This window comes from Pseudomonas entomophila, from assembly GCF_013523125.1.
Taxonomy (GTDB): domain Bacteria; phylum Pseudomonadota; class Gammaproteobacteria; order Pseudomonadales; family Pseudomonadaceae; genus Aquipseudomonas; species Aquipseudomonas entomophila_B.
On record NZ_JAAMQJ010000003.1, the window covers coordinates 167,214 to 209,238 of the forward strand.

A 42,025-nucleotide genomic window follows, 5' to 3' on the forward strand; every position below is an offset into this window, starting at 1 on the left:
CGCTGGCGGCACAGCGCCGACGGCGAATACAACCGCGAGACCAAGGATGACGTGACCACCACGGACAACTGGAGCGCCGAATACGCCCTGGACCGCTTCCTCACCGATCAGTGGTTCTGGCAGGGACGCCTGGAGTACAAACGCGACCACGTGGAGGACCTGGCGCGCCAGCGCACGGTCGGTACCGGTCCGGGCTACCAGTTCTGGGACGACGAACTGGGGGCGTTCTCGCTGGGTAGCCTGCTCAACCGCACCGACTATGAATATGCCGATGGCGGCAAGGACAACTTCTATTCCGTGGCCATGAAATGGGACTACAACCGCTATCTGATCGGCAAGAAGGTCGAGCTGTTCACCAATGGTGAGCTGGGCAAGCCGCTGGGCAACGTGGCCGACTATGCGCTGGATGCCGAGGTCGGGTTGCGCTACAAGGTCACCGATTGGGCGTCGCTGAACCTCAAGGCCGAGAAGGACGTGATCAGCGGGACTAGCGGGAGCGATCTGGAGAAGACGCGGTACACGGCAGGGTTTGGGGTGGCCTGGTAAGTAGAGGGGCGAGCTGTAAGCCGCAACTACAAGCTACAAGGGTAAGCGAGGTGGGGCCAGCCGTGTCCAGCCATGAAACGCGGTGACTGACTCTGTGGGCCCTGCGGGCCCAATCGCGGCACTGGGGCCGCTCCTACACCCGTAGTCCCACCGCGGGGTTGCAGGCTATCGCGGTCATTTGTGGGAGTGGCCCCTGCCGGGGCGCCGGACCGGCCGCGATTGGGCCCGCAGGGCCCACAGAGTCAGCCCCGCCTAACTTTCCCCTCTGCCTGACTCTCAACGCCCTACACTTGCCACTTGCCACGGAACCCGACCATGAGCGCCATCCCCCTGCGCAACGCCCGCGAACTGCTGCTCAAGGCGTATCAAGGTGTCCTCTCGACGCATTCCAAGGCCATGCCGGGCTTTCCCTTCGGTTCGAGCGTACCGTACTGCCTGGATGCCCAGGGCCAGCCGCTGATCCTGATCAGCCGTATCGCCCAGCACACCCATAACCTGCTGGCCGATCCCAAGTGTTCGCTGCTGGTCGGTGAGCGCGATGCAGCGGACGTACAAGCCGTAGGACGTCTGACGATACTGGCGCAGGCCCGCAAGCTGGAAGGTGCCGAGGCGCTGGACCTCGCTGCCCAGCGCTATTACCGCTACTTCCCGGAATCGGCCGGCTACCACCAGGCGCATGCGTTCGATTTCTGGGTTCTCGAACCCGTCCGGCACCGCTATATCGGTGGGTTCGGCGCCATCCACTGGCTCGATCAGTTGACCCTGGCCAATCCCTTCGTCGGCGCCGTCGAGGCCCGCATGCTCGAACACATGAACAGCGACCATGCCGACGCGCTCGCCCATTATGTCCGTCTGGCCGGCCTGCCTGACACGGCGCCTGCCTGTCTGGTGGGGTTGGACAGCGAAGGGCTGCACCTGCGTATCGGGCCTGCACTGTACTGGCTGCCATTTCCCATGGTTTGCAACACGCCGACACAAGTGCGCGAGGCCTTGGTGTGCCTGGCCCACGCTTCCCATTGGCCGACCGCTCAGAAGGCCGCGGGTTGAAATAGCGATTGATTGCATCCATCTGGGGTCTTACTGGAAGGCTGTCTTCCGCAGAGGATCCCTTGATGCGTGTTTTTCTCCTGCTGTTCCTGATTTTCCCGGTGCTGGAGCTGTTCGTCTTCGTCCGAGTCAGCGCCGCCATCGGCTTCTTCCCGGCCTTGCTGCTGATCATCGCCGGTTCCGCGCTGGGCATCGTGGTGATGCGCCTGGCGGGTCTGGCCACGGCGTTGCGCGCCCGTGAAAGCATCCAGCGCGGCGAACTGCCGGCCGAAGACATGTTCCAGGGCCTGATGATGGCCCTCGGCGGCGGTCTGTTGCTGATCCCCGGCTTCATCAGCGACGTGCTCGGCGTGCTGTGCCTGCTGCCGTTCACCCGCCGCCTGATCGCCCGCAAGCTGCGACAGCGGGCCGAGGCCCAGACCATGCGTCAGCGCGCGTTCAACGACGACCCGCTGGCCGGCCGCCCCCAGCAGCCCGGCCACCGTCCGAACGTCATCGAGGGCGAGTACCAGCGACGCGACCAGTGACCAGACCGGTCATGCGCAATCACGACGGCCCCGAAAGGGGCCGTTTGCGTAGAGGGGTGATCGCGGCGCGAAAAAAAATCCAGATCACACCCTTGTAATCGAAGTCGGCGGCCTCATGTTGGAGTCACCGCAAGGTTTCCGGCGCGTCTGGCGCCGGACATAACTTTGGTGACCTGCCTGAGGCGGGTCATCTCCGGCTACGCCGGACCGTATCAAACCCGCCGGTGTCGACACCGGCCGATGAAAACCACACTTGGGAGAGATCGACAATGAAGCTTCGTCCTCTGCATGACCGCGTCGTCATCCGTCGCAGCGAAGAAGAATCCAAAACCGCTGGCGGTATCGTCCTGCCGGGTTCGGCCGCTGAAAAACCAAACCGTGGCGAGATCGTCGCCGTCGGTACCGGCCGTGTGCTCGACAGCGGCGAAGTGCGTGCGCTGGCCGTGAAAGTGGGTGACAAGGTCGTGTTCGGCCCGTACTCGGGCAGCAACACCGTGAAGGTCGACGGTGAGGACCTGCTGGTGATGAGCGAGAACGAAATCCTCGCCGTCATCGAAGCTTGATTCCCCGATTTCCGGTAACCCCAGCATTTAAGGATTGAACGATCATGGCTGCTAAAGACGTAAAATTCGGTGATTCCGCTCGCAAGAAAATGCTCGTTGGTGTCAACGTGCTGGCTGACGCGGTAAAAGCGACCCTCGGCCCGAAAGGCCGCAACGTGGTCCTGGCCAAGAGCTTCGGCGCACCGACCATCACCAAGGACGGCGTTTCCGTCGCCAAGGAAATCGAACTCAAGTGCGCGTTCGAGAACATGGGCGCCCAGTTGGTCAAGGAAGTCGCTTCCAAGGCCAACGACGCTGCCGGTGACGGCACCACCACCGCCACCGTTCTGGCCCAGGCCATCGTCAACGAAGGCCTGAAAGCCGTCGCGGCCGGCATGAACCCGATGGACCTCAAGCGCGGCATCGACAAGGCCACCGCCGCCGTCGTCGCCGAGCTGAAGAACCTGTCCAAGCCCTGCGCCGATTCGCGCGCCATCGCCCAGGTCGGCACCATCTCGGCCAACTCCGACAATTCCATCGGTGACATCATCGCCGAAGCCATGGAAAAAGTCGGCAAGGAAGGCGTGATCACCGTCGAAGAAGGCTCGGGCCTGGAAAACGAACTGTCCGTCGTCGAAGGCATGCAGTTCGACCGTGGCTACCTGTCGCCGTACTTCGTCAACAAGCCGGACACCATGGTGGCCGAGCTGGACAGCCCGCTGCTGCTGCTGGTCGACAAGAAGATCTCCAACATCCGCGAACTGCTGCCCGTTCTGGAAGCCGTCGCCAAGGCCGGTCGTCCGCTGCTGATCGTCGCCGAAGACGTCGAGGGCGAAGCCCTGGCGACCCTGGTGGTCAACAACATGCGTGGCATCGTCAAGGTCGCTGCGGTCAAGGCACCTGGCTTCGGCGACCGCCGCAAGGCCATGCTGCAGGACATCGCCATCCTGACCGGCGGTACCGTGATCTCCGAAGAGATCGGCCTGAGCCTGGAAACCACCACCCTGGAGCACCTGGGTAACGCCAAGCGCGTCATCCTGTCCAAGGAAAACACCACCATCATCGACGGTGCTGGCACCGACGCCGACATCGAAGGCCGCGTCAAGCAGATCCGCGCCCAGATCGAAGAGACGTCCTCGGACTACGACCGTGAAAAACTGCAAGAGCGTCTGGCCAAGCTGGCCGGTGGCGTTGCCGTGATCAAGGTCGGTGCAGGCACCGAAGTCGAGATGAAAGAGAAGAAAGCCCGCGTCGAAGACGCCCTGCACGCGACCCGTGCAGCCGTCGAAGAAGGCGTGGTGCCTGGCGGTGGCGTGGCCCTGGTGCGTGCCCTGGCTGCGATCGTCGACCTCAAGGGCGACAACGAAGACCAGAACGTCGGTATCGCTCTGCTGCGTCGCGCTGTCGAATCGCCGCTGCGTCAGATCACTGCCAACGCCGGTGACGAGCCGAGCGTCGTGGCCGACAAGGTCAAGCAAGGTTCGGGCAACTACGGCTACAACGCTGCGACCGGCGAGTACGGCGACATGATCGAGATGGGTATTCTCGACCCTGCCAAAGTCACCCGTTCGGCCCTGCAAGCCGCGGCCTCGATCGGTGGTCTGATGATCACCACCGAAGCCATGGTCGCCGACCTGCCGGAAGACAAGCCTGCAGCTGGCGGCATGCCAGACATGGGCGGCATGGGTGGCATGGGCGGCATGATGTAACAGCCGACCGGCCTGCATGACCCCTATGGGTCACACCCTGTAGCAGTGTCTGCACGAGCTCGCTTACGCAGGTGAGACCCTCAAAAATCCGGCATCAGTCCTCTGATGCCGGATTTTTTATTTGAGGCTGCCAGGAAAGGTCATTCAACGAATCGACCAGTATGTCCGCGATCATAATGTCAAAAGTCGCTCCTCCTTTCTGGCCGATGCAGCCATGGAGAAGCTGAGTCGATGAGCCGGCAGCAGGGCACGCGCTTCAGCCTCGTCGTGCGCCTCTTGCAAAGCTTTCTGTCCATGCCGCTTGAAGCCCTTCCCGCGATGCCCGTAAGCTGCGCCTGCCGCGCAGACCCCCGAGCGCCGCACAGGAGACCCGATGCGCATCTTACTGGTTGAAGACAACCGCGATATTCTTGCCAATCTTGCCGATTACCTCGGCATGAAGGGCTACACCGTCGACTGCGCCCAGGACGGCCTGTCCGGGCTGCACCTGGCGGCCACCGAGCACTACGACCTGATCGTGCTCGACATCATGCTGCCGGGGATCGATGGTTACACCCTGTGCAAGCGCCTGCGCGAGGATGCACGGCGCGACACGCCAGTGATCATGCTCACGGCCCGCGATCAGTTGGACGACCGCCTCCAAGGCTTCCGCTCCGGCGCCGACGACTACCTGCTCAAGCCCTTCGCGCTGTCGGAACTGGCCGCCCGCATCGAGGCGGTCCTGCGCCGTGCCCAGGGCGGTGGACGCCGTGTGCTGCAGGTCGCCGACCTCACCTACGATCTGGACACGCTGGAGGTCAGCCGCGAAGGCCGGCCACTGAAGCTCAACCCGGTCGGCCTCAAGCTGCTGGCGGTGCTGATGCAGAAGAGCCCCCACGTGCTGCGCCGCGAGGTCCTGGAAGAAACCCTGTGGGGCGACGATTGCCCGGACAGCGACAGCCTGCGCAGCCACGTGCACCAGCTTCGCCAGGTGATCGACAAGCCCTTCGAGCGCCCGCTGCTGCACACCGTCCACGGCGTCGGCTATCGCCTCGCCGAGGGTCGTGATGGAGTTTAGACAGAGCCTTGCCCAACGCATCATCATCGCCTTCGCGCTGATGAGCGCCCTGGTCGCCGGGGCCTTTGCCTTCGGCATCGTCGCCACCGTGCACCTGGTCGAGGAGCGGCTGATCTCGGCCGTGCTCGGCGGCGACCTGCAGCGGCTGCTGCGCATGGACAGCGTCAGTGACTGGAGCCACCGGCCACGCCCGGACCAGTTGTTCTATTTCAGCGATGGCCGCGACGACTTCGCCTTGCCCAAGGACCTGCATCACCTGACGCCGGGTTTTCACGAAGTGTTCCGTGACCAGCTGTCCTACCACGCCATGGTCGAGATCGTCGACGGTCGCCACTACGTGCTGCTGCAGGACCAGAGCGATTTCGAAGAGCGCGAGCGGCTGCTGTTCGCGGTGGTCATGGTCGGCTTCGTGCTGAGTCTGGCCCTGGCGACGTTCCTCGGTTGGGTCCTGGCGCGGCGGGTCATGGCGCCGGTCATCCGCCTGGCGCGCCAAGTGCGTCACCGCGACCAGCTGCTGGGCCTGGCGCCGCCCCTGGCGCCGGACTATGCCGCCGACGAGGTCGGGCAGCTGGCCGTGGCCTTCGACGACACCCTGGGGCGCCTGCGTGATGCACTGACGCGGGAGCGACTGTTCACCAGCGACGTCAGCCACGAACTGCGCACGCCCCTGATGGTGCTGGCCACCTCGTGCGAACTGCTGCAGGAAAACCCGGCCCTGGACAGCCGGGCACGCAACCAGGTCGAGCGCATTGCCCGGGCCACCGAGGAAATGCGTGAACTGGTCAAGACCTTCCTGATGCTGGCCAGGGCCCAGCGCGACGAAGGCGCAGTCGCCTCTCGAGCGTCGTTGCGGGAAGTGGCGGACGATTTGATCGGGGTCTGGCGCGACACCATCGAACAGAAAGGTCTGACCCTGCACTACGACGGTCGGGCCCAGGCTGGTTCGGTGCTCTACAACGCGACCTTCCTGCAGTCGGTGATGGGCAACCTGCTGCGCAACGCTGCGCACTATACCGATCATGGCTACATCCGCTTGAGCCTGGAGGCCGGCGGCTTCAGTGTCGAAGACAGTGGGGTCGGGATCCCCGAGGAGCAGCGCGAAGCGATGTTCCGACCCTTCGTACGGGGCGACGAGCGCCGTGGGGAAGGGCTGGGCCTGGGGCTGTCGCTGGTCCAGCGGATCTGCGACGACCAGGGCTGGCAGGTGACGCTGACGACGACGCTGCCTCACGGGTGTCGCTTCCAGGTCAATCTGGCACCCAGCAAGACGGGCGGAACCGCGCCTGTGACGCCTGTCCACGAAAATGATCCCCCATGAATCGTCGGAAAAGCCCGAAAGGGCTGACGGTTTTTTCACATTGATGTGACCGGATGCTAACGTTCGCCTGCTTAAGGTGGCGCACCTTCTCCGGAGATGCGCGATGCACGACCCCATCAAGCTTGAGTTTTCCGACAAATACGATTGGGAACATGCCCAGACTTACCTGCGCAAGCACCAGGACAGCCTGGCCCGCAAGCTCTCGCACCAGCGTGACGAGCAACTGGCCAGACGTGCCTTGGCGTTGGCGGGCGATCCTGGCCTGGTGCTCGATGTCCCCAGTGGGGCCGGGCGTTTCTGGCCACTGCTGGCGGAGAAGCCCAGCCGGGTGATCATTGGGGCCGACTATTCGGCGGCCATGCTGGAAACCGCGTGTGCAGCACAGCCGCCCCAGGTGGTGGCGCGGGTGAAGCCGTTGCAGACCTCTGCTTTCGCCCTGGACCTGCCGGACAATGCCGTCGACAGCATCTTTTGCATGCGGTTGTTTCACCATGTAGGTCAGGCTGCGCATCGGCGGGCCTTGTTGCAAGAATTCAAGCGCGTCAGTCGCGACAGCGTGATCCTTTCGCTGTGGGTGGATGGCAATTTCAAGGCCTGGCGGCGCAAGCGGCTCGAGGCACGCCGTCACACGGTGCGTCAGGACGAACGCTACCAGAACCGCTACGTGCTGCCGGCCAAGGTGGTCGAGGCGGAGTTCGCCGCCGCCGGCTTCGCCATCCAGGAGCGTCTGGATTTCCTGCCGTTCTATGCGATGTGGCGCGTGTATCTATTGAGAAAGAGGTAGTGACGATGGCAGTACCCCACAGGGCATCCCGACAGTTCGAGTTCTACTGGCAACAGCAGGGCGAATGGGTCGAGGAACCCAACCAGCGTCGTGGTGGCGAGAGCGGTGTGCAGCGCCTGCGCGACGAGCAGGGGCAGACGTTGTATGCCAAGCGCCAGATCGGTCATGTGTACCGTACCTTGCTGCACCCGTTCGGGCGCCCCACCGTGTTGCGCGAACGCGACGCCCTGCGCAGTTGCCAGAGCCTGGGCGTCCGGGTGCCGGACATCGTGTTCTGTGGCGTGGAGCGCGATCCCCAGCGGCAATGGCGGGCGCTGCTGGTGAGCAAGGCGCTCGACGGCTTCGTCGACCTCGACACCTGGCATGCCCAGGATGCACGCCTGCACCATGGGCAAGCCGTGCACGACGCCATGCTGCAGGCGCTGGCGGTGAACCTGGCTCGTCTGCACCAGGGGCACCGGCAACATGGGTGCCTGTATGGCAAGCATGTCTTCGTCCGCGTGACGGGCGAGGGTGCCCAGGCCACGGTCGAGGTGGCGTTGCTGGATCTGGAGAAGAGCCGTACACGCCTGAGCCGTCAACGTGCGGCGGGCAACGACCTGCGTCAGTTGAAACGCCATTCGTCACTCACTGAAGCAGAATGGCAAAAGCTGCTCTACTTTTATCGAGAAGCGTTTGGCAGCGCTATCAAAGGGTTAGGGTAATGAAACTAGAAATAGCACGAGCTTTGTTTCTGGTGGCCGCGCTGGTGGTCACCACGGCAGCGGCTGCGGCCTGGCATGAACCCCGACCGCAGGTGCTGAGCACGCCGCAGTGCCTGACACCCCGTGAAGCCAAGGCACACGTCGCGGCCGAGCCGGATCAGGATCTGCTGCTGTTTCTGTTCGGCATGCGCCAGGGGCTACGCGCCGGAAACTAGCGTCGCGCCCCGGTAACCCGCATGGGGTCATGACCGGCCCCATGCTCGTCGCCAGGTGCTAGACCAGATGCAGGTGGTTGTCCCAAAAGCCCGAGGGCATCTGCAGGGGCTGGCCAATCGGTGCCGGTATGCGGCAATCGTAGTAGCGGCATCGACCTTGCCCCGAGGTCACCACGAAACCGTCCTTTACCGCCCCGACCCCGGCACAGTCCGGCATCGGTGCATCCAGGCGTACCTGGCCATCGTCCAGGCCCCAGACGAACAACCGGTTGGCACGCGGTGCGGTCAGCGCCACCAGACGCAGTTCATCGTGGATGGCCACGCTGGCGGTGTACTGGGCCATTGATCGCAGCTGCGCCTCGGCCACCGGGAAGGGTTGGAAAGGCTGGCCTGGACGCTTGATCGCCAGCAGTTCGGCGGTCTCGTCGGCATCGCCCATGAACTGCTGGCAGGCCACGATGGTGCCGTCGCCGCCGATCGCCAGGTGGCGAACGCTGTTCATGGACTGAGACAAGGTTTCCTTGCTGGTCAGGCTGCCGTCGCGTCGCATCAGCACCAGGCTGGGCTCCATCGCGTCGAGGTTCATCTCCACCCGGCTTTCCGCTTCGGTGCGAATGCCGCCATTGGCCACGACCAGCGTTTCGCCGTCCGGCATCCAGGACACCTCGTGGGGCCCGATGCCGTGGGTCGACAGCTCGCCGTCGTGGACCAGGCGCTCACCGTCGAACCGGTACACCCCCAATACGCCACGCCCGGGGTCGGTGGTGTCGTTCTCGGTGGTGTACAGCCACTCGCCGTCGCGGTGGATCACCGCGTGCCCGTAGAAATGCCGGTTCGGTCGGGACGTGAGGGTCTGCAGCAGGCGCCCGTCACGCACGTCGATCAGGTAGCTTTCGGTGCCGGGACGACGGGCGACGAACAGCGCGACCGGCAGCGTCGGATGGTCGATGATGGCATGGCAGCGTTGCCCCACTTCGGTGGCGAACACCTGACGGCCGTCGAGTCGGTAGGCGACGGCGTAGTGCTTGCCGTCGGCATCGTCGCGTGCCGACAACAGGAGTTGCCCGGCGGTCTTGTCGCGGCGCAGCGTCCAGCCGCGCAGCGTCAGGACGTCGAGCAAGGTGCTACCGAATCGCTTGGCCTGGTCTCGCAACATGATCAGTCACCGTCGTTGGCATTGAAGCCCAGCTGGATGTTCAACGCCTTGGCCAGCTCGCCTTCGTGCAGGCGGTGGACGACGTTGAGGCTGTCGTAGAGCTGCTCGAGCATCTGTTTGCCGGCGTCGTCGGCCAGCAGTTCGCCCAAGGTCTTCTGATTGTCGGCCAGCAGCGCGAGCGAGGTGGCGTAGGCATCGTCGATCTTGTCGGCCAGGGCCGCGTGTTCCTTGCCCAGCAAACCGCGCAGGCCCTTGTTGTCAACCCCCACCCACAGCGCTTGCGCGGCCTTGAGGCTGGCCTCGAGGCTCTTCATCGACGCGTGGCTGCGCCAGGCTTCGGCCTGCAGCGGCTGGACGAAGCCCTTGCTCTGGCGACCCATCGGCGCGCCGAGTTTCTTCTTCAGGGTGTCGAGGGCGGTGACCTGGGCGCGCAGCACGTCGGCGATCGCCTCGTGGGAGTCGGCATAGCGCTGGTTGGGGAACGTGGTCATCTGCGAGAGCATGCCGTCGGTGCTGTTCCAGCCCTTGAGGATCTCTTCGGCCAGGGCCTTCTGGTGCTCGCCGATGGCGACCAGCAGTGGGCAGTAGCGCGCCTTCTGCTCGGCACTGGCGATGTCCGGCTTGCTGTCGAAGAGGATGTACTCGTAGGCCGACAGGCCGCGCACCACGACGCTGGATTTGCCCAGGGTCTGGGCGTCGACCGGCTTGTCGCCGTTGACCAGTTGCTCGACCTGGCGACCGACCAGGTTCTTCTTGTCCGGCCAGAACTGCACCTGCCAGGCGCGGTTGCCTTCGGCCAGCGGGCCGACCAGCAGTGGTTGCAGTTCGGCCCAGGCCTTCTGCGCGGCGAGGAAGTCGTTGCGCGCCGCCTCCAGGGTTTCCTTGCCTTCGCAGAAGGCCAGGGCGCTGGCGGCCAGTTGTCGGTCGGCTTCGACCCAGCGGCTGTAGGTCGGCAGGATCACCTGCTTGGCGATGGCCGCCGAGGTCACGGCTTGTGGGTCCTGCGGTGCGCAGGCGCCCAGGGCGAGTGCGGCGAGGCTGGTGAACAACAGTTTGGGTCGGAACATGCCCGGGTCCTTTGCGCTTAGAGTGAATTCAGAAAGGCCAGCAGCGCAGCACGCTGCTCGGCGTCGAACGTCAGTACGTGACGACGGGCCGCATCCGCTTCGCCGCCGTGCCAGAGCACCGCTTCGAGCAGGTTGCGGGCACGCCCGTCGTGCAGCAATTGCGTGTGGCCACTGACCGCCTGGGTCAGGCCCACACCCCACAGCGGTGGCGTGCGCCAGTGCTGGCCGCTCGCCTCGAACTCGCTGCGGCCGTCCGCCAGCCCCGACCCCATGTCGTGCAACAGCAGGTCACTGTAGGGGTGGATGACCTGGTTGGCCAGTTCGGGTTCGACGCCCTCGGCCGCCGTGGTGAACGTGGGGGTGTGGCAGGCCTGGCAGCCGGCTTCGTGAAACAGGCGCTTGCCGGCCAGCACCTGGGGGGCGTCGACGTCGCGGCGCGCCGGGACGGCGAGGTTGCGTGTGTAGAAGGTCACCAGGCGCAGGATGTTGTCGCTGACCTCCTGCTCGCCGTCGGCGCCGTTGCCATTGGGGGCGCGCTGGCAATCCACCTGGGCCGGGGTGCAGTCGTCGTGGGGCAGCAGGGTCGTGGTCAACCCCATGTCGCCGGCGAAGGCGTGGGCGTTCTGCTGGTTGACGGTGGGCTGCCCGGCCTTCCAGCCGAAACGCCCCAGGACCGTCTCCTGCCGCGCCTGGTCCCAGACCCGGTTCGGGCGCCCGCGGATGCCATCGCCGTCGTGGTCGTCCGGGTCGGCATTGGCCAGGATCGCCGCCTCCGGGATTGCTTCGAGCAGGCCGAGCCCGATCATGGGCGGGGCGACCCGTGCCGACAGGCGCGTGTCCGGATGCATCGGGCCGTACCCCAGCTGGGTGATGCGCACGTGCGGCCGGCGCAGTTCGACCGTGTAGCCGTCCGCGAAGCTGACCGGCTCGGCGCTGTACTCGACCCGCACCTTGCCTTCCGGCGCGACACCGGGTACGGCCATGTCCTGCAGTTGGGTGCCGTAGGTAGGCTCGGGGACGACGCCCAGGCGCTCGATCTCCTGAAGGTAGGCCGGTTGGTCGGGGATCGACAGGCGCACCAGCATCGACACCGCATTGCGCGCGCCGGGCTCTGGGGGATGACCCCGGCCGTCGCGCACGTGGCAGTTCTGGCAGGCATTGGTGTTGAACAATGGGCCCAGGCCATCACGCGCCGTGGTGGTCGACGGGGCGATCACCCAGGGACTGCGGAAGAAGCTGTTGCCGACGCTGAAGTCCAGCCGGCGTTCTGGGGTCAGGTTGGCCGATGGCAGCGAAAATGCCTGGCGGTCCTGTCGCTGCACGGTCGTGGTACCACCCGACAAGGCTTCGCCCGGCTCGGCCTGGGTGAGGCGCGATGCGTCATCACAGGCGGTCAGCGCACAGAGCAGCAGCAAGGGCGAGAGACGAAGCAGCGGCGAGGACATCGACAATCCTGGAGGGTGCGAGCGAAAAACAGGGGTGCAAGCTTAGCAGGCTGGCGAGGTATGAATAAGAGGGATTTGCGTTTGCCGGATGAAATCGACGTCAGTCCAGGTGCATGAAGCCGCGAGGGGATCGGCCTGCGACGCCGCGAACGACGCCTCAGGCCGATGGTCGATCAGAACGCGTGATCGGCCGTATCCGGGCTCAGGTTGGTGATGCCCAGCTTGCCCGCGGCCTGCTCGATGGTGCCGGTCTGCTTGACCAGCGCCGCGATGGCGTCACGCACGATCTGGTTGCCCGCCGCGTTGTCCGGCGCGATCAGCTGGTCGTAGTGTTCACCCTTGAGCGCGTGGTCGACCATGACCTGGATCTTCGCCTCGGTGGCTGCCAGGTCGGCCTTGAGGGCCGTGTCGGTGGCCGGGTCGGCCTTGGCCACCAGCGACGACAGGCTCGGGCCGGTCAGTCGGGTGCCGTCGGCACGGGTGTACTCGCCCAGGTAGATGTTGCGGATGCCCTTAGCGTCGTAGAAGTGCGCGAAGTGGGTGTAGTCGCTGAAGCAGTCCTGCTCGTCTTCAGGCGAGTTGGCTTCCAGGGAGACCTTCATGCGCTCGCCGGCCAGCTCGCCCAGCGACAGGCTGCCCATGCCGAACAGCATCTTGCGCAAGCCATCGTTGACCGACTCGCCTTCCAGCGTGGCGCGGTAGTTGTCGGTGACGTTCGGCGCCCAGTTGGCGACCATTTCTTCCAGGTCGCTGACCAGCAGGTCGGTGACCGCCTTCAGGTAGGCGCGGCGACGGTCGTTGTGGCCGCCCGTGGCGCCTTCGCCTTCCAGGTAGTCGGAAGCGGGACGGTTGCCGGCACCCGGACCGGTGCCGTTGAGGTCCTGGCCCCAGAGCAGGAATTCGATGGCGTGGTAACCCGTGGCGACGTTGGCTTCCGAGCCGGCCAGTTCGTTGAGACCGGCGAGCTTCTCGGGGGTGATGTCCTTGACGTCGACTTTCTCTTCGCCCACCTGGATCTCGGTGTTGGCGATGATGTTGGCGCTGGCGGCCGGGTTGCCCAGGGCGTGTTCGTAGCTGCTGTCGACGTAGTCGATCAGGCCTTCGTCCAGCGGCCAGGCGTTCACCTGGCCTTCCCAGTCGTCGATGATGGTGTTGCCGAAGCGGAAGGCTTCGGTTTGCAGGTAAGGAATGCGTGCGGCGATCCAGGCGTCCCGGGCGGCTTTCAGGGTCTGGTCGTCCGGCTTGGCCAGGAACGCGTCGACCGCGCTCTGCAGGGCTTTGGCGGTGCTCAGCGAGTCGCCATAGATGACGTAGGCCATTTCGGCGTAGTGCTTGACCACGGCCTTGCCGGCCGTTTCATCGACGGCGCCCGGGGCCACGGCCGGGGTGCTGGCGGCAACAGGTGCCTGAGCGTTCGGCGCGGCAGTCTTGTCATCCTTCTCACCGCACCCGGCGAGGGCGATGGCGAGGGCCAACAGGCTGGCGGAGGCCAGGGGCATACGGATCATGGTCGGTGTTTCCTGCGTCAAGGGAGTGGGACTGGGTGCCGGTGGCACGCGAAACCGGTACATAATGCGAAAGATTTGCATTTTGTGTAAAGGGGTTGGCGTAAATCTCGAAGACCGGTGTCGTTACCAGGCGCGTCATCGGCGCAGGCTCGACGCCCTGCGTCAGAGCGCCGAGACCTGCGCGCGCTGGGTGTGCCGGATGAATTGCGTCAGCTCACGTGCCGGCAGGGGCTTGCTGTAGTGATAGCCCTGACCTTCGTGACAGCCCTGGGCGATGATGTAGGTTTCCTGCTCGGCGGTCTCCACGCCCTCGGCGATCACCTGCATGCCCAGACTCTTGCCCAGCTGGATGATCGCCCGCACGATGGTCGCATCGTCGTCGTCGATCAGGTCCTGGACGAAGCTCTTGTCGATCTTGATCTTGTCCAGGGGCAGCGACTTCAGGTAGCTGAGGGACGAGTAGCCGGTGCCGAAGTCGTCGATGGCGATCAGAGCCCCCGAGCGGCGCAAGCTCAGCAGGTGCTGCGCTGCGGTGCTGATGTCCTCCATCAGGCTGGTCTCGGTGACCTCCAGTTCCAGACTGCCCGGTGGCAGCCGGTAGGCTTGCAGCAGGTTGTTGACCACTCGGGGCAGCTCGTTGTGGTGCAGCTGGACGGTCGACAGGTTGACCGCCATGCGCAGCTCGCCGAACCCTTGATCGTGCCAGTCGCGCAACTGCCGGCAGGCCTGGTCGAGGATCCACTCGCCGATGGCGATGATGCAGCCATTCTGTTCGGCCAGCGGGATGAACTGGTCAGGCGGCACCAGGCCCAGGCGTGGGTGCTGCCAGCGCAGCAACGCCTCGACGCCGACCACCCGCTTGTCGCGATAGCTGATCTGTGGCTGGTAGACCAGGTAGAACTGATCGTGCGCCAGGGCTTCGCGCAAGTCCTTCTCCAGCTCCCGTCGTCGCCGGATCTCGCTGTCCACGCTGGCGACGTAGAACTGGTAGCGATTGCGCGAGCGTGCCTTGGCCAGGGTCATGGTCTGCTCGGCCTTCTGCAGCAGTTTCTCGGTGCTGTCGCCGTCCTCGGGGAACAGGGTGATGCCGATGGTGGCGCGCAGACGAATCCGTTGCTGGTCGAGCGAGAAGGGTGCCTCCAGGTCGTCGAGGATGGTCTGCGCCAGCTCGGCGGCCTCGTAGGGCTGCTCGATGTTGGCCTGGACCAGCGCGAACTGATCACCGCCCAGTCGTGCCAGCGCCCCCAATCGGCCGCTGTGGGCACGCAGGCGGTCGGCCAACGCCAGCAGCAACTGGTCACCGGCTTGATAACTGAACTGCTCGTTGATGCCCTTGAAGTCGTCCAGCCCGAAGCACAGCACCGCCACGCGACGCTGCAGGCGGCCGGCATCGTCCAGGATCATGTCCAGCTGCTGTTGCAACTGCTGGCGATTGGGCAGGCCCGTGAGAAAGTCGTACTGGGCCATGCGCTGCAGGCTGTTCTCGGCCTCGTGACGCAGGTGCGTGTTGCGTTCGATGGACGCCAGCAACTGGTTGGCCGTATTGACCCACAGGCCCAGCTCGTTCTTTTCGTTGCCCTTGAGCGGCGGGATCTGGTGCTGGCTGGGGCGGTCGGGGTTGATGTGCGTCAGGTGTTCGATGATCTTCGACAACGGCTTGGTCAGCAGCCAGTGGTACACCAGGTACAGGACCAGGCCCATGGCCAGTGCGCGCAGCACACCGGACACGAAGATGATCACCGCGTTGACCAGAAAACCCTCGCCGTAGCTGGCGGTGTCCAGGGTGATGCGCAGGTCGCCGTAGTATTCGCTGTAGGGACCGCGCCCCACCAACTGCGTGGCGAAGCTGCGCTCGCTGCCGAGAATCGGGTCGGTGAGCCACCGCGTGGACGTTTCTTTCATCGGGCGGGCCTTGTCCGCCAGCATGGTTTCGTTGGGATGGCCGATCGAGGCCATGCGCACCGATTCGTTCTGGAACAGGCCTTCCATGACTTGCATGCCCATCTCACGGTCCAGACTGTAGACCGCCTGCGTCGATGGGTCGCGAAACATGTCCAGGATACGCTGGCCGTCGGTGGCCACGGCCTGCCGCGTCTTGTAGGCATCGAAGACGATTTGCGCGCAGCTGAGGACAACGCCTACCGCCAGCGCCGACAGCAGCACGACCCTCAGCAGCTTGACCGACAAGCTGTTCTTGAATTCCAGCTTCAACGGAGGTGTCCTTCATCCATGCGCGTGACGGCATACTGCCATTAAAGTGGCCTGCGCACTATCCACCGGTGGCGACTCGGCAACAGGATTCGTTCGTGCGCAGCGGTGTGGTTCTGAAGACACGAGCGACCCGATCCCTCACGCGGCGTGAGTACGTCGTCGTCTTTCACTGGTTGATGTTAGCGTGCCATACGCGTGCGGCAAGTTGTCCTGGCGCAAGCCAGGACGAAAAAAGCCCGGCGGTTGCCGCGACGACGTTCGGAATCGAACGGCATCACGGCACGCGCCGGGCTCAGGGGACGTCGGGATCAGGCGGTGAAGGGCGTGCCTTCGAACTGCTCGGCGACGAAGTCCCAGTTCACCAGGTTCCAGAACGCTTCGACGTACTTGGGACGCACGTTGCGGTAGTCGATGTAGTAGGCGTGCTCCCAGACGTCGCAGGTCAACAGCGGGGTATCGCCATTGGTCAGCGGGTTGCCGGCACCGATGGTGCTGGCCAGGGCCAGGGAACCGTCGGCCTTCTTCACCAGCCAGCCCCAGCCGGAGCCGAAGGTGCCGATGGACGTCTTGCTGAATTCTTCCTTGAATGTGTCGAAGGAACCGAACGCCTGGTTGATGGCCTCGGCCAGCGCACCGGTCGGCTCGCCGCCGCCGTTGGGCGACAGGCAGTTCCAGTAGAAGGTATGGTTCCAGACCTGCGCGGCGTTGTTGAAGACACCACCGGAGGAGGTCTTGACGATCTCTTCGAGGCTCTTGCCTTCGAATTCGGTGCCTGGAACGAGATTGTTCAGGTTCACGACGTAGGTGTTGTGGTGCTTGTCGTGGTGATACTCCAGGGTTTCCTTGGAGATGTGCGGCTGCAGGGCATCGTGGGCGTACGGCAGCGGCGGCAATTCAAAAGCCATGGTCGTTCTCCTGTTCAGGTCTGTTTGCGAGGGGACGCAAGGCCGATCACGGGCGGCCTTCGACGCGTCGGCGAGTTTGTACTCTTTGCGACGCGGGGCCGGATCATAGCATCTGGGGCGCGGCAGACCGCAAGTTAGAGCTAGGGAGTGGGGGACAAGCCAGGAGCTACAAGCTACAAGCTACAAGCTACAAGCGGACGATAGCGCGGTGCGTCAGGTGTTGACAGGATGCAGGGGCGACGCTGACGCTGCAGCTTGCAGCTTGCAGCTTGCAGCTTGCAGCTCACCCCACCACCAACTGCACCGCCACCGCGAACATCATCGCCGCGACCATCAGGTCGACCAGTCGCCAGGTGGTCGGGCGGGCCAGCCAGGGAGCGAGCCAGGCGGCGGCCAGGGCCAGGGTGAAGAACCAGATCAGCGAGGCGCTGGCAGCACCGGCGACGTAGGCACCCGGGACGGGCTGCTGGGCACCGAGCGAGCCGATCAGCAGGACGGTATCGATGTACACGTGGGGGTTGAGCAAGGTCACCGCCAGGGCACTGAGCAACACGGCCCGGCGCGAGCGCAGGCCCAGGCCCTGTTGCTGTTCGAGGCTCTGCCGGCTGCAGGCGCGCAGCAGCGCCTTGCTGCCGTACCACACCAGAAACGCCGCGCCGCCCCAGCGGGCCACGGCCAGCAGCGTCGGGCTGTTGGCGAGCACGGTGGCCAGGCCGAACACGCCAGCGCTCACCAGCAGCGCATCGCACACCACGCAGAGTGCGGCCACCGGCAGGTGGTGTTCGCGGCGCAAGCTCTGGGCCAGCACGAACGCATTCTGGGTGCCGATGGCCATGATCAGGCCGAGGGAGACCAACAGCCCGTTGAGATAACTTTGCCACATGAGAGAAACGCTCCCCTGGCGCTGGTCCTGTGGACAGCGCGATTGTCGAGATGGATGCGGGCATTCTGGTGGTAGACGCGGTATAAGAAAAACAAATAACGCTGATCTGGCATTAGAGAAAACGATGTTCGACTACAAGTTGCTGGCCGCCCTGGCGGCGGTCATCGAGCAGGGCGGATTCGAGCGTGCCGCGCAGGTGCTGGGGCTGTCGCAGTCGGCCGTGTCGCAGCGGGTCAAGCTGCTTGAGGCGCGTGTCGGGCAGCCGGTACTGGTGCGGGCGACGCCGCCCCTGCCCACCGACGTGGGCCGTCAATTGCTCAACCATGTCCAGCAGGTGCGATTGCTGGAACGCGACCTGCAGCGCCAGGTTCCGGCGCTGGATGCCGAAGGCATGCCGGAACGGATGCGCATTGCCCTCAACGCCGACAGCCTGGCGACCTGGTGGGCAGGCGCGATCGGCCCCTTCTGCGCTGCACAATCCTTGTTGCTGGAACTGGTGGTCGAAGACCAGGACGTGGGTCTGCGGCGCATGAAGGCCGGCGAAGTCGCCGCCTGTCTGTGCGGCAGCGAACGGCCTGTGGCCGGTGCACGCTGCCTGCCGCTAGGCGCCATGCGCTACCGCGCGGTGGCGAGTCCGGCCTTCATGACACGCCATTTTCCAAAGGGGTTCGACAAGGCACGGCTGAGCCGAATGCCGGCGATCGTGTTCGGCCCCGACGATTTTCTCCAGCACCGCTACCTGGCGTCGCTGGGGCTCGAAGGCGGGTTCGTCCATCACCTGTGCCCCTCGGCCGAAGGTTTTTTGCGCATGACCGAAGCCGGTCTGGGCTGGGGCATGGTGCCCGAATGCCAGATCCTGACGCACCTCGAGACGGGCCAGCTGGTGGAGATCTGCCCGGACACGCCCATCGACGTAACGCTGTACTGGCATCATTGGCGCAATGGCGGGATGCTGCTCGGCCAACTGACCGAGCACCTGCGACAGGCGGCAGCGCACTGGCTGGTGCCGTTGTAGGCCCGGCGGGCGTCTGTTGCATCTGGAATCTGGCGAGGCGAGGTCAAACATGCGAATTCTGGTCACCGGTGCGAGCGGCTTCATAGGCGGGCGCTTCGCTCGTTTTGCGCTCGAGCAGGGCCTCGACGTCCGGGTCAATGGCCGTCGTGCCGAAGGGGTCGAGCACCTGGTCAAGCGCGGCGCGCAGTTCATGCCGGGCGACCTGGGCGATGCTCGCCTGGCACGGCGCGTGTGCCAGGGCATCGATGTCGTGGTGCACTGCGCGGGCATGCAGGGCCAGTGGGGCGGTTACCAGGTGCTTCACCAGGCCAATGTGGTGACCACCGAGAACATCGTCGAAGGCAGCCTCAAGGAACAGGTCCGGCGGCTGGTCTACGTCTCGTCTTCAGCGGTGTACGGCACCGGCCAGCATCGCACCGAGGTTCCCGAGGAGCCGCTGCCGCGTCGCCTGCGCGGGCCGCAGGCGCTGACCCGCTTCCTGGCCGAGCAGAAGGTCTTCGGTGCCCAGGAGTTCGGTCTCGAAACCCTGGCTGTACGTCCTCACCGGGTGACGGGCGCCGGTGATGCCGGGTTCTTCCCGCACCTGATGCAGCGTCACCGCAAGCGTCGCCTGGCGATCATCGGCAACGGTCTGAACCGCGTCGATTTCACCAGCGTGCACAACCTCAACGAGGCGTTGTTGGCCGCGGTCTTTGCCGAGGAGCAGGCCTTGGGCCACGTCTACAACCTCAGCAACGGCCAGCCGCTGCCGCTGTGGGACGTGGTCAACTACGTCATGCGCCAGATGGGGCTGGCGCCGGTGACCCGTTACTGCGATCCGGGGCTGGCCTATGGCCTGGGCGCCCTGAGCGAAGCCGTCTGCCGAGCCTGGCCGGGACGTCCGCAGCCCAGCCAGTCGCGCCATGACGTGCAGGCCTTGAGTCAGGACTTCATCCTGGACATCAGCCGGGCGCGCCAGCGCCTCGATTACCGTCCCCAGGTCAGCCTGTGGGCGGCCCTGGACGAATTCTGCACTTGGTGGAAAGGGCAGAGCGGCCAATAGACGCCCCTGCCGGCCCCCAGCCTGGAGGGTCTATACTGGCGCCTCTTTTGGTGGCCCCTGCGGTGAAGCTTCAGATGCGTAACGATACCCACGACGATCCCGATGATGTCCCTGCGCTGCATGTCGGCGCCCGTGACGACGTCTCCTTGCGCGCCGCCCATGGCCGCTCGCGCCCGCTGCGGGCGGCCAGCACCGGACCGCTGTGGGCGTTGCTGGGGGCGGCGTGCATCGCCCTGGCCAGGTTGGGCTGGTGAAGCACGCAGCAGATCGCCCTGCTCGAGCAACAGCTGGTCGCGACCCAGGAGAGCTTCGCGCGTATCAGCGAGGAAGCGGCTGGGCGGCTGAACGTCATCAGTGGCCGGGTGCAGGCGCGCGAGTCCAGCGTCAGCACCGACACCGAGGCCCTGAAGCTGCAGATTCGCCAGCTGCAGACCGCGCTGGCCGAGCAAGGCAAGCAGCAGGATGGCGTGGCAGGCCAGGCCGGTGACCTGGACAAGCGCCTGGAGCAGGCGCTGGCCGAGTCACAGCGTCAGCAGGCCGCCCTGGGCGAGGCGCAGGCCCGTGTGCAGGCGCAGGTGCAGTCGATCGCGACCGACCTGGTCGCGCTCAAGACGGCCCAGGTCGACAGGCGTGCCCTGGAAGACGGGCTCAAGCGACTGGACGGCGAGCTGGCTGCGCTGAAGAAGCAGGGCGACCCGACGACGGCGCTCAACGATCTGCAGCAGGACGTGCTGGTGCTCAAGGCGCAGTTGGAAAACCGCCCGGCCCAGAGCCCCACCGGCGGCGCCTCGGTGCAGGAGTTCGACGCCTTCCGCACCCAGGTCAGCCGTAACCTCAATACGTTGCAGAGCCAGGTGCAGAACCTGCAGCAGCAGATCAACACCGGACGCTAGCGCACGGCGGTGACCTGCGCGGTGGCGTCTCAGCGCCGGGGGTAGTCGGTGTAGCCCGCCGCCCCCTGGCCATAGAACGTCTCGGGGTGAGGCGTGTTGAGTGGCGCATCGGCGGCCAGACGCTCGGGCAAGTCAGGGTTGGCGATGAAGGGGACGCCGAACGCCACCGCATCGGCGCGACCTTCGGCCAGCGCCGCCGTGGCACTGGCCTTGTCGAAGCCTTCGTTGGCGATGTAGGTGCCGCCGAACGCCTGTTTGAGCTGTGGCCCCAGGCTGTCCTCGGCCACGTGCTCACGGGCACAGAGGAAGGCCAGGCCACGCTTGCCCAGCTCGCGGGCGACGTAGGTGAAGGTCTTGGCCCGGTTGGCGTCGCCCATGTCATGGGCGTCGGCACGGGGTGCCAGGTGCATGCCGACCCGCTGCGCGCCCCAGACGCCGATCACCGCATCGGTGACCTCCAGCATCAACCGCGCACGGTTTTCCAGGCTGCCGCCGTAGCGGTCGTCGCGCTGGTTGGTGCTGCTCTGCAGGAATTGATCGAGCAGATACCCGTTGGCGCCATGGATTTCCACGCCATCGAAACCGGCCGCCTTGGCATGCTCGGCGCCGACCCGGAAGGCCTCGACGATCTCGGCGATCTCTTCGGTTGCCAGGGCGCGGGGCGTCGGATAGTCGGTGATCGGACGTACCAGGCTGACGTGGCCTTCGGGTTTGAGGGCGCTGGGCGCGACCGGTGCCTGGCCGTCGAGGTAGCGCGGGTGCGAGATGCGACCCACATGCCACAATTGCAGGAAGATCCGCCCGCCAGCGGCATGCACCGCCTCGGTCACCTGGCGCCAGCCATGGACCTGTGCCTGGCTCCAGATGCCCGGCGTGTCCGGATAGCCGACGCCCATCGGCGTCACCGAGGTCGCCTCGCTGAGGATCAGTCCGGCGCTGGCGCGTTGCGTGTAGTACTCGGCCATCAGGGCGTTCGGCACGCGGCCTTCGCTGGCGCGGCAGCGGGTCAGCGGCGCCATGATGATGCGGTTGGGCAGGGGCAGGTCGCCCAGGGTGATCGGATCGAACAGCGTCGTCATCGGTTGGCCTCGGGTCAGGGGTGCGCAGGGCGCAGGTCCTGCATTCGAGACGGTGCGCAGGCAAGGGTTCAGTGCAGCGATCACGGCAGGCGCGTCGTCGGTGCTAGACTCGCACGGATGAATTACCTGGCACATTTGCATCTGGGCGGCGACCAGCCGTTGCAGCTCCTGGGCAGCCTGTACGGCGACTTCGTCAAAGGCCCGCTGGAGGGCCGTTTCGCGCCTGCGCTCGAGGCGGCCATACGCCTGCACCGGCGCATCGACAGCCATACCGACAGCCATCCCCAGGTGCTGGCGGCGCTGACGCGCTTTCCCAAAACGCGCCGTCGCTATGCCGGGATCGTGCTGGACGTGTTCTTCGACCATTGCCTGGCGCGGGAATGGTCCACCTATGCCCAGCCCCCTCTCGCGGCGTTCACCGGCCGGTTCTATCGCATCCTGCTGGCGCAGCCGGACTTGCCTGGACGGTTGGCGCAGATCGCCCCGTCCATGGCGGCGGACGATTGGTTGGGCGCATACGCCGAGTTCGACACGCTCGCGTTGGTGTTTCACGGCATCGGGCGGCGCCTGTCGCGGCCAGAAGCCCTGCTGGGCGTGATGGATGAGCTGGAGCCGCTGTACGAAGCCCTGCTCGACGATTTCCGGGCGTTCTATCCGCAGTTGCAACGGTTCGCACAGGAGGAACAGGTGCGAATCGGGCAGGAGATCGAGGCCAGAACGGCGTGTGAGGCGCGCGTGCTCATGGAGTGAAGGGTTCTGAATGTACAGACCTTGTGGGCCCTTTGAGGATGGGCTTGCCCATGATTGAGGCGGTGTCGGATCGGACGCTATCGCGGGCAAGCCCCCACAGGTTGCTCGCGCAGCCATGCCTATACCGACAGGCTGCCGAGATCTGGGTGGGAGCTGGCTTGCCAGCGATAGGGCCCTATCAGGCGCCGCCTGCATCGCAGGCAAGTCCCCACAAAGCTCGTGATAGCCGGCCTCACTGCGATGTGAGGAGGCGTAAGCAGCCCTGCCAAGGCAGTAGACACCTCTTCAAGGCACCGTCAGAACGGACCCGCGCGCAGCCTGGGCCTGTTCATCCTCACTCGGCCTGCGCAAGGCCGCTTCGATCGCCTGCTGCGCTTCGCGTGCCAATGCCGTGCGCTCCCGCCCCAGACTTACCAGCGGTTCCAGCACGTGAACCTGCACCGTCCCTGGCGGATGGGCCAGCAACCTCAGCACATGCGACAGCAGGTCGTCGTCGCCCGTGAAGGGCGCCAGCGTATCGCGCCCTCCGTCACGCACATAGGCAATCGCCACCGGCTGCACCGGCAAGCCCGCCTCGATCGCCCCGCCCAGCAGGCGCCCATGGAACGTACGCAGCGCCTGGCCGTCGCTGGTCGTGCCTTCAGGAAAGACCAGCACCGGACATCCCCCTTGCAAGCGGCCTGCGATCCGCTGACGCAGGCGCGTCCCCTCATGACCCCCGCGGCGGATGAACAGCGTCCCGGCCCGGTGCGCCAGCCAGCCGGCCAACGGCCAGTGGCGGACTTCCTGCTTGGACAGGAACGACAGCGGGACGAGCGTGCCAAGCACGGGGATATCGGTCCATGACACGTGGTTGCTGACCCAGAGCATGGGCCGCGTCGGCAGCCGGCCGCTGACCTGGACCTGAAACGGCAATGCCGCCATCAGCCGCCCCATGAACAGGCGCGTCCAACGCTGCCGCCGTCGCAGCGAGACCCGCAGGCCCAGCCGTTCGCCCACCACCACGGCACAGCCCAGCGCCACGCCCAGGCCCAGTGCCGGAAGCAGTCGACAGGCGCGCAACGCCACTCGCCAGCGCAGCATCAGACCGCGGCCTTGAAATGGCGTGCATAGCGTGGACACAGCTGATCCCGCTTGAGCAGGATGAACACGTCGGCCACCTGGAAGTCCTCGTCCCAGCAGGGCTCGCCGCACACCTTGGCGCCCAGGCGCAGGTAGGCCTTGAGCAAAGGCGGCAGTTCGGCGATGACGTTGGCCGGCACGTCCAGGGTCGGCAGGGGCGTGCGCGGTTCGGCACGCAGGTGGTCATGGCACAGGTGGCGCTCGCGCAGGCGCTGCATGATCGCCTGGGCCTGCACGCCACCATCTTGCAGGGAAATGCTGGCGCAACCCATCAGGTAGCGATAGTCGCCTTCGTTGAGCACCTCGGCCAGCTCGGCCCAGAGCAGGGCGATGGTAGCGCCCGTGCGATAGGCCGGATCGACGCAGGTCCGGCCCAGCTCGAGGATCGGGCCTTGCAGCTGGCCCAGACCCTGCAGGCAGAATTCTTCCTCGCTGTAGAAGCGTCCAAGCCGTCCGGCCGCGCGGTGATCCAGCAGGCGCGTGGTGGCGACCAGCCGGCCGCTGACGGTGTCGCGCACGCCCAGGTGCTGGCAATGGACGTCGTAGGCATCCTGGTCCAATCCCGGCTCTGCGCCCTTGAAGGTTGCCTTGAAGTCGCGACTGAACACCTCGAAGCGCAGTGCCTGGGCCTCGCGCAAGGCTGCCTCGCCGGTCAGGCGTTCGGCCTGCAGGCGTGGCAAGGAGGGGGTACCAATCGAGCGAGCGGTCCGAATCATGCGAGTCTCCGTGAGCCTGCCGGGATGGATGCCGCGCGCAGTGGTGCTGGGCGGGCAACGCCAGACTAGAAAGCCCCGGTGTCAGGCCAGTGACGCTCGAGTGATGCTTGCGTGACAGGTGCCGCGCCGGGCGGCTGGCGACACGACGCCATGGACGCTTGCCGGGAACCCGACGGCTGGTTAATGTTCACAGCCTCTTTCCGAAGGGTTTCCCATGCTCAAGCTGTCACGTGTCCTGCTTGCCCTGTTGTGTGCCTCGAGCGTGCCGGCCCAGGCCGACTGGCACCTGGACGGCGAGTCGTCGCGGCTGTCGTTCATCGCCAGCCAGAATGGCGACACGTCCCTGGTGCATCGTTTCCTGGTGCTGCACGGCAAGGTCGATGACGCCGGTGCCGCCCAGCTGCGCATCGAGGCCGACTCGGTGTTCAGCGGGGTGCCGCTGCGCGACGAACGCATCCGTGACGCCCTGCTGGAGGTCAAGCAGTACCCCGATATCACCGTGCAGACGCGGATCGACCTGCGACCGATCCAGGACCTGGCCAACGGCGCCCAGGTCGAGCTGCGCCTGCCGCTGACCGTCACCGTACGCGGGCGTCAGCATCGCTACGAGGCGCCCTTGCTGGCCACCCGCCTGGACCAGCGTCGCTTTCAGGTGGTGACGCTCGAGCCCGTGGTGCTGCATGCCGAGGATTTCGGCCTGGTGCCAGGGCTGGATGCGCTGCGCAAGCTGGCCGGCGTCAACTCCATCAGCCCCTCGGTACCGGTCAATGCGGTGCTGATCTTCAACGCCCGCTGACATGCCCGGGCCGGTTTTTCCCTGGCGCGTCGGCAACCAGTTCGAGCTGCTGATCGACGGACCGACGTTCTTCCCGGAGATGATCTTGGCGATCGTGCGCGCCGAGTACCAGGTCGACCTGGAGCTGTACCTGGTCGAAGCGGGCGCCTGCGCCGAGGCCATGGTCGACGCCCTGGAGACAGCGGCCCGGCGGGGCGTGCGCGTGCGTTGCCTGTTCGACGGGTACGGGTCCCTGGCCTTCTCGTCGAGCCTGCGCCAGCGTCTGCGCAAGGCCGGTGTCGAGCTGCGCCTGTACAACCCGCTGAACTGGCGCCGTGGCGTGCGCAATCTGTATCGCGACCACCGCAAGCTGTTGCTGGTCGACCAGCGCTGGGCCGTTGTAGGCGGCACCGGGGTCACCGACGAGTTCTGGCGGCCGGGCGAGTCGAGCAGCGACTGGCATGAAGTCATGGTGCGCCTGGAAGGGCCTGTGGTCAGCGACTGGCAGGTGTTGTTCGATCGCCAGTGGCATGCCAACGAAGGGCGCACTGCCTGGCGGCCTCCGGAGGGGTTCGAGGGGCTGGCGCGTCTGCCCAGGCAGCCTGCCGAAGGGCAGGGGCTGGGTCGGGTGGCCTACGCCGATGCCCGCCAGCACCGTGACATCCTGCGTTCGCTGGTGCGCGCATTGAGCACCGGAGAACGGCGCATCTGGCTGGCCACGCCGTATTTCCTGCCGACCTGGAGCGTGCGCCGCTCCTTGCGCCGCGCCGCGCAACGGGGGGTGGATGTCCGCCTGCTGCTGACCGGGCCGCGCACCGACCACCCGGCCGTGCGTTACGCAGGCCATCGCTACTACCCCAGGCTGCTGCGTGCCGGGGTGAAGATCTTCGAGTACCAGCCGTGCTTCCTGCACCTGAAGATGGTGCTGGTGGACCAGTGGGTCAGCGTCGGTTCCTGCAACTTCGATCACTGGAACCTGCGCTTCAACCTCGAGGCCAACATCGAGAGCCTGGATCCGGTGCTGACCGGCCAGGTGGTGGCCAGCTTCGAACGGGATTTCGCCCAGAGCCAGGAGGTCGACCTGGCCAGCTGGCGCGCGCGGCCCCTGTGGCGGCGGGCCAAGCAGCGGTTGTGGGGGTGGCTCGACCGACTGGTGGCGAACCTGTTCGACCGCCGCAGCTAGGCGCGCTCAGGCCACCTGTTCGAGCCAGTCGTTGAGGTTGTAGTAGTTGCTCACCCGGGCGATCTTGCCGGCGTGGATGTAGAAGAAGGCGCCGGCCGGCAGCACGTAGGTCTGGCCATTGGCTGCGGGCAGGCCTTCGTCGGCGGTCAGGTACTGGCCATGGACGACGAATTCGGCGGCGGCGCGGTCGCCTTCGGCGTTCTGCATCACCACCAGGTCGGTCAGGCGCTCGCGGTAGCAGCGGTTCATCGTCTCCATGAAGGCCGCGAAGGCCTGTTTGCCCATCTGCCGCTCGCCCTGGTTGATGTCGTGGACGACGTCTTCGCTGAGCAGGGCGAGAAAGCCTTGCATGTCACCGGCGTTGAACGCGGCGTAGTAGGCCTGGACGAGTTCCGTAGCGGTCATGGCAATGTTCCTGTCGTGTACGGGAAAGGAAAGGACGAGGGCCGGATGATAGGGTTTCCCCTCAGGCCCGGCTTAGCCGAGCGCGCCATCCACATCGGGAAAACGACCACTTCGCATGGAAATCCGCCTGCTGCATGGCGCTGCGATCGCGCCTTACATCGATGACCTCGCTCGCCTGCGCTTGACAGTGTTTCGCGAGTTTCCCTACCTCTACGAGGGTACGCTGGCGTACGAAGCCGACTACCTGGCCCCCTATGCCCGCTCGGATCGCAGCCTGCTGGTGCTGGCGCTCGACCAGGGTCGGGTGGTCGGCGCCTCCACCGGCCTGCCGCTGGCCGACCAGACCGAGGCGTTCCGGCAACCCTTCCTCGAACAGGGGCGCGACCCTGGTGCGGTCTACTACTTCGGCGAATCGCTGGTGCTGCCCGAGTACCGCAACCAGGGGCTGGGCGTGCGCTTCTTCATCGAGCGCGAGTCCTATGCGCACAAGCTGGCCGCGTTCGAGTGCTGCACCTTTTGTGCGGTCGAGCGTCCCTCGGGCCATCCCTTGCGCCCGGCTGACTACAAGCCACTGCAAGGGTTCTGGCGCAATCGCGGTTTCCTCCACGAGCCCTCGTTGCGCACTCGCTATGCCTGGCGCGACCTGGATGAGACGGAGGCCTCGGACAAGATCATGTCGTTTTGGCTCAAGGCCTTGCCGGCATGATTCGGCTGGCGGCGTGCCAATACGCCATCGAGCTGTTCGACACCTGGGACATCTATGCGGCGCACCTGCAAGCGCTGTGCGCCGAGGCAGTGCAGGACGGCGCGCAACTGCTGCTATTGCCTGAGTACGCCGGCCTTGTGCTCAGTGGGCAGTTGCCGGTCGAGCAGCGCAGCGACCTCGACGGGTCGATCGCGGGGATTCAGGCGCTGATGCCACGCTGGCTGGCACTGTGCGAGGACATTGCCCGGCGACACGGCATCTACCTGCAGCCGGGCAGCCTGCCCGTGCTCGACGATGATGGTCGCTACCGCAACCGTGCCTGGCTGTTCGGCCCGCAGGGGGTATTAGGCCATCAGGACAAGCTGATGATGACCCGCTTCGAGAAGGAGCAGTGGAACATCAGTCCAGGGCAGGGCCTGCAGGTCTTCGACACGACGCTGGGGCGGCTGGGCATCCTGATCTGCTACGACAACGAGTTCCCGATGCTGGCCCGGCGCCTGGCCGAGGCGGGTGTCGACCTGATCCTCGCGCCCAGCTGCACCGACACCGAGGCAGGCTATCACCGGGTCAGGATCGGCGCCCAGGCCCGCGCCCTGGAGAACCAGATCGCCGTGCTGCAAAGCCCGACCGTGGGCCGTGCGCCGTGGTCGCCGGCATTGGACGAGAACGTGGGACGTGCGGGGTTGTTCGTGCCACCGGACCATGGGCTGCCGAGCGATGGGGTGATCGCCCAGAGCGACACGCTGCACGGCACCGTCAGCCGTTGGTTGCACTGTTCACTGGACAGGGAGGCAGTGGCCCGCACGCGTGAGCAGGGACAGGTCTGGACGCACAAGGATTGGCCAGCCCAGTTCGGTGAAGGCCGTCTGGACGTCAGGACAGCCTAGGACGCTTGTCGCTAGCCGGGCCCTCGAAACACGAACGCCCGGCAAGACCGGGCGTTCGTGTGCAGCGGGGAGGCGACGACTTACTTCACTTCGACCGCCAGGCTCTGGGCGATCTTGCCCTGCCACAGCGCAGGCCCGGTGATGTGTACCGACTCACCGTTGCTGTCCACGGCCACGGTGACCGGCATGTCCTTGACCTCGAACTCGTAGATCGCTTCCATGCCCAGCTCGGCGAAGGCCAGCACCTTGGATTTGCGGATGGCCTGGGCCACCAGGTAGGCGGCGCCACCGACGGCCATCAAGTACACGGCCTTGTTGTCCTTGATCGCCTCGATGGCGATCGGACCGCGCTCGGACTTGCCGATCATGCCCAGCAGGCCGGTCTGCTCGAGGATCTGCCGGGTGAACTTGTCCATGCGCGTGGCGGTGGTGGGGCCGGCCGGGCCCACCACTTCGTCACCGACCGGGTCGACCGGGCCGACGTAGTAGATGAAGCGGCCTTTCAAGTCGACCGGCAGCGCTTCGCCGCGGTTAAGCATCTCGACCATGCGCTTGTGCGCGGCGTCGCGGCCGGTGAGCATCTTGCCGTTGAGCAGGATGGTCTCGCCCGGCTTCCAGCTGGCGACTTCTTCCGGGGTGATGGCATCGAGGTCGACGCGGCGGGCGCTCGGGCCGGCTTCCCAGACGATTTCCGGGTAGGCGTCGAGCGACGGCGCCTCCAGCTCGGCCGGGCCGGAACCGTCGAGCACGAAGTGTGCGTGGCGGGTGGCGGCGCAGTTGGGGATCATGCACACCGGCAGGGACGCGGCGTGGGTCGGGTAGTCCATGATCTTGACGTCGAGCACGGTGGTCAGGCCGCCCAGGCCCTGGGCACCGATGCCCAACTGGTTGACCTTCTCGAACAGTTCCAGGCGGATCTCTTCGATGCGGTTCTGCGGGCCGCGGGCCTTGAGCTCATGGATGTCGATGGACTCCATCAGCACTTCCTTGGCCATCACCGCGGCTTTCTCGGCGGTGCCGCCGATGCCGATGCCGAGCATGCCCGGCGGGCACCAGCCGGCGCCCATGGTCGGCACGGTCTTGAGCACCCAGTCGACGATCGAGTCGGACGGGTTGAGCATGGCCATCTTCGACTTGTTTTCGGAACCGCCGCCCTTGGCCGCGACGTCCACTTCGACCTTGTCCCCTGGGACGATGGAATAGTGGATGACGGCCGGGGTGTTGTCCTTGGTGTTCTTGCGGGCACCGGCCGGGTCGGCCAGGATCGAGGCGCGCAGGACGTTTTCCGGCAGGTTGTAGGCGCGGCGCACGCCCTCGTTGATCATGTCGTCGACGCTCAGGGTCGCACCGTCCCAGCGCACGTCCATGCCCACGCGCACGAAGACCGTGACGATGCCGGTGTCCTGGCAGATCGGACGGTGGCCGGTGGCGCACATGCGCGAGTTGATCAGGATCTGGGCGATGGCGTCGCGCGCGGCGGGCGACGCTTCACGCAGGTAGGCCTCGTGCATCGCCTGGATGAAATCGACGGGGTGGTAGTACGAGATGAATTGCAGGGCGTCGGCGACGCTCTGAATCAGGTCGTCTTGCTTGATCACGGTCATGCAGCGCGCTCCTCTGGATCCGGGAACATTCGTGGAGGCCTCGCGCTGGCGCAGGGCCACGACGCAAAACCTGGCAAGGCGCGCCGGCAGGTCAGGCCGACGCGAAAAAAGGCGCGGCAGTATAGCGCGCATCCCGGGTCGGTACACCTGCAGGTAGTCTGGACCAAGGTCGATTGCCAACGGCCGGCGTTTCTGCGTCCTCGGCTGGTGGTGGCACGCACGAGCGCCTAGAGTGGCGGTTTGACTGGAGGAGGCTTGTGCCATGCCCCAATTGAGTGTCGGTGAACGCTGCTGGCAGGTGGCGCTCGGCAGCAACCTGCTCGATGCCCTGAACGACGCTGGCCTGGCTGTCCCCTATGGTTGCCGGGCAGGCGCCTGCCAGACGTGCCGCGTCCTGTGCGTGCATGGACAACCGTTCGACGCGCGTCCCGACGCCCTGGACCCTGCGCAACGTGCCCACGGCTGGCGGCTGGCATGCCAGTGCGCGGTGGTGGAGGACCTGCGCGTCGTGCTCGACACCGAATGCGCACAAGGCCAGGCCACCCGCGTGATCGAGGTGACGTGGCCGACGCCTCAAGGCGCGCGGTTGCGCCTGATGCCCCAGGGGTCGCAGCGCCGTCAGGCCGGTCATGACCTGGCGCTGACGGTGGGGCCGCACACGGTGCCGGCGCTGCTGACCCAGGTGGACGAAGCGCGCTGGCTGGAGGTGTACGTGGAAGCCCAGGGTGCCGATGAAGTGGTCAGGGCGCTGCGTGGTCTGGTGCCTGGCACCGAGGTGCACGTGAGCGCGCGGCGTGCCCGCATCGTGCACTATGACGCCCAATGGCAGGCGCAGCCGTTGTGGTTGTTGGGGCAGGGCGCCGGGATCGGGGCGCTGCTGGGCCTGGCCCATGAGGCGCGAGCGCAGGGGCATGAGGGTGATGTCTGGCTGGTGCAGGTCACGGACGCAGGCGAGCGGTCCTGCCTGCAAGAGCCGCTGCAGCACTTGGCTGAAGTCTGGTCTTGCTTGCGCAGCGAAACGCTGACGCGCGAGGCGGTGGACGCCTGCTTGGCCAGCATGCGCGGGCTCGACCGGCGGACCGTGGCCCTGGTCTGTGGCGATGCGCGGCATGTCGAGGGATGTGCCCGGCGCCTGTTCATGGCGGGGCTGCCCAGGGGGCAGGTGCTGACCGAGGTGCTGGACGCACCCCGGTAGCGCGGGTCGCAGGCCGGACGGCACCTGCGAACCGATCAGGCTCAGACCAGCGGGTCGCCCACGTGCAGGATCTTCATGCCGTTGGTGCCGCCGATGGTGTGGTAGCTGTCGCCCTTGGTCAGGATCACCCAGTCACCCTGTTGCACCAAGCCGCGCTGCAGCAGCTCGTCCACGGCCGCCTGGCTCACCTTGTCCGGCGCCAGGGCGGCCGGGTCGAAGGCGATCGGATAGACGTTGCGGAACATTGCGCTGCGCGCCTGGGTGGCGCGGTGCGGCGACATGGCGTACACCGGCACGTGCGAGCGCAGGCGCGACATGATCAGCGGGGTATAGCCGCTCTCGGTCAGCGCGATGATCGCCTTGACGCCCGGGAAGTGATTGGCCGTGTAGATGGCCGCCAGGGCAATGCTTTCGTCGCAGCGCTCGAAGGTGGTGTGCAGACGATGGCTGGACTTCTGGCTGGTCGGGTGCTTCTCCGCGCCCAGGCAGATGCGTGCCATGGCCTGGACCGCTTCGACCGGGTAGGCGCCCGCGGCACTTTCGGCCGACAGCATCACCGCATCGGTGTTGTCCAGCACGGCGTTGGCCACGTCGGACACTTCGGCACGGGTCGGCATCGGGTTCTGGATCATCGACTCCATCATCTGGGTCGCGACGATCACCGCCTTGTTGTTGCGGCGGGCGTGCTGGATGATCTTCTTCTGGATGGCGATCAGCTCGGCGTCGCCGATTTCCACGCCCAGGTCGCCACGGGCCACCATCACGGCGTCGGAGGCGGCGATCAGGCCGTCGAGGGTCTCGTCGTCGGCCACGGCCTCGGCGCGCTCGATCTTGGCCACCAGCCAGGCGCTGCCGCCGGCTTCGTCACGCAGCTGACGGGCGTACTCCATGTCCTTGGCGTCACGCGGGAAGGAGACCGCCAGGTAGTCCAGGTCCATTTCCGCCGCGAGCTTGATGTCGGCCTTGTCCTTTTCAGTCAGGGCCGGCGCGGTCAGGCCGCCACCACGGCGGTTGATGCCTTTGTGGTCCGACAGCGGGCCACCGATCAGCACCACGCAGTGCAGGGCATCGGCGGTCGCGGTTTCGACGCGCATGACCACCCGACCGTCGTCGAGCAGCAGTTCGTCACCGACGCCACAGTCCTTGACCAGGTCCGGGTAGTCGATCCCGACCACCTCCTGGGTGCCCTCGGTCAGCGAATGAGCCGTGGAGAACGTGAAGCGGTCACCGGCCTTGAGCTCGATCCGCTTGTTGGCGAACTTGGCGATACGGATCTTCGGACCTTGCAGGTCGCCCAGCAGCGCGACATGACGGCCGAGCTTGGCGGCGATCTCGCGGATCAGCCGGGCACGGGCCTTGTGCTCGTCCGGAGTGCCATGGGAGAAGTTCAGGCGGGCGACGTCCAGGCCCGACAGGATCAGCTGTTCGATCACGTCCGGCGAGTTGCTGGCCGGGCCCAGGGTGGCGACGATTTTGGTACGGCGGATGGTCATGCACAGACTCCTATAGTGAAGCGCAGCGAAAGGCTACTCCTGAATCGGGCTGTAGTCATTGTTCGGATGCACTACCGTGGAGGGAGGAGCAGGGGCGAGCTGCAAGCTACAAGTTACAAGTTACAAGCGGACGTTGGTGCGGTCGGTCAGGTGTTGAAAGGACGCCGAGGCGGTGCTGACGCTCTGACTTGCAGCTTGCAGCTTGCAGCTTGCAGCTTGCAGCTTGCAGCTTGCAGCTTGCAGCTTGCAGCTGCCCTCGACCTCCAGTTTCGTCCACCGCCGCCGATACACCGTGCAGCAGAGGAGAGCGCCCCATGCGTGCCATGATCGTTTTGATGCTGGCGACCAGTGTCGTCGGCTGTACCCGTTGGTCGATGGACCATCACTTGAACACTGCCTACCGCGCCTACGAGCGGGGCGACTGCCAGCGGGTGATGCTGGAGTTGTCGCAGGTGGACCGTACCAGCCGGGCGCGACCGTTCATCCATCCGGAGGTCGCGCTGCTGCGTGGACAGTGCCTGGAGCGCCAGAAGCTCTATGTCGATGCCGCGCAGACCTACCAGTATCTGATGCAGCGCTGGCCCGGCAACGAATATGCCTTCCGTGCCCAGGCCCGTCTGCAGACGCTCGAGCAACTGGGGCACTACCGGCCCGGCACTCCTGCGGCGACGGTGCCCCTTGCGACGCCCATTGGGCGGTAAGCGCCATTGTCGGTGCAGAGCGGGACACAGCTGCCGAACGGTCTGGACGACGCTGTTGAATGAATGTAACGATCGAGGCGATTGCACGCCCATTGCCACCCGCGAAGGACAGTGACCGCCATCATGTTTACCGAGCGCCAGATAGAACGTCATCAGCTTCCGCTCTACCTCACCGTCTACAACCGTTATACCGACCAGTTGCTGGGGTACCTGGGCAACGTGTCGGAAGCGGGCCTGATGGTGATCAGCGAGCTGCCGATCCTGGTCGGACCGGATTTCGAGCTGCAGTTGCGCATCCCGCTACCCGGTGACGGCTGGCAGTTCATCAACCTGACCGCCAGTTGCCTGTGGTGCCAGGAAGACCAGATGCCGGGCCATTACGATTCGGGGTTCATGCTCCTGCAGGCGCCCGAGGAGTACAACGGTTTCGTGCGCACCCTGCACACCTACTTCAGCTTCAACTCGCTCAACGCCTCCGCCTGAGGCTGGCCCGCGCACGTCCAAGGCCCTAGACTCTGGTCGATCTTGTTACAGGACGACCCCGTGAGCGCGAGCATTTTCTGGCACGACTACGAAACCACCGGCATCAATCCTCGCTGCGACCGCCCCTTGCAACTGGCAGGGATACGCACCGACCTTGAACTCAATGAAATCGAAGCGCCGGTCAATCTCTATTGCCAGCCCTCCGACGACATCCTGCCGCACCCGAGCGCTTGCCTGGTCACCGGCATCACCCCCCGGCAACTGGCCGAACACGGGCTGGTCGAAGCCGACTTCATGACCCGTGTGCACACCGAACTGGCCCGCCCGGGCACGTGTGGGGCAGGGTACAACACCCTGCGCTTCGATGACGAAGTCACCCGCTACAGCCTGTACCGTAATTTCTTCGATCCGTATGCACGCGAGTGGCAGGGCGGCAACAGCCGTTGGGATTTGATCGATGTGGTGCGCACGGCGTATGCACTGCGTCCGGAGGGCATCGTCTGGCCGCAGCAGGACGGGCGCACCAGCCTGCGTCTGGAACTGCTGAGCCAGGCCAATGGGATCGACCATGGCCATGCCCACGAGGCCCTGTCCGACGTGCGCGCCACCATCGGCCTGGCGCGATTGCTGCGTGAGCGCCAGCCCAGACTGTACGACTGGCTGTTCGCCTTGCGCAGCAAGCATGCCGTCATGGAGCAGATCAGGCTGCTGGAGCCCGTGGTGCATGTCAGCGGGCGGTTCTCGGCCGCGCGCCACTATCTGGGCGTCGTCCTGCCACTGGCCTGGCACCCCCGCAATCGCAATGCCTTGATCGTGTGCGATCTGCACATGGACCCTTCGCCCTTGACCACCGAATCAGCCACCGCGTTGCGCCAGCGTTTGTACTGCCGGCGCGATGCGCTGCTCGACGGACAACTTCCCGTGCCGTTGAAGTTGATCCATGTGAACCGCTGTCCGGTGGTGGCGCCGCTGTCGGTCATTCGGCCTGCGGATCAACAGCGATTGGGGGTGGACCTGGCGCTGTTTCATACCAAGGCCTCGCAGTTGGTACAACAGAGGGCCCTGTGGCAACCCGGACTGGATGAACTCTTCGCGCAGGAAGACTTCACGCCGACCGAGGATCCGGAACAACAGTTATATGAAGGGTTCATTCGCGACCGTGACCGCCGTGTGTGCGAGCAGGTGCGGGTGTCGGACCCTGCGCAGTTGTCCAGGGGGCAATGGATGTTCGATGACGTGCGCTTGCCGGAACTGTTGTTCCGTTACCGGGCGCGTAACTTCCCCGAGACACTGAACAGCGAGGAGCGGCAGCGGTGGTCTGCCTTTTGTAAGAACCGGCTCGCGGATTCGATGTGGGGAGCGCCCTTGACGCTGGAGGCATTCGAAACGGCCTGGCAGCACGCATGGCATGAAGCCAGTGCGCCTCAACGCGAGGTCCTGCTGGCCTGGCAGGCCTATGTGGCAGCTCTGAAAGCCCGGCTGCAGCCTTGAATAGGCGGCCATGAAAAAACGCCAGCAGGCTGGCGTTTTTCATGAATCGGGAGTCAGGATCCGCGATCAGTCCAGCAGGCTGGACCAGCTTTCAACTTCGTCACCGCCCCATTTGGCTTTCCACTCTTTCAGCGTCTTGTGGTTGCCGCCTTTGGTTTCGATGATTTCGCCGTTGTGCGGGTTCTTGTATTGCTTGACCTTGCGAGCACGCTTGGTGGTGGCCGGTTTAGCGGTGGCACGCGGACCTTTGCTCAACTTGGACTCCGGGTCGAGCAGGGCAATCACGTCGCGCAGCGACTTGGAGTATTCGCCCATCAGAGTGCGCAGTTTACCTTCGAACTCCAGCTCTTTCTTCAGTTTGTCGTCTTGCGACAGATTGGTCAGGCGAGCCTGAAGTTCTTTGATGGCTTCTTCGGTGGCGCGGTATTCGTTGATCAGCGACATGAGGTATTCCTTGAGGCGTGTGCAGAGAGACAGTGGCGTCGATAATAAACAGGGTTTATCGACAAGTAAACAATTAAAGCGTTCGTTGTTGTCGGCGGATGTGTTGCAACATGCACTTTCTGGATTAAGAAAAATTCACGCCGTGTTTGAGAAAATGCCTGTCTCGACCAGGGACCGCCGTCCTGCCCGGCAGGTGGGCAGTCTTTTCCCTACGCGCCACACTGAATCATTACTGCAGATTTCCTTGTTAGTCGCTAGACTAGGCCCCTTTGCAAGTTCCGGAGTTCTTGTTCATGCGCACCTTCCGATTGGTGATCGCCTGCCCCGATGGCGTGGGTATCGTGGCCAGCGTCAGCCATTTCCTGGCCTCTCATAACGGTTGGATCAATGAGGCCAGCCATCATTCCGACGAGCAGAGCGGCTGGTTCTTCATGCGCCATGAAATCCGCGCCGACTCGTTGCCTTTCGGTATCGACGCGTTCCGCGAAGCGTTCGCGCCGATCGCCGAAGCCTTTTCCATGAGCTGGCACATCACCGACTCGGCTCAGAAAAAACGCGTCGTGCTGATGGCCAGTCGCGAATCGCACTGCCTGGCGGACTTGCTGCACCGCTGGCACACCGGCGAGCTGGACTGCGACATTCCCTGCGTCATTTCCAACCATGACGACTTGCGCAGCATGGTCGAATGGCATGGCATTCCGTTCTTCCATGTACCGGTCGACCCGCAGGACAAGCAACCGGCGTTCGCCGAAGTCGCGCGTCTGGTCGAGGCCCATGACGCCGAGGTCATCGTGCTGGCGCGCTACATGCAGATCCTGCCGCCTCAGCTGTGCCAGGACTATGCTGGCCAAGTCATCAACATCCACCACAGCTTCCTGCCGTCGTTCGTCGGTGCCAAGCCTTACCACCAGGCCGCATTGCGAGGCGTGAAACTGATCGGCGCCACGTGTCACTATGTGACCGAGGAGCTGGATGCCGGGCCGATCATCGAGCAGGACGTGGTGCGGGTCAGCCATGCCGATACCATCGATGACATGGTGCGGTTCGGCCGCGACGTCGAGAAGATGGTGCTGGCGCGCGGTTTGCGCTACCACCTCGAGGACCGCGTCCTGGTCCACGGCAACAAGACCGTGGTCTTCGACTGATCGAGGCGTCCATGGCCGACCCACGCGACAAGGCGACGGCCAGTGCGCCGCCGCGGTTGGGCGAAGGCTGTCTGGCGCGTTACGACCCCGAGGCCATGGACGAGACGCTGGGGACCGCGTTCGAAGGCGCCGCCGAGCTGTGGCGTCAGCTCAGCTCGGCTGCCGACGCCAGCGCTTCAGCAGGGGACGGGCCAGCAGATACAGAAACAGCGGGCCGCCTGCCGCCAGGTAGAAGTAGTACGTAACGATCCGCCAGATGAGGATCGCTGCAGCTGCCGTCGAGCTGCCCACCAGGGGCGACAGCAAGGTCGCCGAGGTCAGCTCCGCGGCGCCGGCACCACCGGGCAGCAGGCTGAACTGGCCGGCGCTCAAGGCCAGCATCTGCACCAGAAAGCTCGGAATCCATCCCAGGTCCGACCCCAGGCCGCGCAGGGCCAGGTAGAGCACGCTGTAACGTAGGCCCCAATGCAGGCAGGTCAGGGTGAAGACCATGGCCAGCGTGCGTTTGGGCAGCCGCCAGGTGTCTGCCAGGGCGCCCAGGAAGTGCAGCAGTTTGCGCGCCCAGCGTCGGCGACGTGCTTCGGAGAGGCCCACGCGCCGCAGGCAGCGACCATTGAAGCGCATCACCGTACGACGCCAGCGCAGCAGCGCGATCACCACGGCCAGGACGCCACAGAGCAGCAGTGCGCTGCTGACCAGCATCGACTCCTGACTTCTGCCCAGGCTGTGAAACAACGCGTAGCCGGCGATCCCCAGCAGGGCGCAGATGAAGAACGCCAGATCGTTGAGCTGGTCCATGGCGAACGCGGCGCCACTGCGCGCAGGGGCGATGCGTTCCTTGTTCAGCAGCGTGATCAGCGCCACTGGGCCGCCACTGCCGCCGGGGGTGGTGCAGATGGCGAACTCGGTGGCCATGACCACGCCCACGCTCTTGAGCCGGCCCAGGTGGGCGCCTTGCTGGCCCAGCAGCAGGCGAAGGCGCATGGCGTTGAGGATCCAGCACAACACGATCATGCCCAGCAGCCCGGCCATCAGCCCCGGTGGGAAGGTTTTCAGGCGCGGTAGCAGCTCACTGCCGCCGAGAAAGGCCGGGACCAGCACGGCCAGGGCCAGTGCGGCGCCCAGCCAGGCGAAACGGCTCATGCAGCGACCCTGTGGTCCAGCCAGGTCGACTTGGTCATGGGCACGCGGCCTTGCGCCAACAGCTCGCGCACGGCCTCGAGCCAGTACTCACGCGACGACTGATGGCGCATGTCCACCGGGTGCAGGCCCAGGCGCAGGCTGTCGGCGCTCTCCAGGCGGCGGCGCTGCCAGTCGCACAACAGCCGTGACAGCCCGCGGCGCCAGGCACTGCGGGCGCTCCAGACCAGGCCAGGGGCAGTGATCGGGGTGAAATCGGGCAGGCTGTACAAGTGTTGTGGCGTGCTGGTGTAGCGCAGCGGCAAGGTTTTCAGGGCCTCGCGCGTGCCTTCGCTCATCAGCCAGGCCGGTGCGACGAACCCGGCCAGCGGCCAGTCCTGGCGTTCGAAGAGCGCCATGCCTTCGTGCAGGCGCTCGAGCGCGGCGGCCTGGCTCAGGCCATAGAACTCACCTTCGTGCGTGTAGATCCGGCGCATGAAGAACTCTTTCGGCGAGCGAGCGGCCGGGCCATCGTCGGCGTGGTAGTAGCCGTGCAGCGCCAGCTCGTCGCCCTTGGCCAGGCGCCGTTCGAGCAGGCTGCAGAAGTCTGGCGAGCGCGACAGTGCATTGCGGTGGTGGAAATCAGGCACCACCAGCCAGGTCATCGGCACATCGCCCATGGCGTCCACGGCTTCCACGAACGGGCGGTAGTCCGGCCAGGTTTCCGGGGCGACATCGTGCAGCACCACCATCAGGCTGCGGGTCTTTGGCGTAGCGTCATGCATGGGCCAGCACCTCGGATGGCTGACCCAGCACCGCCTGGTAATGCCCCAGCAAGCCGTTGACCACGGCATCCCAGGCGTAATGCTGCTCGACATGGCGGCGTGCTTGTGCGCCCAGCTTGCGCGTACCCTCTTCGAAGGCTTCGCGTACCGCCTCGGCCATCGCACGGCCATCGTTGGGGCGGCAGAGCCGGCCACACTGGTCGTTGACCAGTTCGCTGAAGGCGCCGGCCCGCACGGCCACCACCGGGGTGCCGCTGGCCATGGCCTCGAGGATCACCAGGCCGAAGGTTTCCTGGTCGCCGGCATGCACCAGCAAGTCGGCGCTGGCCATCAGGCGCGCGACGTCCTGGGCAGGCGAGAAATGGTTGATGACGCTGACGTTGTCGGGTACGGCGGTAGGCATGTTCGAGCCGACCAGCAGCAAGTGATAGGGCTTGCCCAGCTGACGCATGCAGTCGAGCAGCACCGGCAGGTTCTTTTCCCGCGAGCCGCGCCCGGCGAAGACCAACAGGCGCGCCGTGTCCGGGATGCCGAGCCGTGCCCGCAGCTGCGTGTCGCGTTGATCGGGGTGGAAGGTCGTCAGGTCGACGCCCAGGCGTTGCACGTGCACGTCCTTGACGCCCAGGCGGGTCAGCTTGTCCGCCATGACCTGGCTGGGCGCCAGCACGCGGTCGAAGTTGCCGTACAGCTTGCTGACGTAGGCTTCCACGTTGGGCGTGAACCAGCCGCCCATGCGGTTCTTGACCAGCAATGGCAGGTCGGAGTGGTAGAAGCCGATCACCGGTACATCGAGTTGGCGGCGCGCTTCCAGGGCGGCCCAGGCGGTGAAATAGGGGTCGCCGACCTCGATCAGGTCCGGCTGCAGGCGGCGCAGCACCTTGCACCAGGGCGCCAGCCGGACGGGGAAGCGGTAGCCGTTGCCGAAGGGCAGGGCCATGGCGGGCACCTTGTAGATGCCATTGGCGTCGCTGGGCTTGGGGCCGGGAATCAAAAGACTGTGTTGCACGCCTGGCATGGTGCCCAGGCGACGGTGCTTGGCATCGAGGTAAGTACGTACACCTCCGCTGGCCGGGGCGTAGAACATGGTGATGTCAGCGATGTGCACGATCAGCATCCCTCCGGGATCGTCTTGGTGGTCTGTCATCCGGCAGTAACAGTCCGGAGATGACGCGCCTACCCATTGACCGTCCCGAAGGGTGATTTGTTCGATCGGCGAGACGGCTGCACGCCGCGAGTTGCGGCGGCGGCAGCGTCATGCGTACACGCGCGAAAGCCGATGCCTGCGCCAGGAAAGGCGTGCAGTTCCTCGCAAGCGTCTCACGCTCGCGTGCCGCTTGCCTCAGATCCTGAAACTGCCCACCAACTGCTTGAGTCGAGCCGCCTGCTGTTCCAGGTCGGTGCAGGCGCGCAGGGTGGCTTGCAGGTTCTCCACGCCTTCCTGGTTGAGCAGGTTGATCTCGTTGATGTCCATGTTGATCGAGTCGACCACGGCGGTCTGCTCTTCGGTGGCGGTTGCTACCGACTGGTTCATGCCATCGATCTCGCCGATACGCTGGGTCACGCTGCCCAGTCGCTCGCCCGCCTGGTTGGCGATCTCGACGCTGTCCTGGCTATGGCGCTGGCTCTGGCCCATGGTGTCGACCGACTCGCGCGCGCCGACCTGCAGCTCCTCGATCATCGTCTGCACCTGTTGCGCCGATTCTTGCGTACGGTGCGCCAGGTTGCGCACTTCATCGGCGACCACGGCGAAACCACGACCGGCTTCACCGGCCCGGGCCGCTTCGATCGCTGCGTTGAGCGCAAGCAGGTTGGTCTGCTGCGAGATGCTGGTGATCACCTCGAGGATCTGGCCGATGTTCACCGTCTTGCTGTTGAGCTGCTCGATGTGTCCGCTGGAGCTGACGATCAGGTCGGACAGGCGCGTCATCGCCTGGATGTTGCGATCCACCACCTGCTGGCCTTCTTCGGCCAGCAGGCGCGCCGAGGTGGCATGCTGGGACGCCTGGGCCGCGTTGTTGGCGATTTCCTGGGCCGCAGCGCCCAATTCGTTGATCGCGGCCGCCACGCTGTTGGTGCGGTTGGATTGCTCGTCCGAGTTGCTCATCGACGAGTTGGACGCGCTGACCACGCGCAGTGCCACTTCATTGACCTGCTCGGTGGCCGACGACACCTCGATGATGGAGGTGTGGATGCGCTCGACGAAGCGGTTGAAGGCCGTGCCCAGAATGCCGAACTCGTCCTGGTGGTGGATGCGCAGGCGTTTGGTCAGGTCGCCTTCGCCCTCGGCGATGTCTTCCATGGCCCGGGTCATGGTGTGCAGGGGCTGCATCAGCGCGCGAATCAGCAGGCCGAGCAGGGCGATGATGATCACCACCGCCACCACCGTGGCGATCACCGCCGAGGTGCGGAAGGTGCTGAGCATGGCATAGGCATCGGCCTTGTCGACCGACAGGCCCACGTACCAGTTGGCGTTCGGCAGGCCCTTGACCGGGGTGAAGCTCAGCAGACGAGCCTTGCCATCGACGTCGACCTCATTCAGTTCCTGGGTCAGGCGCGGCGTTTGTCCAGGGAAGACGTCCGTCAGGGACTTCATCACCAGGTCGTGATCAGGGTGCACCAGGATCTTGCCCTAGTCGTTGACCAGAAACGCATAGCCCATGCCGCCAAAATCCAGCGCGTTGATGATCTGCACCAGTCCGTCGAGCGCCAGGTCGCCACCGACCACGCCGATGTCACGCGAGACGTTGGAGAGGATACCGATGACCATCTTGTTGGTGGTCAGGTCGATATAGGGCTCGGTGAGGATCGCCCCACTGGCGTTCATGCCGTCCTTGTACCAGGGGCGGGTGCGCGGGTCATAGCCGGCCGGCATCGGCGAGTCGGGGCGCACGCTGAAGCGGCCATCGGTACGGCCCAGGTAGGCGGTGAGAAAGCTCGAGGTGACGGCCTTCTGGCCCATGAAGACTTCCGCGCTGTCTGGTGCCTGCGCGATGTTCTGCGCCAGGTTTTCCACCAACTTGATCCGGCCATCGAGCAGGTTACGGATGTTGGTCGACGTGGACTCGCCCATCTCGTTCAGGTAGCTCTCCAGGTCGGCGCGGATCGCGTTGCGCTGGAGGTAGTCGTTGTACAGCGTGAACAGGGTGAAGGCGAGTATGACGATCAGTGACGCCGCCAGCAGGATCTTGTGGCTGAATTTCAAGCTTTTGTTCATGGCGTAATCGGTTCCGCAAGGGGATGGAACAGGGTATTCGAGCGGGTGGGATCGGCGCTCACCGCGCGCTGCCCGCATGTCGTTTCGGATTCGTTCCTGATATTCCGTCGGACATCGACAGGTGGTATCGGCTGGGGAGGGGGGAATCTTGAGG

39 protein-coding genes and 3 pseudogenes (1 of these 42 running past the window's edge) are annotated in these 42,025 nt (G+C 65.3%); 24 read left to right on the plus strand and 18 right to left on the minus strand.

Annotation, left to right across the window (positions count from 1 at the left end; genetic code table 11):
* From G7007_RS03340 to G7007_RS03390, 11 genes and pseudogenes are all read left to right on the plus strand, one after another.
* Positions 1-546: the 3' portion of a DUF481 domain-containing protein gene (locus G7007_RS03340; protein ID WP_181099013.1), read on the plus strand. It extends 462 nt beyond the left edge of the window; the window shows 546 of its 1,008 coding nt (coding positions 463-1,008); its start codon lies off the left edge, out of view; its stop codon occupies positions 544-546.
* Between the two features lie 315 nt (positions 547-861).
* Positions 862-1,593 carry a HugZ family pyridoxamine 5'-phosphate oxidase gene (locus G7007_RS03345; protein ID WP_181099014.1) on the plus strand — a complete coding sequence of 244 codons (732 nt, stop codon included), beginning with the start codon at positions 862-864 and terminating at the stop codon, positions 1,591-1,593.
* 65 nt (positions 1,594-1,658) lie between these two features.
* On the plus strand, positions 1,659-2,120 hold the full coding sequence (locus tag G7007_RS03350) for an FxsA family protein (protein WP_181099015.1): 462 nt from the start codon (positions 1,659-1,661) through the stop codon (positions 2,118-2,120).
* A 269-nt stretch (positions 2,121-2,389) separates the two neighbouring features.
* Positions 2,390-2,683 (plus strand): co-chaperone GroES, encoded by a 294-nt coding sequence (locus G7007_RS03355; protein ID WP_060392695.1) that lies wholly within the window; start codon positions 2,390-2,392, stop codon positions 2,681-2,683.
* A 44-nt stretch (positions 2,684-2,727) separates the two neighbouring features.
* Complete coding sequence (gene groL / locus G7007_RS03360) at positions 2,728-4,371, plus strand: chaperonin GroEL (RefSeq protein WP_060392696.1); 1,644 nt, start codon at positions 2,728-2,730, stop codon at positions 4,369-4,371.
* Between the two features lie 127 nt (positions 4,372-4,498).
* Positions 4,499-4,606: pseudogene (locus tag G7007_RS03365) on the plus strand (type II toxin-antitoxin system HicB family antitoxin); the annotation flags it as partial.
* Positions 4,607-4,744: 138 nt separating this feature from the next.
* Positions 4,745-5,428, plus strand: coding sequence for a two-component system response regulator ColR (colR, locus tag G7007_RS03370; RefSeq protein ID WP_181099016.1), 684 nt, complete (start codon positions 4,745-4,747; stop codon positions 5,426-5,428).
* Positions 5,418-6,746 carry a sensor histidine kinase gene (locus tag G7007_RS03375; RefSeq protein ID WP_181099017.1) on the plus strand — a complete coding sequence of 443 codons (1,329 nt, stop codon included), beginning with the start codon at positions 5,418-5,420 and terminating at the stop codon, positions 6,744-6,746. The genes colR and G7007_RS03375 overlap by 11 nt, the downstream gene beginning before the upstream one ends.
* Positions 6,747-6,849: 103 nt before the next feature.
* On the plus strand, positions 6,850-7,530 hold the full coding sequence (locus tag G7007_RS03380; RefSeq protein ID WP_181099018.1) for a class I SAM-dependent methyltransferase: 681 nt from the start codon (positions 6,850-6,852) through the stop codon (positions 7,528-7,530).
* A gap of 5 nt (positions 7,531-7,535) precedes the next feature.
* On the plus strand, positions 7,536-8,234 hold the full coding sequence (locus G7007_RS03385) for a lipopolysaccharide kinase InaA family protein (RefSeq protein ID WP_181099019.1): 699 nt from the start codon (positions 7,536-7,538) through the stop codon (positions 8,232-8,234).
* Positions 8,234-8,449 (plus strand): hypothetical protein, encoded by a 216-nt coding sequence (locus tag G7007_RS03390; RefSeq protein WP_181099020.1) that lies wholly within the window; start codon positions 8,234-8,236, stop codon positions 8,447-8,449. The genes G7007_RS03385 and G7007_RS03390 overlap by 1 nt, the downstream gene beginning before the upstream one ends.
* A 58-nt stretch (positions 8,450-8,507) precedes the next feature.
* On the opposite strand, the gene G7007_RS03395 is transcribed toward G7007_RS03390, so the two are convergent.
* From G7007_RS03395 to G7007_RS03425, 7 genes are all read right to left on the minus strand, one after another.
* On the minus strand, positions 8,508-9,605 hold the full coding sequence (locus G7007_RS03395; RefSeq protein WP_181099021.1) for a DUF1513 domain-containing protein: 1,098 nt from the start codon (positions 9,603-9,605) through the stop codon (positions 8,508-8,510).
* Between the two features lie 2 nt (positions 9,606-9,607).
* Entirely contained in the window at positions 9,608-10,672 is a 1,065-nt protein-coding gene (locus tag G7007_RS03400; protein ID WP_181099022.1) for an imelysin family protein, read from the minus strand.
* Positions 10,673-10,689: 17 nt separating this feature from the next.
* Positions 10,690-12,117 (minus strand): di-heme oxidoreductase family protein, encoded by a 1,428-nt coding sequence (locus tag G7007_RS03405; protein WP_181099023.1) that lies wholly within the window; start codon positions 12,115-12,117, stop codon positions 10,690-10,692.
* A gap of 173 nt (positions 12,118-12,290) precedes the next feature.
* Positions 12,291-13,625 (minus strand): imelysin family protein, encoded by a 1,335-nt coding sequence (locus G7007_RS03410; RefSeq protein WP_181099024.1) that lies wholly within the window; start codon positions 13,623-13,625, stop codon positions 12,291-12,293.
* Positions 13,626-13,787: 162 nt separating this feature from the next.
* Positions 13,788-15,836: a putative bifunctional diguanylate cyclase/phosphodiesterase gene (locus G7007_RS03415; RefSeq protein ID WP_181099025.1), complete on the minus strand. Its 2,049-nt coding sequence runs from the start codon at positions 15,834-15,836 to the stop codon at positions 13,788-13,790.
* A 308-nt stretch (positions 15,837-16,144) separates the two neighbouring features.
* A complete protein-coding gene (locus G7007_RS03420) occupies positions 16,145-16,741 on the minus strand; it encodes a superoxide dismutase (RefSeq protein WP_181099026.1) in 597 nt (198 codons plus the stop codon).
* A gap of 283 nt (positions 16,742-17,024) precedes the next feature.
* Positions 17,025-17,624: a LysE/ArgO family amino acid transporter gene (locus G7007_RS03425; RefSeq protein WP_181099027.1), complete on the minus strand. Its 600-nt coding sequence runs from the start codon at positions 17,622-17,624 to the stop codon at positions 17,025-17,027.
* A gap of 124 nt (positions 17,625-17,748) precedes the next feature.
* Here G7007_RS03425 and G7007_RS03430 point away from each other — a divergent pair, with 124 nt between their 5' ends.
* The 3 genes and pseudogenes from G7007_RS03430 (at position 17,749) to G7007_RS03440 (ending at position 20,574) form a co-directional block, all read left to right on the plus strand.
* On the plus strand, positions 17,749-18,639 hold the full coding sequence (locus tag G7007_RS03430) for a LysR family transcriptional regulator ArgP (protein ID WP_181099028.1): 891 nt from the start codon (positions 17,749-17,751) through the stop codon (positions 18,637-18,639).
* Between the two features lie 49 nt (positions 18,640-18,688).
* On the plus strand, positions 18,689-19,681 hold the full coding sequence (locus tag G7007_RS03435; RefSeq protein ID WP_181099029.1) for an NAD-dependent epimerase/dehydratase family protein: 993 nt from the start codon (positions 18,689-18,691) through the stop codon (positions 19,679-19,681).
* Between the two features lie 74 nt (positions 19,682-19,755).
* Positions 19,756-20,574: pseudogene (locus G7007_RS03440) on the plus strand (ATPase).
* Positions 20,575-20,603: 29 nt separating this feature from the next.
* Here G7007_RS03440 and G7007_RS03445 read toward each other — a convergent pair.
* Positions 20,604-21,653 carry an alkene reductase gene (locus G7007_RS03445; protein ID WP_181099030.1) on the minus strand — a complete coding sequence of 350 codons (1,050 nt, stop codon included), beginning with the start codon at positions 21,651-21,653 and terminating at the stop codon, positions 20,604-20,606.
* Between the two features lie 117 nt (positions 21,654-21,770).
* On the opposite strand from G7007_RS03445, the gene G7007_RS03450 reads away from it, so the two are divergent.
* Entirely contained in the window at positions 21,771-22,403 is a 633-nt protein-coding gene (locus G7007_RS03450; RefSeq protein WP_181099031.1) for an acyl carrier protein phosphodiesterase, read from the plus strand.
* 285 nt (positions 22,404-22,688) lie between these two features.
* Here G7007_RS03450 and G7007_RS03455 read toward each other — a convergent pair whose 3' ends face one another.
* Positions 22,689-23,486 (minus strand): lysophospholipid acyltransferase family protein, encoded by a 798-nt coding sequence (locus G7007_RS03455; RefSeq protein WP_181099032.1) that lies wholly within the window; start codon positions 23,484-23,486, stop codon positions 22,689-22,691.
* On the minus strand, positions 23,486-24,241 hold the full coding sequence (gene olsB, locus G7007_RS03460) for an L-ornithine N(alpha)-acyltransferase (protein WP_181099033.1): 756 nt from the start codon (positions 24,239-24,241) through the stop codon (positions 23,486-23,488). The genes G7007_RS03455 and olsB overlap by 1 nt, the downstream gene beginning before the upstream one ends.
* Positions 24,242-24,455: 214 nt before the next feature.
* On the opposite strand from olsB, the gene G7007_RS03465 reads away from it, so the two are divergent.
* Positions 24,456-25,037 (plus strand): YceI family protein, encoded by a 582-nt coding sequence (locus G7007_RS03465; protein ID WP_181099034.1) that lies wholly within the window; start codon positions 24,456-24,458, stop codon positions 25,035-25,037.
* Between the two features lies 1 nt (position 25,038).
* Entirely contained in the window at positions 25,039-26,199 is a 1,161-nt protein-coding gene (locus tag G7007_RS03470; RefSeq protein WP_181099035.1) for a phospholipase D-like domain-containing protein, read from the plus strand.
* A gap of 6 nt (positions 26,200-26,205) precedes the next feature.
* Here G7007_RS03470 and G7007_RS03475 read toward each other — a convergent pair whose 3' ends face one another.
* Complete coding sequence (locus G7007_RS03475) at positions 26,206-26,604, minus strand: nuclear transport factor 2 family protein (protein WP_181099036.1); 399 nt, start codon at positions 26,602-26,604, stop codon at positions 26,206-26,208.
* A 115-nt stretch (positions 26,605-26,719) separates the two neighbouring features.
* Between G7007_RS03475 and G7007_RS03480 the strand changes: the two genes are divergently transcribed.
* Together G7007_RS03480 and G7007_RS03485 are read left to right on the plus strand one after the other, a co-directional pair.
* Complete coding sequence (locus G7007_RS03480) at positions 26,720-27,310, plus strand: GNAT family N-acetyltransferase (protein ID WP_181099037.1); 591 nt, start codon at positions 26,720-26,722, stop codon at positions 27,308-27,310.
* Entirely contained in the window at positions 27,307-28,197 is an 891-nt protein-coding gene (locus G7007_RS03485) for a carbon-nitrogen hydrolase family protein (protein ID WP_181099038.1), read from the plus strand. Before G7007_RS03480 ends, G7007_RS03485 begins: the two co-directional genes overlap by 4 nt.
* Before the next feature lie 80 nt (positions 28,198-28,277).
* Here G7007_RS03485 and G7007_RS03490 read toward each other — a convergent pair whose 3' ends face one another.
* Entirely contained in the window at positions 28,278-29,801 is a 1,524-nt protein-coding gene (locus tag G7007_RS03490; RefSeq protein WP_181099039.1) for a fumarate hydratase, read from the minus strand.
* A gap of 262 nt (positions 29,802-30,063) precedes the next feature.
* Between G7007_RS03490 and G7007_RS03495 the strand changes: the two genes are divergently transcribed.
* A complete protein-coding gene (locus tag G7007_RS03495) occupies positions 30,064-30,996 on the plus strand; it encodes a 2Fe-2S iron-sulfur cluster-binding protein (protein WP_181099040.1) in 933 nt (310 codons plus the stop codon).
* Between the two features lie 41 nt (positions 30,997-31,037).
* Here G7007_RS03495 and pyk read toward each other — a convergent pair whose 3' ends face one another.
* Positions 31,038-32,489 carry a pyruvate kinase gene (pyk, locus tag G7007_RS03500; protein WP_181099041.1) on the minus strand — a complete coding sequence of 484 codons (1,452 nt, stop codon included), beginning with the start codon at positions 32,487-32,489 and terminating at the stop codon, positions 31,038-31,040.
* Between the two features lie 314 nt (positions 32,490-32,803).
* Between pyk and G7007_RS03505 the strand changes: the two genes are divergently transcribed.
* The 3 genes from G7007_RS03505 to sbcB all read left to right on the plus strand — a co-directional run bounded on the left by G7007_RS03505 (position 32,804) and on the right by sbcB (position 35,164).
* Positions 32,804-33,190 carry a tetratricopeptide repeat protein gene (locus G7007_RS03505; protein ID WP_181099042.1) on the plus strand — a complete coding sequence of 129 codons (387 nt, stop codon included), beginning with the start codon at positions 32,804-32,806 and terminating at the stop codon, positions 33,188-33,190.
* 123 nt (positions 33,191-33,313) lie between these two features.
* A complete protein-coding gene (locus tag G7007_RS03510; RefSeq protein WP_181099043.1) occupies positions 33,314-33,673 on the plus strand; it encodes a PilZ domain-containing protein in 360 nt (119 codons plus the stop codon).
* 60 nt (positions 33,674-33,733) lie between these two features.
* Positions 33,734-35,164 carry an exodeoxyribonuclease I gene (gene sbcB / locus G7007_RS03515; protein WP_181099044.1) on the plus strand — a complete coding sequence of 477 codons (1,431 nt, stop codon included), beginning with the start codon at positions 33,734-33,736 and terminating at the stop codon, positions 35,162-35,164.
* 66 nt (positions 35,165-35,230) lie between these two features.
* Here the strand turns inward: sbcB and mvaT are convergent, their stop codons facing one another.
* A complete protein-coding gene (gene mvaT / locus G7007_RS03520; protein WP_181099045.1) occupies positions 35,231-35,608 on the minus strand; it encodes a histone-like nucleoid-structuring protein MvaT in 378 nt (125 codons plus the stop codon).
* A 293-nt stretch (positions 35,609-35,901) separates the two neighbouring features.
* Between mvaT and purU the strand changes: the two genes are divergently transcribed.
* The gene (purU, locus tag G7007_RS03525; protein ID WP_181099046.1) at positions 35,902-36,753 is read left to right on the plus strand and encodes a formyltetrahydrofolate deformylase; all 852 of its coding nucleotides are present in this window, start codon (positions 35,902-35,904) and stop codon (positions 36,751-36,753) included.
* Between the two features lie 150 nt (positions 36,754-36,903).
* On the opposite strand, the gene G7007_RS03530 is transcribed toward purU, so the two are convergent.
* The 4 genes and pseudogenes from G7007_RS03530 to G7007_RS03545 all read right to left on the minus strand — a co-directional run bounded on the left by G7007_RS03530 (position 36,904) and on the right by G7007_RS03545 (position 41,871).
* Complete coding sequence (locus G7007_RS03530; protein ID WP_181099047.1) at positions 36,904-37,896, minus strand: lysylphosphatidylglycerol synthase transmembrane domain-containing protein; 993 nt, start codon at positions 37,894-37,896, stop codon at positions 36,904-36,906.
* On the minus strand, positions 37,893-38,657 hold the full coding sequence (locus tag G7007_RS03535) for a DUF2334 domain-containing protein (RefSeq protein WP_181099048.1): 765 nt from the start codon (positions 38,655-38,657) through the stop codon (positions 37,893-37,895). The genes G7007_RS03530 and G7007_RS03535 overlap by 4 nt, the downstream gene beginning before the upstream one ends.
* Complete coding sequence (locus G7007_RS03540) at positions 38,650-39,771, minus strand: glycosyltransferase family 4 protein (protein WP_181099056.1); 1,122 nt, start codon at positions 39,769-39,771, stop codon at positions 38,650-38,652. The genes G7007_RS03535 and G7007_RS03540 overlap by 8 nt, the downstream gene beginning before the upstream one ends.
* 225 nt (positions 39,772-39,996) lie before the next feature.
* Positions 39,997-41,871 (minus strand): annotated as a pseudogene (locus G7007_RS03545) (methyl-accepting chemotaxis protein).
* Positions 41,872-42,025 lie beyond the last annotated feature (154 nt).

What these genes read in the sequence shown, in the direction of transcription:
- G7007_RS03345 (WP_181099014.1), top strand. Translation starts at nt 862, where the DNA reads ATGAGCGCCATCCCCCTGCGCAACGCCCGCGAACTGCTGCTCAAGGCG.
- G7007_RS03530 (WP_181099047.1), bottom strand. Translation starts at nt 37,896, where the DNA reads ATGAGCCGTTTCGCCTGGCTGGGCGCCGCACTGGCCCTGGCCGTGCTG.
- G7007_RS03350 (WP_181099015.1), top strand. Translation starts at nt 1,659, where the DNA reads ATGCGTGTTTTTCTCCTGCTGTTCCTGATTTTCCCGGTGCTGGAGCTG.
- G7007_RS03390 (WP_181099020.1), top strand. Translation starts at nt 8,234, where the DNA reads ATGAAACTAGAAATAGCACGAGCTTTGTTTCTGGTGGCCGCGCTGGTG.
- G7007_RS03395 (WP_181099021.1), bottom strand. Translation starts at nt 9,605, where the DNA reads ATGTTGCGAGACCAGGCCAAGCGATTCGGTAGCACCTTGCTCGACGTC.
- G7007_RS03430 (WP_181099028.1), top strand. Translation starts at nt 17,749, where the DNA reads ATGTTCGACTACAAGTTGCTGGCCGCCCTGGCGGCGGTCATCGAGCAG.
- purU (WP_181099046.1), top strand. Translation starts at nt 35,902, where the DNA reads ATGCGCACCTTCCGATTGGTGATCGCCTGCCCCGATGGCGTGGGTATC.
- G7007_RS03355 (WP_060392695.1), top strand. Translation starts at nt 2,390, where the DNA reads ATGAAGCTTCGTCCTCTGCATGACCGCGTCGTCATCCGTCGCAGCGAA.
- G7007_RS03470 (WP_181099035.1), top strand. Translation starts at nt 25,039, where the DNA reads ATGCCCGGGCCGGTTTTTCCCTGGCGCGTCGGCAACCAGTTCGAGCTG.
- G7007_RS03485 (WP_181099038.1), top strand. Translation starts at nt 27,307, where the DNA reads ATGATTCGGCTGGCGGCGTGCCAATACGCCATCGAGCTGTTCGACACC.
- G7007_RS03435 (WP_181099029.1), top strand. Translation starts at nt 18,689, where the DNA reads ATGCGAATTCTGGTCACCGGTGCGAGCGGCTTCATAGGCGGGCGCTTC.
- G7007_RS03535 (WP_181099048.1), bottom strand. Translation starts at nt 38,657, where the DNA reads ATGCATGACGCTACGCCAAAGACCCGCAGCCTGATGGTGGTGCTGCAC.
- G7007_RS03445 (WP_181099030.1), bottom strand. Translation starts at nt 21,653, where the DNA reads ATGACGACGCTGTTCGATCCGATCACCCTGGGCGACCTGCCCCTGCCC.
- G7007_RS03465 (WP_181099034.1), top strand. Translation starts at nt 24,456, where the DNA reads ATGCTCAAGCTGTCACGTGTCCTGCTTGCCCTGTTGTGTGCCTCGAGC.
- G7007_RS03375 (WP_181099017.1), top strand. Translation starts at nt 5,418, where the DNA reads ATGGAGTTTAGACAGAGCCTTGCCCAACGCATCATCATCGCCTTCGCG.
- G7007_RS03495 (WP_181099040.1), top strand. Translation starts at nt 30,064, where the DNA reads ATGCCCCAATTGAGTGTCGGTGAACGCTGCTGGCAGGTGGCGCTCGGC.
- G7007_RS03505 (WP_181099042.1), top strand. Translation starts at nt 32,804, where the DNA reads ATGCGTGCCATGATCGTTTTGATGCTGGCGACCAGTGTCGTCGGCTGT.
- G7007_RS03410 (WP_181099024.1), bottom strand. Translation starts at nt 13,625, where the DNA reads ATGATCCGTATGCCCCTGGCCTCCGCCAGCCTGTTGGCCCTCGCCATC.
- mvaT (WP_181099045.1), bottom strand. Translation starts at nt 35,608, where the DNA reads ATGTCGCTGATCAACGAATACCGCGCCACCGAAGAAGCCATCAAAGAA.
- G7007_RS03405 (WP_181099023.1), bottom strand. Translation starts at nt 12,117, where the DNA reads ATGTCCTCGCCGCTGCTTCGTCTCTCGCCCTTGCTGCTGCTCTGTGCG.
- G7007_RS03380 (WP_181099018.1), top strand. Translation starts at nt 6,850, where the DNA reads ATGCACGACCCCATCAAGCTTGAGTTTTCCGACAAATACGATTGGGAA.
- G7007_RS03420 (WP_181099026.1), bottom strand. Translation starts at nt 16,741, where the DNA reads ATGGCTTTTGAATTGCCGCCGCTGCCGTACGCCCACGATGCCCTGCAG.
- G7007_RS03540 (WP_181099056.1), bottom strand. Translation starts at nt 39,771, where the DNA reads ATGCTGATCGTGCACATCGCTGACATCACCATGTTCTACGCCCCGGCC.
- pyk (WP_181099041.1), bottom strand. Translation starts at nt 32,489, where the DNA reads ATGACCATCCGCCGTACCAAAATCGTCGCCACCCTGGGCCCGGCCAGC.
- G7007_RS03480 (WP_181099037.1), top strand. Translation starts at nt 26,720, where the DNA reads ATGGAAATCCGCCTGCTGCATGGCGCTGCGATCGCGCCTTACATCGAT.
- G7007_RS03510 (WP_181099043.1), top strand. Translation starts at nt 33,314, where the DNA reads ATGTTTACCGAGCGCCAGATAGAACGTCATCAGCTTCCGCTCTACCTC.
- G7007_RS03450 (WP_181099031.1), top strand. Translation starts at nt 21,771, where the DNA reads ATGAATTACCTGGCACATTTGCATCTGGGCGGCGACCAGCCGTTGCAG.
- G7007_RS03455 (WP_181099032.1), bottom strand. Translation starts at nt 23,486, where the DNA reads ATGCTGCGCTGGCGAGTGGCGTTGCGCGCCTGTCGACTGCTTCCGGCA.
- colR (WP_181099016.1), top strand. Translation starts at nt 4,745, where the DNA reads ATGCGCATCTTACTGGTTGAAGACAACCGCGATATTCTTGCCAATCTT.
- G7007_RS03490 (WP_181099039.1), bottom strand. Translation starts at nt 29,801, where the DNA reads ATGACCGTGATCAAGCAAGACGACCTGATTCAGAGCGTCGCCGACGCC.
- G7007_RS03425 (WP_181099027.1), bottom strand. Translation starts at nt 17,624, where the DNA reads ATGTGGCAAAGTTATCTCAACGGGCTGTTGGTCTCCCTCGGCCTGATC.
- groL (WP_060392696.1), top strand. Translation starts at nt 2,728, where the DNA reads ATGGCTGCTAAAGACGTAAAATTCGGTGATTCCGCTCGCAAGAAAATG.
- olsB (WP_181099033.1), bottom strand. Translation starts at nt 24,241, where the DNA reads ATGATTCGGACCGCTCGCTCGATTGGTACCCCCTCCTTGCCACGCCTG.
- G7007_RS03385 (WP_181099019.1), top strand. Translation starts at nt 7,536, where the DNA reads ATGGCAGTACCCCACAGGGCATCCCGACAGTTCGAGTTCTACTGGCAA.
- G7007_RS03475 (WP_181099036.1), bottom strand. Translation starts at nt 26,604, where the DNA reads ATGACCGCTACGGAACTCGTCCAGGCCTACTACGCCGCGTTCAACGCC.
- G7007_RS03400 (WP_181099022.1), bottom strand. Translation starts at nt 10,672, where the DNA reads ATGTTCCGACCCAAACTGTTGTTCACCAGCCTCGCCGCACTCGCCCTG.